At 70.6% G+C, this 57,179-nt stretch carries 49 protein-coding genes (1 of these 49 running past the window's edge); 21 read left to right on the top strand and 28 right to left on the bottom strand.

The annotated features are described in order from the left end of the window. From ACZ7PG_RS47765 to ACZ7PG_RS47755, 3 genes are all read left to right on the top strand, one after another. A protein-coding gene (locus ACZ7PG_RS47765; RefSeq protein ID WP_470245881.1) for a sensor histidine kinase crosses the window boundary here: on the top strand, positions 1-1,452 show its 3' portion. It extends 84 nt beyond the left edge of the window; the window shows 1,452 of its 1,536 coding nt (coding positions 85-1,536); its start codon lies off the left edge, out of view; the stop codon is at positions 1,450-1,452. A gap of 4 nt (positions 1,453-1,456) precedes the next feature. Then, a complete protein-coding gene (locus ACZ7PG_RS47760) occupies positions 1,457-3,421 on the top strand; it encodes an ArnT family glycosyltransferase (protein WP_470245880.1) in 1,965 nt (654 codons plus the stop codon). A gap of 99 nt (positions 3,422-3,520) precedes the next feature. Then, on the top strand, positions 3,521-4,078 hold the full coding sequence (locus tag ACZ7PG_RS47755; RefSeq protein WP_470245879.1) for a GNAT family N-acetyltransferase: 558 nt from the start codon (positions 3,521-3,523) through the stop codon (positions 4,076-4,078). Here ACZ7PG_RS47755 and ACZ7PG_RS47750 read toward each other — a convergent pair. After that, a complete protein-coding gene (locus ACZ7PG_RS47750; RefSeq protein ID WP_470245878.1) occupies positions 4,064-5,185 on the bottom strand; it encodes a hypothetical protein in 1,122 nt (373 codons plus the stop codon). The genes ACZ7PG_RS47755 and ACZ7PG_RS47750 overlap by 15 nt on opposite strands. Beyond that, complete coding sequence (locus ACZ7PG_RS47745) at positions 5,182-6,240, bottom strand: helix-turn-helix domain-containing protein (protein ID WP_470245877.1); 1,059 nt, start codon at positions 6,238-6,240, stop codon at positions 5,182-5,184. Before ACZ7PG_RS47745 ends, ACZ7PG_RS47750 begins: the two co-directional genes overlap by 4 nt. A gap of 232 nt (positions 6,241-6,472) precedes the next feature. Between ACZ7PG_RS47745 and ACZ7PG_RS47740 the strand changes: the two genes are divergently transcribed. The 4 genes from ACZ7PG_RS47740 (at position 6,473) to ACZ7PG_RS47725 (ending at position 8,391) form a co-directional block, all read left to right on the top strand. Continuing rightward, positions 6,473-7,090 carry a nucleotidyl cyclase domain-containing protein gene (locus ACZ7PG_RS47740; RefSeq protein ID WP_470245876.1) on the top strand — a complete coding sequence of 206 codons (618 nt, stop codon included), beginning with the start codon at positions 6,473-6,475 and terminating at the stop codon, positions 7,088-7,090. A gap of 202 nt (positions 7,091-7,292) precedes the next feature. Beyond that, entirely contained in the window at positions 7,293-7,424 is a 132-nt protein-coding gene (locus ACZ7PG_RS47735; RefSeq protein WP_470245875.1) for a helix-turn-helix domain-containing protein, read from the top strand. A gap of 80 nt (positions 7,425-7,504) precedes the next feature. Then, positions 7,505-7,777 (top strand): hypothetical protein, encoded by a 273-nt coding sequence (locus ACZ7PG_RS47730; RefSeq protein WP_470245874.1) that lies wholly within the window; start codon positions 7,505-7,507, stop codon positions 7,775-7,777. Continuing rightward, positions 7,774-8,391: a hypothetical protein gene (locus tag ACZ7PG_RS47725; protein ID WP_470245873.1), complete on the top strand. Its 618-nt coding sequence runs from the start codon at positions 7,774-7,776 to the stop codon at positions 8,389-8,391. The genes ACZ7PG_RS47730 and ACZ7PG_RS47725 overlap by 4 nt, the downstream gene beginning before the upstream one ends. Here the strand turns inward: ACZ7PG_RS47725 and ACZ7PG_RS47720 are convergent. From ACZ7PG_RS47720 to ACZ7PG_RS47705, 4 genes are read right to left on the bottom strand one after another with little or no spacing between them, the layout of a single operon-like run. Further along, on the bottom strand, positions 8,388-9,425 hold the full coding sequence (locus ACZ7PG_RS47720) for a thiamine-phosphate kinase (protein WP_470245872.1): 1,038 nt from the start codon (positions 9,423-9,425) through the stop codon (positions 8,388-8,390). The genes ACZ7PG_RS47725 and ACZ7PG_RS47720 overlap by 4 nt on opposite strands. Continuing rightward, entirely contained in the window at positions 9,409-9,993 is a 585-nt protein-coding gene (gene dcd / locus ACZ7PG_RS47715; protein WP_470245871.1) for a dCTP deaminase, read from the bottom strand. The genes ACZ7PG_RS47720 and dcd overlap by 17 nt, the downstream gene beginning before the upstream one ends. A gap of 5 nt (positions 9,994-9,998) precedes the next feature. Further along, complete coding sequence (locus tag ACZ7PG_RS47710) at positions 9,999-10,748, bottom strand: hypothetical protein (RefSeq protein ID WP_470245870.1); 750 nt, start codon at positions 10,746-10,748, stop codon at positions 9,999-10,001. 13 nt (positions 10,749-10,761) lie between these two features. Then, positions 10,762-11,982 carry a helix-turn-helix transcriptional regulator gene (locus ACZ7PG_RS47705; RefSeq protein WP_470245869.1) on the bottom strand — a complete coding sequence of 407 codons (1,221 nt, stop codon included), beginning with the start codon at positions 11,980-11,982 and terminating at the stop codon, positions 10,762-10,764. A gap of 336 nt (positions 11,983-12,318) precedes the next feature. Here ACZ7PG_RS47705 and ACZ7PG_RS47700 point away from each other — a divergent pair, with 336 nt between their 5' ends. The 4 genes from ACZ7PG_RS47700 (at position 12,319) to ACZ7PG_RS47685 (ending at position 16,625) form a co-directional block, all read left to right on the top strand. Then, complete coding sequence (locus tag ACZ7PG_RS47700) at positions 12,319-12,636, top strand: hypothetical protein (protein WP_470245868.1); 318 nt, start codon at positions 12,319-12,321, stop codon at positions 12,634-12,636. Then, a complete protein-coding gene (locus tag ACZ7PG_RS47695; protein WP_470245867.1) occupies positions 12,633-13,205 on the top strand; it encodes a hypothetical protein in 573 nt (190 codons plus the stop codon). The genes ACZ7PG_RS47700 and ACZ7PG_RS47695 overlap by 4 nt, the downstream gene beginning before the upstream one ends. Positions 13,206-13,524: 319 nt before the next feature. After that, a complete protein-coding gene (locus tag ACZ7PG_RS47690) occupies positions 13,525-14,781 on the top strand; it encodes a bifunctional glycosyltransferase family 2/GtrA family protein (protein WP_470245866.1) in 1,257 nt (418 codons plus the stop codon). Then, entirely contained in the window at positions 14,781-16,625 is a 1,845-nt protein-coding gene (locus tag ACZ7PG_RS47685; protein WP_470245865.1) for a glycosyltransferase family 39 protein, read from the top strand. Before ACZ7PG_RS47690 ends, ACZ7PG_RS47685 begins: the two co-directional genes overlap by 1 nt. 40 nt (positions 16,626-16,665) lie before the next feature. Here ACZ7PG_RS47685 and ACZ7PG_RS47680 read toward each other — a convergent pair whose 3' ends face one another. Together ACZ7PG_RS47680 and ACZ7PG_RS47675 are read right to left on the bottom strand one after the other, a co-directional pair. Next, positions 16,666-17,232: a hypothetical protein gene (locus tag ACZ7PG_RS47680; protein WP_470245864.1), complete on the bottom strand. Its 567-nt coding sequence runs from the start codon at positions 17,230-17,232 to the stop codon at positions 16,666-16,668. A gap of 51 nt (positions 17,233-17,283) precedes the next feature. Beyond that, on the bottom strand, positions 17,284-17,706 hold the full coding sequence (locus ACZ7PG_RS47675) for a nuclear transport factor 2 family protein (RefSeq protein ID WP_470245863.1): 423 nt from the start codon (positions 17,704-17,706) through the stop codon (positions 17,284-17,286). A gap of 85 nt (positions 17,707-17,791) precedes the next feature. On the opposite strand from ACZ7PG_RS47675, the gene ACZ7PG_RS47670 reads away from it, so the two are divergent. Further along, complete coding sequence (locus tag ACZ7PG_RS47670) at positions 17,792-18,550, top strand: hypothetical protein (protein ID WP_470245862.1); 759 nt, start codon at positions 17,792-17,794, stop codon at positions 18,548-18,550. On the opposite strand, the gene ACZ7PG_RS47665 is transcribed toward ACZ7PG_RS47670, so the two are convergent. Continuing rightward, positions 18,529-19,257, bottom strand: a complete 729-nt coding sequence (locus tag ACZ7PG_RS47665) for an AfsR/SARP family transcriptional regulator (protein WP_470245861.1) — start codon at positions 19,255-19,257, stop codon at positions 18,529-18,531. The genes ACZ7PG_RS47670 and ACZ7PG_RS47665 overlap by 22 nt on opposite strands. 113 nt (positions 19,258-19,370) lie before the next feature. Here ACZ7PG_RS47665 and ACZ7PG_RS47660 point away from each other — a divergent pair, with 113 nt between their 5' ends. Then, positions 19,371-20,081, top strand: coding sequence for a PP2C family protein-serine/threonine phosphatase (locus ACZ7PG_RS47660; protein ID WP_470245860.1), 711 nt, complete (start codon positions 19,371-19,373; stop codon positions 20,079-20,081). On the opposite strand, the gene ACZ7PG_RS47655 is transcribed toward ACZ7PG_RS47660, so the two are convergent. After that, the gene (locus ACZ7PG_RS47655; protein WP_470245859.1) at positions 20,078-20,557 is read right to left on the bottom strand and encodes a DUF2127 domain-containing protein; all 480 of its coding nucleotides are present in this window, start codon (positions 20,555-20,557) and stop codon (positions 20,078-20,080) included. The genes ACZ7PG_RS47660 and ACZ7PG_RS47655 overlap by 4 nt on opposite strands. 274 nt (positions 20,558-20,831) lie before the next feature. Here ACZ7PG_RS47655 and ACZ7PG_RS47650 point away from each other — a divergent pair, with 274 nt between their 5' ends. Then, a complete protein-coding gene (locus tag ACZ7PG_RS47650; RefSeq protein ID WP_470245858.1) occupies positions 20,832-21,887 on the top strand; it encodes an XRE family transcriptional regulator in 1,056 nt (351 codons plus the stop codon). Positions 21,888-22,340: 453 nt separating this feature from the next. Here the strand turns inward: ACZ7PG_RS47650 and ACZ7PG_RS47645 are convergent, their stop codons facing one another. Together ACZ7PG_RS47645 and ACZ7PG_RS47640 are read right to left on the bottom strand one after the other, a co-directional pair. Then, positions 22,341-25,388: an ATP-binding protein gene (locus tag ACZ7PG_RS47645; protein WP_470245857.1), complete on the bottom strand. Its 3,048-nt coding sequence runs from the start codon at positions 25,386-25,388 to the stop codon at positions 22,341-22,343. 1,008 nt (positions 25,389-26,396) lie between these two features. After that, positions 26,397-26,957 (bottom strand): GNAT family N-acetyltransferase, encoded by a 561-nt coding sequence (locus tag ACZ7PG_RS47640; protein ID WP_470245856.1) that lies wholly within the window; start codon positions 26,955-26,957, stop codon positions 26,397-26,399. 243 nt (positions 26,958-27,200) lie between these two features. On the opposite strand from ACZ7PG_RS47640, the gene ACZ7PG_RS47635 reads away from it, so the two are divergent. Further along, on the top strand, positions 27,201-27,494 hold the full coding sequence (locus tag ACZ7PG_RS47635; RefSeq protein WP_470245855.1) for a hypothetical protein: 294 nt from the start codon (positions 27,201-27,203) through the stop codon (positions 27,492-27,494). 1,086 nt (positions 27,495-28,580) lie between these two features. Here the strand turns inward: ACZ7PG_RS47635 and ACZ7PG_RS47630 are convergent. The 4 genes from ACZ7PG_RS47630 to ACZ7PG_RS47615 all read right to left on the bottom strand — a co-directional run bounded on the left by ACZ7PG_RS47630 (position 28,581) and on the right by ACZ7PG_RS47615 (position 33,329). After that, on the bottom strand, positions 28,581-30,029 hold the full coding sequence (locus ACZ7PG_RS47630) for an amidohydrolase (protein ID WP_470245854.1): 1,449 nt from the start codon (positions 30,027-30,029) through the stop codon (positions 28,581-28,583). Positions 30,030-30,250: 221 nt separating this feature from the next. Then, entirely contained in the window at positions 30,251-31,807 is a 1,557-nt protein-coding gene (locus tag ACZ7PG_RS47625; RefSeq protein ID WP_470245853.1) for an ABC transporter permease, read from the bottom strand. After that, on the bottom strand, positions 31,804-32,712 hold the full coding sequence (locus ACZ7PG_RS47620) for an ABC transporter ATP-binding protein (protein ID WP_470245852.1): 909 nt from the start codon (positions 32,710-32,712) through the stop codon (positions 31,804-31,806). Before ACZ7PG_RS47620 ends, ACZ7PG_RS47625 begins: the two co-directional genes overlap by 4 nt. Positions 32,713-32,714: 2 nt before the next feature. Next, on the bottom strand, positions 32,715-33,329 hold the full coding sequence (locus ACZ7PG_RS47615) for a TetR/AcrR family transcriptional regulator (RefSeq protein ID WP_470245851.1): 615 nt from the start codon (positions 33,327-33,329) through the stop codon (positions 32,715-32,717). Between the two features lie 235 nt (positions 33,330-33,564). Between ACZ7PG_RS47615 and ACZ7PG_RS47610 the strand changes: the two genes are divergently transcribed. After that, positions 33,565-36,798, top strand: coding sequence for a S8 family serine peptidase (locus ACZ7PG_RS47610; RefSeq protein ID WP_470245850.1), 3,234 nt, complete (start codon positions 33,565-33,567; stop codon positions 36,796-36,798). Positions 36,799-36,929: 131 nt separating this feature from the next. Beyond that, entirely contained in the window at positions 36,930-38,312 is a 1,383-nt protein-coding gene (locus tag ACZ7PG_RS47605) for a galactose-binding domain-containing protein (protein ID WP_470245849.1), read from the top strand. On the opposite strand, the gene ACZ7PG_RS47600 is transcribed toward ACZ7PG_RS47605, so the two are convergent. Next, positions 38,300-39,463, bottom strand: a complete 1,164-nt coding sequence (locus ACZ7PG_RS47600) for an ROK family protein (protein WP_470245848.1) — start codon at positions 39,461-39,463, stop codon at positions 38,300-38,302. The genes ACZ7PG_RS47605 and ACZ7PG_RS47600 overlap by 13 nt on opposite strands. Positions 39,464-39,561: 98 nt before the next feature. Between ACZ7PG_RS47600 and xylA the strand changes: the two genes are divergently transcribed. Then, positions 39,562-40,710 carry a xylose isomerase gene (gene xylA, locus ACZ7PG_RS47595; protein WP_470245847.1) on the top strand — a complete coding sequence of 383 codons (1,149 nt, stop codon included), beginning with the start codon at positions 39,562-39,564 and terminating at the stop codon, positions 40,708-40,710. Positions 40,711-40,730: 20 nt separating this feature from the next. Further along, positions 40,731-41,120, top strand: coding sequence for a VOC family protein (locus tag ACZ7PG_RS47590; RefSeq protein WP_470245846.1), 390 nt, complete (start codon positions 40,731-40,733; stop codon positions 41,118-41,120). A 43-nt stretch (positions 41,121-41,163) separates the two neighbouring features. Here the strand turns inward: ACZ7PG_RS47590 and ACZ7PG_RS47585 are convergent, their stop codons facing one another. From ACZ7PG_RS47585 to ACZ7PG_RS47535, 11 genes are all read right to left on the bottom strand, one after another. After that, entirely contained in the window at positions 41,164-45,042 is a 3,879-nt protein-coding gene (locus tag ACZ7PG_RS47585) for a carbohydrate-binding protein (protein WP_470245845.1), read from the bottom strand. 104 nt (positions 45,043-45,146) lie between these two features. Continuing rightward, positions 45,147-46,148 carry a sugar phosphate isomerase/epimerase family protein gene (locus ACZ7PG_RS47580; RefSeq protein ID WP_470245844.1) on the bottom strand — a complete coding sequence of 334 codons (1,002 nt, stop codon included), beginning with the start codon at positions 46,146-46,148 and terminating at the stop codon, positions 45,147-45,149. An 11-nt stretch (positions 46,149-46,159) separates the two neighbouring features. Beyond that, positions 46,160-47,527 carry a nucleotide pyrophosphatase/phosphodiesterase family protein gene (locus ACZ7PG_RS47575; RefSeq protein ID WP_470245843.1) on the bottom strand — a complete coding sequence of 456 codons (1,368 nt, stop codon included), beginning with the start codon at positions 47,525-47,527 and terminating at the stop codon, positions 46,160-46,162. Continuing rightward, positions 47,527-48,651: a metabolite traffic protein EboE gene (gene eboE / locus ACZ7PG_RS47570; protein ID WP_470245842.1), complete on the bottom strand. Its 1,125-nt coding sequence runs from the start codon at positions 48,649-48,651 to the stop codon at positions 47,527-47,529. The genes ACZ7PG_RS47575 and eboE overlap by 1 nt, the downstream gene beginning before the upstream one ends. After that, positions 48,648-49,499 (bottom strand): TatD family hydrolase, encoded by an 852-nt coding sequence (locus ACZ7PG_RS47565; RefSeq protein WP_470245841.1) that lies wholly within the window; start codon positions 49,497-49,499, stop codon positions 48,648-48,650. The genes eboE and ACZ7PG_RS47565 overlap by 4 nt, the downstream gene beginning before the upstream one ends. Continuing rightward, positions 49,499-50,053, bottom strand: a complete 555-nt coding sequence (locus ACZ7PG_RS47560) for an EboA domain-containing protein (protein WP_470245840.1) — start codon at positions 50,051-50,053, stop codon at positions 49,499-49,501. The genes ACZ7PG_RS47565 and ACZ7PG_RS47560 overlap by 1 nt, the downstream gene beginning before the upstream one ends. Continuing rightward, positions 50,050-50,871 (bottom strand): sugar phosphate isomerase/epimerase family protein, encoded by an 822-nt coding sequence (locus tag ACZ7PG_RS47555; RefSeq protein WP_470245839.1) that lies wholly within the window; start codon positions 50,869-50,871, stop codon positions 50,050-50,052. Before ACZ7PG_RS47555 ends, ACZ7PG_RS47560 begins: the two co-directional genes overlap by 4 nt. Then, entirely contained in the window at positions 50,868-51,707 is an 840-nt protein-coding gene (locus ACZ7PG_RS47550) for an SCO3242 family prenyltransferase (protein ID WP_470245838.1), read from the bottom strand. The genes ACZ7PG_RS47555 and ACZ7PG_RS47550 overlap by 4 nt, the downstream gene beginning before the upstream one ends. Beyond that, complete coding sequence (locus ACZ7PG_RS47545) at positions 51,692-52,801, bottom strand: inositol-3-phosphate synthase (RefSeq protein ID WP_470245837.1); 1,110 nt, start codon at positions 52,799-52,801, stop codon at positions 51,692-51,694. Before ACZ7PG_RS47545 ends, ACZ7PG_RS47550 begins: the two co-directional genes overlap by 16 nt. Positions 52,802-52,909: 108 nt before the next feature. Beyond that, the gene (locus tag ACZ7PG_RS47540; RefSeq protein ID WP_470245836.1) at positions 52,910-54,181 is read right to left on the bottom strand and encodes an ROK family protein; all 1,272 of its coding nucleotides are present in this window, start codon (positions 54,179-54,181) and stop codon (positions 52,910-52,912) included. A gap of 242 nt (positions 54,182-54,423) precedes the next feature. Beyond that, complete coding sequence (locus ACZ7PG_RS47535) at positions 54,424-54,885, bottom strand: MarR family winged helix-turn-helix transcriptional regulator (protein ID WP_470245835.1); 462 nt, start codon at positions 54,883-54,885, stop codon at positions 54,424-54,426. A 134-nt stretch (positions 54,886-55,019) separates the two neighbouring features. On the opposite strand from ACZ7PG_RS47535, the gene ACZ7PG_RS47530 reads away from it, so the two are divergent. After that, positions 55,020-56,204, top strand: coding sequence for an MFS transporter (locus ACZ7PG_RS47530; protein WP_470245834.1), 1,185 nt, complete (start codon positions 55,020-55,022; stop codon positions 56,202-56,204). A gap of 23 nt (positions 56,205-56,227) precedes the next feature. Further along, a complete protein-coding gene (locus ACZ7PG_RS47525; protein ID WP_470245833.1) occupies positions 56,228-57,061 on the top strand; it encodes an aldo/keto reductase in 834 nt (277 codons plus the stop codon). The last annotated feature ends 118 nt before the right edge of the window (positions 57,062-57,179 follow it).

The raw sequence follows: 57,179 nt of genomic DNA, 5'->3' as shown, positions 1-57,179 counted from the left end.
CTCACCGTGGTGTGCCTGATCGTCGGCGTGGTCAGCGAGCTCGCGCTCGACCTGTTCCTCACCCGCCAGATCGACCAGCAGCTGTCCGCCGCGGCGACGCGCTCGCTCGTCTTCGCGAGCAACGCCCGCCCCCCGGACGCGGGTCCGCAGCCCGACCAGTCGGGCGAACACCCGCTCGGGCAGAACGTCGGCACGGTGAGCGGCACCTTCGACGGGCAGCGGCTCGTCCACGACGACAGCATTTCCGAGCACGGCTCGCGCCTGAACCTCACCGCGGCCCAGCAGGCCGTCCTGCTGTCGGTGCCCACCGACGGCAAGCCGCACACGATGTCCGTCGACGACCTCGGCGAGTACCGCCTGATGGCGCTGCCGGTCGTCGGGACGTCCGACGTCGTGGTCACCGGCCTGCCGCTGAAGCCGGTCACCGACACGCTGCTCACGGTCGGGCTGATCCTCTTCGGCGTCGCCGCCGCGGGGGTGCTCGGCGCGGCCTTCCTCGGCGCGTTCGCGGTCCGCCGGACGCTGCGGCCGCTCGACCGCGTCGCGGCCACCGCCGGGCGCGTCACCGAGCTGCCGCTCGACCGCGGCCAGGTGGCGCTGTCGATCCGCGTCCCGGAGTCCGACACCGACCCGCGGACCGAGGTCGGCCAGGTCGGCTCGGCGCTGAACCTGATGCTCGGCCACGTCGCGCAGGCACTGGAAGCCCGGCACGACAGCGAACTGCGCACCCGCCAGTTCGTCGCGGACGCCAGCCACGAGCTGCGGACGCCGCTGGCCGCCATCCGCGGGTACGCCGAGCTGGCCGCCCGCGGCAGCTCGCTGGTGCCGCCGGACGTCGCGCACTCGATGAGCCGGATCCAGTCCGAGGCCGTCCGGATGAGCGCGCTCGTCGAGGACCTCCTGCTGCTGGCGCGGCTCGACGCGGGCCGCCCGCTGGACGTACGCGACATCGACCTCACCCGGCTGGTCGCCGACGCCGTCGGCGACGCTCGCGTCGCCGGGCGCGAGCACCGGTGGTTGCTCGAGCTGCCCCCGGACCCGGTGCTCGTGTTCGGCGACGTCCAGCGGCTGCACCAGGTGCTGGCGAACCTGCTGGCCAACGCCCGCACGCACACCCCGCCGGGCACCGCGGTGACGACATCGCTGGCCCGCTCGGCCGACGGCAGCGCCGTGCTCACGGTGACCGACAACGGGCCCGGCATCGCGCCGGACCTGCTGCCGGACGTCTTCGAGCGGTTCGCCCGCGGCGACTCGTCGCGCTCCCGCACCGCCGGCAGCACCGGGCTCGGGCTGGCGATCGCGTGCGCCGTCGTCGTCGCCCACCGCGGCACGATCGAGGTGCACAGCCGTCCCGGCCGGACCGAGTTCGCGGTGCGCCTGCCCGTGGCCGTGCCCGCACAGCGAGTGCACAGCATCGGCACAACGCTGCCCCAGCTGGAGACCGGAAGCTGAGCTCATGACCGCTGTGACATCCGGGGCTTCGCCCCGGGCCGGGGGCTCCGCCACCCGGAACCCCCGAAAAGCCGCACTCGCACCGCCCGAAACGACCGTGGTGACCCCTCCCTCGCCGCCCACTCGCCGGACTTGGCACCGGCCCGCACTCGCCGCGCTGCTGCTCGGCACGGCCGTCCTTTACCTGTGGGGCCTCGGCGCTTCCGGCTGGGCCAACGCCTTCTACTCCGCCGCCGCGCAAGCCGGTTCGGAAAGCTGGAAGGCGCTGTTCTTCGGTTCCAGCGACGCCGCGAACGCGATCACCGTGGACAAGACCCCGGCCGCGCTGTGGGTGATGGGCCTTTCGGCGCGGGTGTTCGGCGTCAACGCGTGGAGCATCCTGGTGCCGCAGGCGCTGATGGGCGTCGGCTCGGTCTGGCTGCTGCACGCGACGGTGAAGCGGACCTCCGGCCCGGCCGCCGGGCTCGTCGCGGGCCTGGTGCTGGCCCTGACCCCGGCGGCGGCGCTGATGTTCCGGTTCAACAACCCGGACGCGCTGCTCGTGCTGCTGCTGGTCGCGGGTGCCTACTGCGTGGTCCGCGCGCTCGAGAAGGCGAGCCCGCGCTGGCTGGCGCTGGCCGGCGTCGCGGTCGGGTTCGGCTTCCTGGCCAAGATGCTGCAGGCGTTCCTGGTGCTGCCCGCGTTCGCGGTGGCGTACCTGGTCGCGGCGCCGGTGTCGCTCGCCAAGCGGCTGCTGCACCTGCTGGGCGCGCTGGGCGCGACGCTGGTCGCGGCCGGCTGGTACCTCGTGGTCGTCGCGCTCTGGCCGGCCGCGGACCGGCCCTTCATCGGCGGGTCGCAGGCGAACTCGCTGTGGGAGCTGGTCTTCGGCTACAACGGCTTCGGCCGGATCACCGGCGACGAGGTCGGCAGTGTCGGCGGCGGCGGGGGCCGCGGCTGGGGCTCGACCGGCCTGACCCGCTTGTTCGGCAGCGAGATGGCGGGCGGCATCGCCTGGCTGATCCCGGCCGCGCTGCTCGCGCTGGGCGCCGGCCTGTGGTTCACCCGCCGCGCACCGCGCACCGACCGCTCGCGGGCGGCGTTGCTGCTGTGGGGCGGCTGGCTGGTGGTGACGGCGCTGGTGTTCAGCTACATGGGCGGCATCATCCACCCCTACTACACGGTCGCGCTGGCGCCGGCGATCGCGGCGCTGGTCGGCACGGCGGCGGTCCAGCTGTGGCGGCTGCGGACGCGTCCGTCGGCGTCCGGCTTGCTCAGCGGCGGCGTGGCGCTGACCGCGCTCACCACCTACCTGCTGCTGTCGGACTCGTCGTGGCAGCCGTGGCTGGCGCCGACGGTGCTCGTCGGCGGGTTGCTGGCGGCGGTGGCGCTGTTCTTCGCGTCCCACCTGACCCGGTGGGCGGCCTCTTCGGTCGCGGTGCTGGCGCTGGTCGTGCTGCTGTCCGGCACGGGCGCGTACACGCTGGCGACCGCCGCGACGACGCACGACGGGGCGATCCCGTCGGCGGGTCCGTCCTCGGGCTTCGGCGGCCGTCCCGGCGGCGGGTTCGGTGGCGGGTTCGGTGGTCCCGGCGGCGCCGGCGGCGGTCGTGGCGGCGGCCCGGGTTCGCTGCTGAGCACGACGCTCCCGGGCGCCCAGCTGACGGCGTTGCTCCAGCAGGACGCGTCGAAGTACACCTGGACGGCCGCGACGGTCCTTTCGAACGCGGCCGCGGGCTACCAGCTGGCGAGCGGCGCACCCGTCATGGCGGTGGGCGGCTTCAACGGGACCGACCCGTATCCGACGCTGGAGCAGTTCCGGCAGTACGTCGCGAGCGGGCGGATCCACTACTTCCTCGGCGACGGCATGACGATGCAGGGATCCACCGGCTCGGACGCGGCCCAGCAGATCGCGGAGTGGGTGGCCTCGACGTACGAGTCGTCCACGGTGGACGGCGTGACCGTCTACGACCTCACCGCGGCCGCCTGACCGGCGCACCGACGAAAGCAGGGTCCGGGCCCGCTGACCTGGTCAACTCCGGGCCGCCTCCGGCACTATGGAAGGACCCGGAGAACGGAGTCGCTGCAGATGACCGAGCCCCACGTATGGCGGGCCCGATCCGCAGACCTGCCTCCCTTCGCCGCAGCCCTCGGTGACGGCGGATTCCTCATCGATCGATGGCTGCGCCAGCGGAAAGACCGGGGAGTCCTCTTCTTCGCGTGGCTCGGTCCCCGCCCGGCCGGCGCCGTGTACCTGTGGCTGGAGGAGGCCGAGGAGCCACCGATCCGGCGGCACCTGCCGGGCGTCCCCCTGCTCACCCACCTGCAGGTTCACCCCGAGCTGCGCAACCGCGGCGTCGGCGCGGCCCTGGTCGACGCGGTGGAGGACCACCTCGTCGAGCTCGGCCACGAGCGGGTCGCCCTGGCCGTCCGCACGGACAACCCGGCCGCGGCCCGCCTGTACCGCCGCCTCGGCTACGAGGACTGGGGCCACGGCATGGTCACGTGCTACGCGCAGGTGAGGCTGCCGAACGGCGGCGTCCTCGAAGTCCCGGAGCGCTGCCACGTCCTGGTCAAAGACCTGGCCGTGATCACGCCGGCACCGCGGGGCGAGCTGGGCACGATCGGCGTCTCAAGCCGGTACTGACCGGCTGCCCGGGGTGGCCGCGTCCAGGGTGGCCAGCGCACCGTCGATCCCCAGGCCGCCGCGGTGGTCGCGCCGGAGCTCGCGGATGTGCTCGCGCCACCGCACGCAGTCGCTCTGCCAGGCCCGCAGGTAGCGGACGCACATCTGCGGGGTGATCAGGTGGCTGCGCCCGATCGACGCCTTGAGCGCCGCGACCATCCTGGCCCGCTGCCCCGGTTCGATGTCCGAGGCAAGCACCCGCTCGATCGTCGTGCTGATGATCCGGCGCCGCTCGGGCAGGAACTCGCTCCAGTACCGTTCGTCGGCCTGTGCCAGGCCCCGCCCGTTGTCGAGGAGGCCGAACACGCCCTCCGCGAGGGTGTCGCCCAGCTCCTCGCCGCGAGCCCGCCGGGGGTCGTTGTACGGGTCGTAGTCGTACTGCCAGGCGGTCCCGACGACGGCCGACGGCCGCAGCCGCAGCCCGTCGAGGAGGAAGAACCAGTCCTCGTTGTAGATGTTCGGGAAGAACGAGGAAAACGCGGCTTCGCCGACGACGAGCGCGCCCCCGCCGATGAACACGTCCTGAGTGGCGCCGACCTCACGGAGTGCGTGGCAGACCACCGAGTTGTCCTTCATCCCGGCGTTCGCCAGGCCGACGACCGGGTGGTCGGCGAGCAGGCCCGCCGCCGCTGCGAGATCGTCCGGCTGGGGCAGGACGATGTCGTCGTCGAGGAAGACGATCCGCTCCCACCCGGCGAGGATCGCGAGGAGCAGCCCGAGGTTCCGCTTCAGGCTCGTGTCGACCTTCCGGTGGAACTTGCCGAACTTGAGCAGGTTGTCGGTGGAGAATTCGGGGACGATCCCGGGGGGCAGCAGGTCGACGTCGACGGCCGTCACCCGGACGCCCTGCCGTTTCGCGGCCAGCGCCGCGCTCGAAGCGTTCGCGCGCATGCTGCACAGGAGAACCAGGTGCGCGTCCAGGAGCTTCGCCGCGTTGATGGCCTGTTTCAGGTACGCCGCCGGACGTCCGTTGGGCACGATGATGGCGTCCACGGTCGCCGACGGGGCTTTGGCCGAGTCGAAGTGGGCCAGCAGGTCCTGGTGCGATTCATGCTGCCGCGCGTTCACCCGGCGGCCTCGGGCCACTCGTGGAGGCGGTTCTCCTCGAGCGTCCAGTCGGGAGTCAGGCTTTGCCCTCCGATGACAGGCACCCGGCTGATGACGCTGAACGAGTTCGCGTCGCCGAACCGCTCACGGAGGTAAGCAGTGTTCCGGTCCAGGAATCGGGCGTCCGTCAGCGCTCGCACCGCGCCCAGCGTTCCCCGACCGTACATACCATTGCATACGGTCACAGTGCGCTTCCGGTTGAACGGAGATACGCCCCGGTAGAAGTGTGCGACGTCTTCCAGCAGGTGGCCGTTGCCGTCGAGAAGCGGCTCGATCAGCTTCGACCGGCCGCCTTCCTCGACCCGGAACCCACCGTGCTCGGCATCCACCTCACGGCCGACCTGTTCCACCGGCAGATCGGCCCGTCCGATCACGTCCAGCGTCACGCGGTTGAAGTCGACTCCCCCGAGCAGGACGAGGTGGCTCGTGTAGTCATCGGGTTCGAGCGCGTCGCTGGTGCGGAAGGTGACCGGATTCCCGGGGTTGCGCGCCCGGATGTGGCCGTACAGCTCGATCAGCGCGTCGGGATCTTCGTAGGTGTACAGCGACACGAAGTCGGGGCTCTCCGGGTCCGCGTAGCTGAGGTGGCGGCGGTACTTCTCCGGGAGCGGGGCGCAGACGATCGTAATCCGCTGGTCCGGGTCGTCGAAGGTCCAGAGCTCGGTCACCTGGGACTTCGCCGCGACGGGTTCGTCGCCTTCGCGCAGCCAAAGCAGCTCGTCCAGCAGGCCCTTGCGGCGGTCGCGTTCCTCGTCCGTCAGCGCCTCGAGGGGCAGGAGGCCGAAGCCACCCTCCAGGGAGCGTCGCGTCGCGAACAGGGTCGCGTAGGCCTCGAGTCGCCTGATCGGCGGGCGGATCGGGTTGTCGGCGTTCTCCCAGGACGAGATCAGCGAGATGCTGAGCCCGCCGAGCGCCTGGGCCAGCTGGGCCTGTGTGAGCCCGACGTCGGGCCACTGCTCCTCGCGCAGCCCCTTCAGGCGGCGGGCGAGCGCCCGCGGCGCCATGCGTTGTGACACGTCTCCGCCACCCTTCAGAGATTTTCAGAATGTCTGGAGGGATGCGACTGTACTCCCTGGGACTTCATCAGCAGCCGACGACTCTCCAAACCGGAGACTGAAACGCAACATCACCTCAAAATTCCTCGCACCAAAAGGGTATCGCCGATTCAACACGGTTGATCCAGGGTACTCCAGCCTCTACAGTGAACTTTACTGAACTTCAGTTCACACCTGAAGGCAGGAGCGGCTGATGAGTAGTCCAGCGGACATACCCCGGCACCGGGCCATCGTGGCGGTCGACATCGAGGGATCGACCACCCACACGAACTCGGTGCGAGCCCTGCTCCAGAACGTCCTTTACCAGCTGCTCGAAGAGGCCTTCACGGTCGCCGGCATCGGTCGCAAGCACCGGGACGCCTTCGTCGACCGCGGCGACGGCATGCTGTGCTTCGTGCGGCCGTTCGATCGAGTGCCCGAAACAGTGCTGCTCGCCGCCGTCGTCCCGGCGCTGGCAGACCTCTTGGACGATCACGCCCACAACGTTCCCGAGCTCGCCTTCCGGCTGCGCGTCGCCGTGCACGCCGGTGACGTGCAGTTCGACAGCCGCGGGCTGTACGGCGAGGACGTCGACATCGCCTGCCGCCTCGTCGACGCTCCCGAGCTCAAGCGACGGCTGCGGGCAACGTCCACGCCGCTCGCGCTCGCCGTCTCGCGAGAAATCCGCGACGCCGTCGTCCGCCACGGCCGTTCCGGCATCGACCACGCCGCGTTCACCCAGGCCGCGCCCATCAAGCTCGGCGAAGAACGGCTCTGTGCCTGGGTCTACTCGCCCGCAGCCGGCGCGACGCAGGAGAGACCGACCGCCTAGGACCGACCGGCCCCGGCCGATCGCCGAGGCGGATCCTTCTGCCGGAAAGGCGAGCACTCCAGCGTCGCGGTGGTGCTGCTGCCGGCCGAGTGCAAGGTCGTCGTCGAAGTGCACGGCATGGGGGATGTCACCGGCGAGCCGGCCGTGATGGACGCGCAGCCGCACAGCTGACGCAGCCGGCCGTCCACAGCCGGAGAGGCCGATGACCGCGGCGATCTCCCGCGAGTCCTGGGTGCGCGCGACGCGCGAACTGAGGCGTCAGGGCGTGATCAGCACCGGCAGAAAACAGGTGACGATCCACCGCCTGGCTGAACTTCGACGACTGGCGAGCTGAATACGCGCCTTCTGTGTCAGCTGACACAGAAGGCGCGGCGAGCCGGAGGTTTCCTGGATCACGGGCAGAGGAGGGCATTCATGGACCCCTACATCACCGCACCGCGCCAGAGCCGCTGGCGGCGAGGCGTCTACGCGGCCGGACTGGTCATCCCGTTCACCGCCACGCAGGTCTGGGCACTGCTGGTGCTGCTGCGGCTGGCACCGCTCGACGGTCTGGTCGGCCAGGCCTTCTGGCTGGTCCTGCTGGGCTCGGTCGTCGCGATCTGGGCCGGCTGGCGCTGGACCTACAAGCTCGGCCGGGACCGCGACCGCAGGCCCGAGCCCGCCCCGAAGACCCGGATCCCGACATGACGCCCGGGCTGGCGATCGTCGCGGCCCTCGTGGCCGGCATCGCCGCCGGACGTCTCTCGCGCCACCTCGGCGGCTTCCTCCGCCGCCGGCTGACCGGAAGGAACACCGAAATGACCAGCAGGCAAGCGTCGTTCGCCGCCCGGCTCTACCACTGGCGGTGGGAGATCCTGGCGATGACGCTGCTCCCCTACGCCCTGGTGACGTTCGCACTGTGGGCCGGCGCGCTGTGGACGTCGGCGGTCTTCGCCACCGCACTCGGCTGGGCGTTGCTGCGCCGCCGCCAGGTCCGGACCCGGATCCAGGCGGTCCGGCTGCAGCACCGCCTGCGCGCGGCGTTCCCGCTGCTGCGCCTACCGGGCGGCCGCCTCCCGGCGATCCTGTGGAGCCGTCCCCGCGGCGGCGACGTGGTGGTGTCGCTGTTCGGCCGCGAAGCGTTCGAACACCTGCACCGCAACCGCGCGGTCCTCGCGGCGGCGTGCGCGGTCCCGGAGGTGTACGTGGACCGCCACCCGAGGTACGCGAGCCTCGTGACGCTGACGATCAGCCCGACCGAGGCCCCGCGCGAGCGGACGGTCCTGCCGAGCAACGTCATCCCCTTGCGGGCGCACAGCTAGATCCCCAGCACCTCGGTGACCAAAGTGGACAGTTCACCGCCGTGCCACGAACTGGCCGAGAACCGCTCCTGGGCAATGCCGCGCCAGGGAGCGGTTCCCTTCGTTATCGCGGGTTCCGGGGTGAGCTTGCCGATGTCCTGCACCGCGATGCCTTCTTCGGCCAGCGTCTTCTCGACCTGACCGGCGTCTTCGGCCACCACGACCAGGCCCCAGTCACCCCAGGTCTCGGCGAGGTCGAACGGCGCGACAGCACACTGGGCGGCCACTTCGGCCACGGGCTCGTTGAGGTCGAATTCGCCGGTGACCGTCGCGCCGAGGCTGTTCGCTTCGCACAGCGTGCGGACCGTGGCGAACAGGCCGTCGGAGACGTCCATCGCCACCCGTGCGTGCCCGGCCTTGGCCAGCACCTGGCCCGCCTTCAGCTGGGCCATCGGACGGCAGGCGCGGTGCCAGATCTCGTCGCGCGCCGAGGCCGGGAGCGTCGCCCGCCCGGTCTCCAGCAGCGCCGCGGCCCAGAGGTATCCGGGGGAACCGACCAGCAGCAGGCGGTCGCCCGCCTTCGCGCCGGAGCGCCGCAGCCTGCCGTCCGGAGCACACTTCCCGATCGCGGTGGCCGTCAGCTGCATCGCCGCACCGTCCCGCAGGTCGCCGCCCGCGACCTTCGTCTCATGGGCGGCGCAGCAAGCGTCGACACCGTCGAGCAGTCGCTTGAACGCCGCGACCGTGGTCGTCTTGGGCAGGGTGTAGTTGACGACCAGGCCCAACGGCTCGGCCCCGGCGGCGGCCAGGTCGGACAGGTTGATCGTGGCCAGCAGCCAGCCGGCGTTGTAGAGGTCGGGTTCGCGCAGGAGGTCGACCACCGGCGTCGGGCAGCTGTCGGTGGTCGCGACGAGCTCGCTCGGCGTGTCCACCGTCGCCAGGAACGCGCTGTCGTCGCCGAAACCTTCGGTGCCGCCGTACCTCGGCCGCAGGATTTCCCGCTGGATCCGCTGCTCACCCAGGTCGCCGAGGGTCGGCTCAGTCGTGCCGGACATGATCCGCCAATCGGGACGCGACGACCGCGTGGTCGCTCGAATAGTTGTGCGGCATGGCGCCGTAGGACCGCTCGCTCCCGGACGAAGCGAACAGCATCAAGTTGCAGATCCGGGCGCCGGGATACATCAGGACCGGATGCCGGAGGTGGTTGACGATCTCCAGCGTCAGCACGGCGCCGGTGTCGCGGCCGAAGCCCGGGCTGACCTGACCGCAGAGCACCACGCTGATCCCGAGCCGGGCGTAGTCGCTGATCCCGTCGACGAGACCGGCCAGGTTCTCCGACAGGCCGATCTTCTCCAGCGTCGGCGCCAGGACGACCTCGCCGGGTTCGACGGCCAGCCGGCCGCTCGCGTCCAGGGTCTTCGGGGCCAGCTCGGGGTGGGTGGCGCGGTCCGCGACATCGACCGGCCCGGTTGTCACCAGGGAAAACGCCTCGTGCCCGAGCCGCAGGCTGAGCGCTGCCGGCCGCACCAGCGCGGCGTCGAACGGATCGACCCGCAGCTCGCCGCTCGCGTGGGCCCGCCGGATGGCCCGGTCGGTCAGCACGCCGTGCTCGTACCGCTTCACCCGCATCATGGTGCGGCCTCGCCGTCGAGGTTCGCCAGTACCGCGGTCACGAGCTCGACGAAGTCTTCTTCGCTGAGGTCGAAGTTCGGCTGGTCGTCGCTCTCCCCCGGCTCGCAGTAGACGACGGTGGTGGGCGTCCGGCGGGGCCCCTGGACCACGACCGTCGCGGTGAGCCCGGCGTCGACCGGCCGCACCGTGTGCACGATCGAGGTGTCGCACGTGTAAACGTCGCCGCCCTGGACGTGCGGCGACGCGCGGCGTTTGAGCCGCACCTCGCCGTCCGAGACCAGCGCGGCCGGGTTCGCCGGGTCGGCGCCGTAGCGGAACCGCCCGAAGGGCTTGCCGCCCTCGGCGGTCTCGGTGAACTCGACCATGTGCATGCCGGTGCCGGCCAGCACGTGGGAAGCGAACTCCCAGCGGTGGCTGTGCGGGTTGGACTCGCCGCGGGACACCGTTTCGCTCTCCGGCCAGACGTGGAGCCGGACGCGGAACTCGGGTTCGACGCCGGTGTGGAGGACGATCTTCGCGAAGCCGTTGGGATGCCAGTACGAGCGTTTCGCGATCTCCGCGACGGCCGGGGCGTCGGCGGCCAGGTCGCGCAGCCAGTCCGCGAACGCGCCGCGATGGGCGCGGAGGTACTCGGCTGTCGCCCCGAGCTGGTCGAGGCCAGGCCGGGAACCGTTGCCGCGCAAGGCTTCCGCGAGCTTTCTTGGAAACGGGTGGTCGCCGTTGACCACCGGAGGTGTGGTGCTCATCGTGGGTGGATCTCTATTCTGCGACTGGCGGAGGCTGGAACTGCGGCGCCGGGAAGGCCAGTGCGATCGCACGCAATGCCGTCACGGCGTCCAAGGTCATCCAGATGGGAAGGTCGCCACTGCCCCAGGCCCACAGGCCCCGAGAGGGTTCGTAGCGTTCCCAAAGGGAATTGAGCGCGCGGCTCAACCTGGCCACCGGCACTTGTGGCGCCTCGGCCAACGCCTGGAGGACCCAGGCGGACGTGAAGTGCTTGATCGTGATCCGCACATCCGGCTGCCCGCCCGGCTGCGCCAAGGCGAGGTCTTCCGACACGCCGTCATCGGGGTGCACCCGCTCGACGAGCCACCGGGTGCCGGTTTCAGCGGCGTCACGGACTTCGTCGCTGCCGTGCCCCGAGCGCAGCAGCTCGCGCAGGGCGACCACCGCACGCGCGGTGTGCGCGGTGGACGGCTCCGGCGCGACCAGCCCCTCTTCCTTCTTCTCGCCCCACAGCGGGACGCCGTCGAAGTCGAGCCGGGCCGCGAGGAGGTCGTCCGTCAGCCGCCGGGTGAGCGGGGCGTCCGGACCGAGCCGGACCGAAGTGCGCAACGCGGCCGCGAGCAGGAACGGCCGCGTCCGGGCGCGGTCGTCGAGCGAGTGCTCGAGGTGGGCCAATCCCTCCTCGGCCGAAAGGATGGTGCTGGCCTGGAAGAGGGCGCCCACGACCGCCGCCGTGACTTCGGGTCGGCGCCCTCCCGACCGGCCTTGCCAGCCGAACTCCGAACGCTTCGCGTAGAGATCGTCGACGAGCGCATGTAGGTCGATGTAGGGCTCGCCTACCACGACCATGGCCGAGATCCCGTAGGCGGTGGCGAGCGTCGTGTGCGCACCCCGCTTCTGGAGGTTGTGCCGCCAGCCGACCGGACGGCCGTCGCCGTCGCGGATCAGCTCCTCGGCGAGGGCGGCCCCGGCCCGGCGGAAGACCTCGAGGAGAGACCCGCCCGTGGTCAGGGTCCCGGCGGTCGCGGGGCCGGGCGAGCGGGCCGCTTCGGCCATCTCGACCAGGGAATTCGCCGCTCGGAAGTGATCGTCGAGCAGCCGGGCGTTCTCCGCCGACGGCAGGTAGCGCCCGGTCTCCCACTGCGTCAGGTTCGCGCGGCTCACGCCGACGACCCGGGCCAGGTCCGCCTGGGTCTGCCCGGCGGCCTTGCGCAGCCGGCGCAACTCGGCGCCGACGTCCTCCGCCGTTACCACATCAGTACCTATCGACCGTGCCCCGGTCGACGTAGAATGTAGGTAAGCACTCGACACCGGTCCTACCTACTCAAGTAGGCAGACGTAGGGAGGTGACAGAATGTGGACACAGAGCGCACTCTATCCCACCGGCGACTCTTTGTTGGTGCGGACTGGGGCCGACTCGCCCGAACGGGTTGAATCCCCAGCTCGCGGACCCCCTATTCGTCGCACCGAGTCGCGACCACGCGCAGCTGGGGCACTACGCAAAGTGCCCGGCGGCCTCCCCGAGCCGCCCGTGGGCGCCCCTTCCGGGCCGCCCGTCCGAGTCCGTGCGGAGTCGCCGGGGGTGTCACGATGCAAGACCACAACCTACCTACGTCCCGCGAGCCCGGTTGGTTCGACCGGCTGGTGCTCCGCATCGGCGAATGGCTGTTCGCCGCCGACGAAGACGCCCGCGCTTCCGCGCGTGGCTGGGAGGTCCGGCGCGGGGCCCGCGGCACCCGCGTCTACCGGGACCCCCGCTGGGACACCGTGCACGCCTGCGCTTCCTGCGGCGGCCACGGGCTCACCCGCACCGACGGCGTGGCCTGCCCGGCCTGCGCCGGCACCGGAGTCGTCCGCTCGGCGCCCGCGGTCGCGGCCGCCGAGACAGGGAAAGGAGCACGGCCATGACCCGCGAGCACCACGCCACCGAACTGGCCCGGCAGCTGACGCACGTCAAGCGGCCCAACCCCCTCCTGTGGCTGTACCACTGGCGTTACGAGATCCTCGCCGTGACGGTCCTGCCCTACGTCCTGATCACCGTCGCCCTCCAGCTCGGCTTCGTCTGGTCCCTGGTCGCGCTGGTGGTGGCGTTCAACTGGGTCTTCTACTGGCGCGCGGCCCGCCGCCACGTGCGGGGCCGGCTGCGCGCGATCGTCGTGCAGCACCGCCTCCGCACCGGCTTCGCGGGCGCGCGGATCTGCACCGTGGACGGCCGCCGCCCGGCGATCCTGTGGACCCGCCCGGTCGACGGCGACATCATGGTCTGGCTGTTCTGCCCGGCGGGCATCGGGTTCGAGCAGATCCACGCGGGCCGCGCGGTGCTGGCGGCGGCGTGCTTCGCGACGGAGGTCTACGTCGACCGCCACCCGAAGTACGCGGCGCTGATCACGCTGACGGTCTGCACCACGGCGACCCGGCGCGAGCCCGGCCGCGCGGTGTCGCCCGGCGAGGTCGTCCCGCTGCGGGCGCACAGCTGAGCCCCGGCCCGGCGTCCACCCGGTGGGCGCCGGTCCGGCGCACAGCAACCGCACAGGGCGATCACCAAGGCGGGACCGCGTTCATTCCGCCGGCGGTTCCTCGTCCTGCCGAGGGAGCCGAATTTGTCCTCAGGATGGTCGTCGGAGGGGTGCCGGACAGTACGCGGGCCAGGGTGACGATCAGCGCCAGACCGCAGCTCAGCCTGGCCGCGCACGTAACCGTGAAATACTCGCCCGTTCCTCCACGCCGGTCCGGCGCACAGCAACCGCACAGGGCGATCACACGATCACCAAAGCGGGGCCCGCGACCGTATGAGGCATGACAGCCACCGCCTCCGCAGCACGGCCCGGGACCGTCCCGGTCGATCTGGCCGGTCCGCAGCCCGTCCTCGACGTCGTCATCCCGGTCTACAACGAAGAGACCGACCTCGAACCGTGCATCCGACGGCTGCACGCGCACCTGGCCGAACACGTCTCCTACCCCTACCGGATCACCGTCGCCGACAACGCGAGCACCGACGGGACGCTGCGGGTGGCCGAAAGACTCGCCCGGGAGTTCCCCGAGGTCGCCGTCCACCACCTCGACGAGAAAGGCCGCGGCCGCGCGCTCAACGCCGTCTGGCGGGCCTCAGACGCCGCCGTCCTCGCCTACATGGACGTCGACCTCTCCACCGATCTCGCCGCGCTCGGGCCGCTCGTCGCCCCTCTTCTCTCGGGGCACTCCGACCTCGCCATCGGCAGCAGGCTCGCCCGGGGCGCGCGCGTCGTGCGGGGGCCGAAGCGCGAGTTCATCTCCCGTGCCTACAACCTGATCCTGCGCTCGACGCTCGCCGCGAAGTTCAGCGACGCGCAGTGCGGCTTCAAGGCCATCCGCGCCGACGTCGCCCGCGAATTGCTGCCGCACGTCGAGGACACCGGCTGGTTCTTCGACACCGAACTGCTCGTCCTCGCCCAACGGGCCGGCCTGCGGATCCACGAGGTGCCCGTCGACTGGGTCGACGACCCCAACTCGTCGGTCAACATCGTCAAGACGGCCACCGCGGACCTCAAGGGCATCGCCCGCGTCACGAAGGCCACCTTCACCGGCGAGATCCCGATCAGCAGGTTGCGCGAGCAGCTCGGCCGGCAGCCGATCGGGGTCGACGCGCCGGGGGTGCCGCCGCGGCTGGTGACGCAGCTCGTGCGGTTCGCCGCCATCGGAGTCAGCAGCACGCTCGCCTACCTCGTGCTGTTCCTGCTGCTGCGGACCGTCGTCGGCGCGCAGGCGGCGAACTTCACCTCGCTGCTGGTCACCGCGATCGGGAACACCGCGCTGAACCGGCGGCTCACCTTCGGCATCCGCGGGCGCTCCGGCGCCGGGCGGCACCAGTTCGAAGGGCTGATCGTCTTCGGCCTCGGCCTCGCCCTGACGAGCGGATCGCTGGCCCTGCTCAACGGATCCACCACCCCCGGCCTGGTCCTGGAGATCACCGTCCTCGTGCTGGCGAACCTCGCCGCGACGGTGCTCCGGTTCCTGCTCCTGCGCGGCTGGGTGTTCAACCCGCGCCGCCAGGCCGCTACCCAGAAGGAGTTCTGATGACCGCCGTCCTTTCCGACCCCGTGACGCAGGAACCGCGTCACCGCAAGGAATCCGACGCACACGCGCCACCGCGTGGGGTCCGCCCGTCGGTGTTCGGGCTGCTGGCCGCGACCGCCGTGCTGTACTTCTGGAACCTCACCGCGTCCGGCTACGGGAACTCCTTCTACGCCGCCGCCGTGCAGTCCGGGACGCAGGATTGGAAGGCCTGGCTGTTCGGGTCGCTCGACTCGGGCAACGTGCTGACGGTCGACAAGCCGCCCGCGGCGCTGTGGGTCGCCACGCTCTTCGCGCGGATCTTCGGGTTCTCCAGCTTCACCGTGCTGGCCCCGCAGGCGCTGATGGGCGTCGCGTCCGTCGGCATCCTCTACCTTGCGGTGAAACGGACTTCGGGCCCGGTCGCCGGGCTGATGGCCGGCGCGATGCTCGCGCTCACGCCGGTCGCGGCGCTGATGTTCCGGTTCAACAACCCGGACGCGCTGCTCGTGCTGCTCATGGTCGCGGGTGCCTACTTCGTCGTGCGGGCCACGGAAAAGGCGAGCCCCAAGTGGCTCGCGCTGGCCGGCGTCGCGATCGGGTTCGGCTTCCTGACGAAGATGATGCAGGCGTTCCTGGTGCTGCCGGCGTTCGGGCTGGTGTACCTGATCGCGGCGCCGACGTCACTGGGCAAGCGGCTGCTGCACCTCGGCGGCGCGGTCGCGGCGCTGGTCGTCTCGGCGGGCTGGTACATCGCGCTGGTCGACCTCTGGCCGACGGCGTCGCGGCCCTACATCGGCGGGTCCGAAGGGGACAGCCTGCTCGAACTCGCCTTGGGCTACAACGGGTTGTCGCGGATCTTCGGCGGCGGCGAGGGTGGCGGCCCCGGCGGTGGCGGCGGCATGGGCGGCAACACCGGCTTCGGCGGCTCGTCCGGTCTCTTCCGGATGTTCGGGTCGAGCTTCGGCACGGAGATCTCGTGGCTGCTGCCCGCCGCGCTGATCGGGCTGGTCGCCGGGCTGTGGTTCACCCGCCGCGCGCCGCGCACCGACCGGACGCGCCTGGCGCTGGTCCTGTGGGGCGGCTGGCTGGTCGTGACGGCGGTGGTGTTCAGCTACATGAGCGGCATCGTCCACCCGTACTACTCGGTCGCGCTCGCCCCGGCGATCGCCGCGCTGGTCGCGATCTCGGGCCGCGCGCTGTGGCAGGGCCGGGACAACCTGGGCCCGCGGGCGACGCTGGCCGGGATGGTCGTGGCGACGGCCGTATGGTCGTTCATCCTGCTCGACCGGACGCCGGACTGGTTCCCGGCGCTGCGCTGGATCGTGGCGGTGCTGGGCGTCCTGGCCGGAACAGTGCTGGTGATGGGTGTGCCGACCTTCCGGAAGGCGGCCACGATCGTGGCGGCGGCGGTGGTCCTGACGCTCGGTGTCTCCACCGCGGCCTACGGCGTCGAGACGGCGTCGGTGGCGCACAGCGGCTCGATCCCGACTTCGGGGCCGACGTCGAGCGCGATGGGTGGCGGCATGGGCGGCGGTGAGGACTCGTCGTCCAGCGCGGTCGGCGAACTGCTGGCGAAGACGACGACGAAGTGGGCCGCGGCGACGACGGGCTCGCAGAACGCGGCTTCGCTGGAACTGGCCAGCGGCAAGGCGGTGATCGGCATCGGCGGCTGGAGCGGCTCCGACCCCGCGCCGACGCTGGACGAGTTCAAGGCGTACGTCGCGGCCGGCGAGATCAAGTACTACATCGACGGCGGCCGCGGCGGCGGCCCGGGCGGCGGCTCGTCGGAGATCACCGCGTGGGTGACGGCGAACTTCACCGCCACGACGGTCGACGGCCAGACGGTCTACGACCTGCAGAAGTGACCTTCGGGGCCCGGGCTTCCGCGAGGAGGTCCGGGCCCTTTCACGCGATCCCCCGGGCCTCGCGGACCAAGGTGTCACGGTGGACGCCGCGGAAGACCGTCGTCTCGACGAGGGCCTCGAAGTGCCGGTAGCCACCCAGGGCTTCCGCGTCGTCGAACGCCTCGGCGGCGGCCGCGGTGCCGTGGCCCCCGCACCCCGCGACGATCACGACCTCCGCGGTCGCCGGGGCGAACGGGCTCGCGGCGCGGATGACCAGGCCGTAGTCGACGCGCGGAGCACCGGCGTCGTCGTAGCGCGGCGAGGCCGCGAAGCCGGACTTGCGGTCGTACACCGAAGAGCCGTGCTCGGCGAACCCGAGCGAAAGGACGCCGTCGAGGCGTTCGAGGACGGTTCCGGTGAGGGAATTGCCGTCCGGGCCGCCGATGAGGATGAGATCTTCGCGAATCTCGTCCTCGGTGAGCTCGTGGGCCTCGACGAGCCGCACCGCCGACCCGAGCTGGGCCTGCAGCTCGACGGCGGCGAGCAGGTCGCCCTTGTCCACCATGCCCGTGTGGTCACCCAGGCCGAACACCATCAGCGGCCGGGAGTCGTACGACGCTGCGCCCATGGCCGGCTCCTTCGGGTCGTTCCCCGAATGTCGTCGCAGGTCAGCGGCACGTTACGACCGGAGGCGCAGGTGGTGCCCGACGTCGCCGACGAGGTCGACCGCGGCCCGGCGTTCGGTGAATCGCCACCCTTCCGAGGTGCGGGTGAAGCGGTCCGCGTACCGGCCCGCCGCGATCGTCTGCAGCGGCAACCCCGGCGCCGCCTGCAGCACGGTGAAGTAGGCGCGCCCCGTCGCGGTGTCGCCGGACACCTCCAGCGCGATGTTCGTCGTGACGTGCTTGGTGCGCGGGGTCCCGTCCTCGTAGACGATCACCGAGTCGCGCAGCATGCGCGCGACTTCGGCGCCGCGGAAGGTGCCGCCGCTGCCCACGAACGCCCCGTCGGCGAACAGCGCGCCAACGCCCTCGAAGTCCCCCGCGTCGACCAGCGCGGCGTACGAAACGACCAGGTTCTCGAGCGCGCGGTAGTCGTCCACGGGGAACGATCGTACAGAGAAAGTATGGAAACCTTCCGTACCGTGGCGGCGACGGCGGCAGGGGGCCGCCGACGGGGGTGAATCCATGACGCTCGATCGCAGGAACCTGCTCAAACTCGGTGCGGGCGCGGCCGTCGCGGTCGCGAGCACCGCGCTCATGACCGGCACGGCCGAAGCCGCGACGACCCTGCCGCCCGTGCCCGGCATGCTGGGTGACCGGAAAGCCAACGAACTCTGGTACCAGCTCGACGAAATCGCGCTGTACCACCCGGCCCAGGAGGTCCAGGACGCCTACGCCGTCCTCTTCCCCTTCATCCAGCAGAACGCTCCGCAGGGCCTGCCCGCGAAGTGGCGCGAGCTCAATCTCCAGCCGGGTTACCCGCACAACTACGCCGAGTTCGTCAAGCCCGTCGAGCAGCCGCTGCGCACGCTGTCGGCGCTGCAGCTCGGGAACTTCGACCGCTTCTACCGCGGTGACGAAGAGGGGCTGACGAGAGCCTTCGCGGCCTTCGGGCAGGGCATCCTGTTCGATCCGCGGCGGGCCGACGTCGAGTCCGAAGTGCACACCATGGACGGCGATCCGCCGTCGGGCTACCACTTCTGGCACTCCGTCCAGCGCGCGCAGATGGTGCTGGACATCGATCGGCGGCGCTGGGCGCGGATCACCCCGATGCTCGGCTTCGCCTGGGCACTGCAGTCGATCGCGCGTCCCGACCACCGGCACGTCAACCCGGGTCTGCCGCGCGAGCGGGTCCGCGCCCAGGCCCGGTACTGGCTGCCGCGGTCGACCGCCGAGCTCGACCGCGACTTCCACTCCTCGCCCTACCCGGACAGCACTCGCTGATACGCCGCCCGCAGCACCGGGCCCGGCGCGATCCCGAGCCGTTCGTCGAGGATCCGCCGGCCCCGGTGGTACACCGCCACCGCGTCCGCCGGGCGCCCGCTGGCGCAGAGCGCGGCCATGAGCAGCGCCCGCGCGCGTTCCCGCAGCGGATGCTCCAGCACCAGGCCGGTGGCGTCCGGCACCGCCCGCAGGTGGTCGCCGGTCGCCACCTCCGCCTCGATCCGGCTCTCCAGGACGGCCAGCCGGAGCTCCTCGAACCGCGCCGACTCCCCCGCGCGCAACGGTTCGGCGATGCCGGCGAGGACCGGACCGCGCCAGAGGTCCAGCGCGGCGCGGAACAACTCCGCCGCGTGGCCGGCTTCGCCCGCGCGCAGCTCGGCGTGGCCGGAAGCGGACAGCCGCTCGAACTCCTCCGCGTCGACCGTGCCGCCGTCCGGCGCCAGCAGGTACCCGCCACCCGACCGGACCAGCCGCGCGGGCCGCCCGAGTCCCTTGCGCAGGCGGGAAACGTACGTGCACAGCTGCGCGTCGACCGTCGACGGCCGGACGCCTTCCCACAACAGGGAAATGAGCCGCTCATCGGGAACCACCCGTCCGCGCGCGAGCAGCAGCGCCGCCAGCAGCGTCCGCGGTTTCCGCCCGCCGAGCGCGGCCGGGCCGCCGTCCGCGCGGATCACCATCAGCGGCCCGAGAATCCGGAACTCCATGCCCCACCCCGTTCCCCAACCTACCCGGACCGACACCGCCGGCACAGGAAAGTCTCAGACGGAACACAGGTAACGCGCGGATCATGGAGGACAGAGGGGACGAGGAGGCCGCGATGATCACGACACGACCGGAGTACCCGCGCTGGCACACCGCGAGCGCCCAGGGGCCGCGCTCGCTCAACGCCGATGCCGTCGGCGCGTACGCCGCGGCCGGTGGCCCCGGCATCGTGTTCGCGCTCGCCGACGGCGTCGGGGACGAGCCGGCCGCCGCGCGGGCCGCCCGCACCGCCGCCGCGGCCGCCGCCCGCACGCCGGTCCACAAAGGACCGGTCGAAGCCGTTCTCGCCGCGCAGCGCGCGGTTCGCGAGCAGACGACCGGCGACGCCGTGCTCGTCGTCGCGATGCCGGCCGAGTACGGCGGGTACCGCATCGCCTGGGTCGGCGACGCCCGCGCGTACGCCTGGGACGGCACCACGCTCGGCCGCCTGACCACCGACCACACGCTCGCCGAGTACTTCCGCGCCCGCCACCAGCCGGTGACCCCGCGGATGGAGCACGTCGTCACCACGAGCGTCCGCACGACCAAGCCGGAGGAGATCGGCACGGCGGAGACGTCGGGCGCGGGGCTGCTGCTGACCAGCGACGGCATCCACAAGCCCCTCGCGAGCAGCGGCATCCGCGCGGTCCTGGCCCGGCCGGGCACCGGCGCGGCCGAGCTCGTCGAGGCGGCGCTCGCCCGCGGTGGCTCGGACAACGCGACCGCCCTCTACGTCGAACCCCTGGAGGCCGACAGCACGACGGTGCGATTTCCCGTCGCCGCCTAGCGCTCCCGAATGAGCTGCCGGTACTCGCGCAGGACCAGGACGATGATCACGACGTCGAGCGCGGCGAAGAACGGCAGCGCGATCGAGTGGGTGTGGACCGCCCGGAAGATCTCGTAGACGACGAACGCCGCGAGGATCAGCGCCGCGACCGGGTACGCGCGCACGATCTTGCGGGCAAGCGCCCAGACCAGGCCGAGCTTGATCAGGCCGTGGGCCAGGAGGTAGGCGACGGCGAAGGTCTTCGTGTCGCCGCGGAGGAAGTTCTCGGTTGCCGACTGCAGGTGGCGCGCGAGGGTGCCGGACGGGTCGCCTAGCAGGTCGCGCGTGATGACCGCGTGGGTGAACCCGCTGACGGTCGAGGCGGGGATGAACGCGAGAATCAGCGCCCCGACGACCTGCAGCGCGCCGTCGAGGCCCTTGATCGCGATCGCGACGCGGAAGAACTTCTCGGTCGCGGTCGTCTTCGTCTCGGACATGCCCCCAGCTCAGCACGAACGGCAGGCCGGCGCACGTGGAGGCACCTTTCGCGTCGTTCGTGCCGGGCTGTCCGGCACGTCCTGGCTGAGCGCTCGTAGGAGACGACGTCTTTCGGCCACACCGTCGGCTCACGCGGGGCCTCGGTCGACGTGTGCCTGTGGGACAGCACCGGCAGCGCGCACGCTCGGGTGGTGATGAACGAGATAACGAGCCCTCCGCGCAGCTACAGGGAGTATCATCGCAGCACTCTGGGCACTACTTCATTTACAGAAGGTGGCGGTGACGGTGTACCCAATCGAGCCGCGGCCTACGCTGGCCCGCCGTCTCAAGGCACTCAGAGAGGCCAGCTGGCCCGGGTTGGTGATCACCCAGAACCAGCTCGCCCAAGCGTTCGGTGGTCTGAGCGTTTCGCTCATCTCGTCGTGGGAGAGCACGGAGAAGACCGTTCGTCCGCCGGTGAAGCGGCTCGAGGCGTACGCGACCCTATTCGCGACGCGACGTTCCCTGAAAGGTGACATCGTTCGCCTCCTTGCCTTGCACGACCTGACGGACGAAGAGCGGAATTACCGCAACGAGCTCTTGGAAGAGTTGTTGCAGCTGCGCAAATCCTTCAATTCGGCCGCGACCGACGTATGGACCTTCCCCGAAGGGGAGGATATCACCATCGTCTGCGCCGGACTACCCCGTAAGCTGCGGAATCACCTCGGTTACACGAACCCGGAAAGGGGTGAATTCGCCGCTCTCCACACCTATGCCGACCCGGATGCATTGATCGAACTTTTTGGACATATTCGCGCGCGAAACCCCGGAAACAAAGTCAAATTCCACACGACCGAGGATTTGACACCCGACGACTACACGGCACACCTGGTACTTCTGGGTGGCGTCGACTGGAACATCGTCACCGCCGCCGTGATCGAGCGCGTCGACTTGCCGGTCAAGCAGATAGTCCGCGATGACAACGAGAAGACCGGCGGATTCTTGGTGCAACGTCCCACTGGGAACGAGCTGTTTCGTCCACGCTTAGACAAAGAGGGTCACCTGATGGAAGACGTGGCACATTTCTACCGCGGAATAAGCCCGTTCAACCAAAAGCGCTCAGTAACCGTGTTCAACGGCATGTACCGTCGTGGGACACTGGGGGCGGTACGCGCCCTCATCGATCGCGAGTTCCGGGACGGTAATCGTGACTACCTTTACAAACGTTTTAACACTGGGGGGCCGTACAGCATCATTAGCCGGGTGCAGGTCGTCCGCGGGCGGGGCCTGACGCCGGACTGGACCCTCGAGGAAAACCGGTTGCACGAGTGGCCTGAGACTGACGCGTGAACACAAGGCAAAACGGATTTCATCAGAATCTGCTCACCCAAGCCGAAACACCGGACGCTCCACGGCCGGAAGCGGAGAGGATGACCGTCCCCCCTGGGCGGTCGGGGGCGTACCTGAACCATCGCTAGGGCGAAGCGGCTGAATACTCCTTCCAACCCTCGCAACGTCGCAGCAGATCGTCTTCCTTTTCGACGAGGATGCGACTGCGGTCGTCAATCGTGATCAGGACAGCATTTCGGTACGAACACGACCTGTACCGCGACGGCCGGCGCCCGCGGGGATGAGCGGGAGGATGCCCGCACCTGACTTGCTCGCCGAAGCAGACATGCGGGCGCGGCGGATCACGTTCGTCAGCGACCTGCCACCCGCTGTGCCGGACGCGCCACTTGGCATCACGCCGCACTTATCACCGCCGCCATCATACTCTGGCTCCGATGGCTTACAGGACAGCTCCTAGTCGGCGTGGCGGGAGGCCCGCGCCGCCGGAGCGGAGTCGGCGATGGTTTCGGCAATCGCGACTCGCTCCGGCACGCCCAGTCGTTCGTAGATGGCAAGCGCCTGATGGAGATGCTCGAGGGTCAGCGCAGTGTCTCCCTGACAGGCGGCGCAGCGGCCGATACCCGCAAGGGCCCGTGCTTCCTCCAGCGGCGTATTGATTTCACGAGCCACCTGCAGCGCCATCTCGTGCTGGACTTCTGCCTCCCGCGGCCTCCCGGAAGCCAGCAGAAGGATGCCTTTGTGGTTCAGTGTCTCCGCGACGCCCAGGTGTTGGCCCAGTGTCCGGTACAGGGCCAGCGCGCGGTCATGTGATGTCGTCGCGGCGGGGAAGTCTTCCATCATCCCTTGCGCCGCGCCGAGTTCGTTCAGGGCGATGGCTTGGTCGATGCGATCGCCGAAGTTCTTTGCGATTTCCAGAGCTTCCCGATGTGCGTCGACCGCCTTCGCCGGCTCACCTTTCGCCCGCAAAGCGGTGCCGAGATTGTTGAGCGTGAGAGCTTGATGGAATCCGTCACCCAGGCCACGGTATACGTCGAGCGCCCGTTCGTGATACTCAATCGCAGAAGCATAGTCCCCGGTCATCCGCTTCGCCACGCCGAGTTCATTAACCGCGTCGGCTTGGCCGATGTGGTCGTCGAGCTTGGCATAGATGCCCAACGCGTTGCTGTGCGCGGATATCGCGTCGGTGTAGTTGCCGTTGACGAGGTGGATGATGCCGAGTTCGTTGAGCGCGCACGCTTCGTCAATGCGGTCGCCGAGGGCGCGCGACAGCGACAGGGCTTCCAGATACGCTTCTGCCGCTTGGGAATATTCGTCCGTCTGCCGCCACGCCCGACCCAGCTGGATGAGTGTCCCGACCTGACCGAGCTTGTGATCCAGGTTGCAGTAGATCGTCTGGGCCATGGTCAGGGTGGAGATCGCCGCCGAGTATTCGGCCGTCCGCTGCTGAACCCGGCCAACACGCAGGAGGGCGCCAGCGGTGTGCAAGCTGTCACCGATGCTCTCAGCCGCCGCGGCTGCGTCGAGATGCAAGACGACGGCCTGGTCCCACGGACCTACGGTGTCCAGGAAAGCTCCTGCTGCGGCCGCCAGGCCGATGACCTGCTCGGGCATGACCCGCGCGGCGGCATATCGGGCGCAGGCAAGCAAGTTCGTGCACTCGGTGTGCATCCACTTCCAGGCGTCCTCCCGAGTGGACAGTGTCGACAAAATCGGCAACGGATCCCTCAGCGGTTCGGCTCGCGGCACGTCTCTCATGAGTTCGGTCATGATGATTCGGTCTGCCGCAGCCGCCGTGTTCTTGTAGTGGTCGAGCAATCGTTCGACCGCCCGGTCGCGATCGTCAGTGGTCTCGTCTTCGACGAGAGTCCGGGAATACTCGCGGACGAGATCGTGCATACGGTAACGCTCACGCGCCGTTTCGTTCAGGAGGTGGTCGTTGTACAGACTGTCGAGGTGCAGCCGGGCATCGGCGACGGGTATGTCGGCGAGAGCGGCGGCACTGCGGACGTCGAATTCCGTGCCTGGGTGGAGGCTTATGTAACGGAAGAACCGTTGCCTGCTCGCCTGCAGGTTGCGGTAAGACAGGTGGAACGCCGCGGTTACGGCGACTTCTTCCGAATGGGTCTGTCTGATGACCCAATCGTGTGACTCGTACAGGTTGTTGGCGAGATCCTCGAGGCTCCACGCCGGGTGGTCGCGCAGCCGGCCCGCCAGAAGCGAGATCGCGAGCGGTAGGTGGCCGCACGACCGGATGACTGCTGCCAGTAGGTCCGCCTGCGGGCCGGGCACCTCGCGTTGCGAAAGGCTGGTAAAGAGATCAGCGGCTTCGCGGGTGGGCAATGTGTCCAAGGACAGTGTGATCGTAGCGTCGAGAGCCGTCAGCCTGCGCCGGCTGGTCACGAGAACCAGGCAGCCCGGAGTCGCAGGCAGCAATGGCTCGACCTGCCGGTGGCTGTCCGCGTCATCCAGCACGAGCAGGACGCGCTTGCCTGCGACCAAGTCGCGCCACATCGCCGCCCTGGCATCGAGATCAGCGGGGATCTGCTGGGCGTCGACCCCGACCGTGGTGAGCAGGGATGCGAGGGCGTCAGTGGATTTGACGGGGGTCTGCCCGGGTGTGTGAGCGTGCAGCCTCAAGAACAGCCGGGCATCCGGGAAGCGGTCGGCCAAGACGTGAGCGGCATGGATGGCGAACGAGGTCTTGCCAACGCCAGCCATTCCGTCGATCGCCTGGATGCCCACGACCTGTTGCCCGTGCTCCCGCTCGGCGGCTTCCATCAACCTGGCCAGCTCTTCCCGCCGTCCGGTGAACGACGCCGTGTCGCGAGGCAGCGTCCACGTGATCAATGTGTGGCCTCGGCTCGCGCTTAAGTGGGATCGCTGTTCCGGGACCGTCGTGATGCGGTTCTCGGCAGATCGAGGGAATACCAGCAGATCTCCGCCTGGCGCTTCGATCGCGAGGGGCTGGTCCGGCAGACAGATCCACCCCGTCGTACTGGTCTCCTTGACCTCGACCGGCAGTGGGCGATAGCTCGCGGAAAGCGCGCCCGCACAATGCCGGACGACCTCGTCGTAGAACCACTGAGAGACGACCAAGACCAAGGTCCCCGGTGAAGCTGCAAGGGCGTTCCTCACGGGGGTCGAGTCGATCAGGCGGAACGTCAAATTGATCGCCGCTCCGGCGACACCGTGATCGTCCAGATAGATCTCTCCCGCGTGGAGCGCCATTCGCAGTCGTATTCGCTCTTCGACGGCGTGCTTCCCGTTGTGCTCGCGCAACCCGGCTACCAGCTGACCGGGGAGCGTTTCGGCGAAGAGCGACTTGGGCTGATCCGGTGAGGCAAGAACCATTACCCCGTCACCGCAGTCGTCAAGCTGGCACGAGTCCCACGACAGTCCCGCTCGACCGAAGGCGACCCGCAGTATTTCGTACATACCGCGACGCACGGCGAGCCGGTGATGATTCGTCCGACGTTCGTTCCCGTAACCTTCGACATCCACAACGAGGACGGTGCGATGTACAGGCAATCGTGAGCGTGCCATCTCACCTCGCATCAGGTCACCGAGCCCCGACTCACCAGGATCTCTAATCAAGCCCTATCGATGCAAGCCACCGGTTCGCCGGAGTAGGCGCCGGATCTCCACGCAAATGGTGCACCAAGGCTGTAGAGCCACGACTCATTAAATAGATGACGGACAAGAAGCGGGCCGAGGACTTCGAGAGCACGCCGAAGTTCGAAACTCCCCCTAATCGGACCAACCGCGCGTCGACAGCCGGTGGGTACCGGCGCTCGGCATGTGCCCTTCCTGGCCGGCCTTGGTGCCCTGGAAGATCGTCGACGCGAGTGTTGGGTGGCCGGCTCCCAGGGTGGTGTGGGCTCGATGATGGTTCGTGGCGATGCGGGAACCCCGGTAGTGCTCGGGTTGAGGCATTCGGCTTTCTCGTTGGTTCGGGGCCGATAGCGGCGTGTGAACCGAGCTTGGCACCGATGCCGGTGAGGGCGTGGAATCTGCGGTGGGCCGGTGCGTTGCCGGTCGTGGCGCGTTCGATTCGGTAGATGCCCAGCTTAGTCAGGGCGATGGCGGCACGGCGGAAGAAGCCTGCGCAGGTGTCGGGGTGTTGTGCACTGCCGCGGCCGTGGACTCGTCGGCCGCCGCGGTCGCGAAGCCTAGCTTCTTCATATCGACGTGCAGGAGTTCGCCGGGACGAGTCGGTGGCCGGGTGGGGCCATTTAGCTGTCGGGTGGCGAGCCGAGACCCGGTACACGGTCGAGGCATGCATCCCGAAGATCCCGGCGATGCGGGCTGGGCCCAACCTGCGGGGCGGGGCGTATTTGTCGTGATCAACACGACGCGCCTGTCAACCGTCGACGACGTCCATGGGCACGACTCGTCGTCTCACCCACGCTGACGCGCCAGGTCTGGCCGATTGGCCGATGTCGACCGTCCCGACGATCACGCAGGCGAGAACGGTGTGATGACTCGGACCATGGCCTTCTCGGGCACACCTCAGGCCGCCTGGTCGGGCACTATCTCCCCGGCGTCCTCGCTCGTCGGCTCTTCTTCGATGGAGTCGAGCGTCTTGACCATCACGTGGCAGTGTTCCTCATCCTGCGTCACGCTGCCGTCCTCTTGGTGGATCTGCCCGTAGCAGATCACATCGGAGAGTCCCCACATCGCGAAGTCGAGCCGCTCATAGAGCCGGATGGCGTCTTTGTTTTCCCTGCGGACCGCCAAGGCCACTCGGTCCTGACCTCGCCTGCGCAGCTCGTTCTCGACCGCACCGATCAGTTCCCGACCGATGCCCCGGTTGCGGAGACGAGGCACGACCACGAGGTTCATGAGCAACGCGACATCCGGCAGGCTGGTCCGGATCTCCGGCTCCTCGGCCTCGCACAACCAGAGAAAGACCATACCCGCGGGTCGGTCTTCCTCCCAGGCGGCGAACAGCTTGCCCTTGCCGTCCTCCTGGCGGCGAAACCGATCATCGATGAGCTGCGGATTCCCCAAAACTTCGGTCAGCAGGACGATTTCGGACGCGTTGACCTGCCGCACGTCGTAAGAGGTCATCTAACAGGCTCCCGTACCGGTTCGGCGGCGGAGCCGCGTTTGTGAGCGCACATCAAATCACAGGGGGATCGAGCCTCCGGCGGCACCCGCCGAGATCGGTACACACGAAAGCTCCGCCCGCTCCACCTTCTCCACGAAGGCGACCGCTGAATCGGCTCTGTCGCCGCCGCCGGTTGGAACGCTTTACTGCAGTGGGTCGAAGCTGCGCACCGGCGCTCCGTGCCGGACGGCACCCTCGACCGGGTGATCGCCGAAGTCGACGCCGGAGAAAGGGGATGCAGCGACCAGGTCGACACCATCGCCATCCATAGGGAAGTGAACGGGCGGCCCCGCGACGGGCTGAGCACCGCAATTCACCCGGGCGTGACCTACCGCAGCGTGGTCGAACCTGCTTCGACCGGCTGGACCAGTTCAGAGGTCCGGCCACGCGCTATGCCGAACGCTCCGCTTATCGAGCCCGAACGCACAATCGCCGCCATCGTGCTGTCTACCGAACAGCTCCAAGGCGTACGCCCACAGGAGTTGCGATTGCGGTGACAACGTGGTCGGATGATCTTGGTGTGGGAGGTGCTCGTCGGGTCCGCTGCGTGGTCGAGGAAGGCCGGCATTGCGGCGAGCTGCGCAGCGGTTCCAGGTATCAGGCGTCACCGCCGCCTGCTACCGCACCCACCAGGAAACGGGATTCTCGGCAGGTCCAGCCGGCCGTATACCAGCCCCAACCGCACCCCGGATCGGCTGGAACGGCGGGTCACCAAGGTCCGTGTCCTGCGCCGTCGGGGCCTGGCCCCGAACCGCCTACCTACTCAGGCACAATTGCTCGACGGTGCACCGGATCCTCACCCGCCACCACGCCGACCTGGCTCACTCCCCTGGACCGGGCCACCGCCCCGACGGCAGCGGCCATAAAGTCCTCGGCCGCGTCGCCGGGCGACGCAACAGCGGTCGACGTGGTCACGGCTACGCGTACCTGCGCGGGCACCGTCGACGACCACACCCGCCTGGCCTTCATCGAAATACATGCTGCTGGGCTGCGGGAAACGCGGCCACCTTCCGGAGCCGGGTCCAGGGGACGGCTGCGACCCGACCGCGTCCTAGGCGAGCGACATTCGGATGCCGCATCAGGTGTGGAAACATCGGTGCGTCGCCGGCCGGACCCGGGCTGACCAACATCGTCGGCGGCGACCATTTCCGTCGACGAAGTGGCGCATTGTGCGGCTCCACCCCGCCGCGGGACCGGCCGATCGACATAGTGAGCCGGCTCGATCGGCAGTTCCGTATACCCACCGGGCGATCCCGCACCGAACCGCGACACGACCGCCGACATCCCGGCAACATCCGGCATGCTGATCGGACACGCCCCAGCCTCCCGCCGGGAGGTAGGCCGGTGGTGGTGATCTGGGAACACCGCCGGCGTCGCGCGGACCGGGCACCCCCGCGAGCGCGGCCGGGTTGCTCGCGCCCCACCTGACACACCAGCTCTACCAGCCGTCGCTCCCCGAGCGGCCGTCCGGAGGACGGCAACGAGGGCGTCCCAGTCGGCTCCGCAGCCGTCCCGCACACTCGTCGACGATCCGCTGCGCCCCGACCGATATACCTCCGGTCGGGGACCATCCTTTGTGTATCTCAGACCAGGTGCGTCACGTGTCCACCGAGGATCGTCGCCGTCACCGGGAGGGCTCGGAGGTCCGCCGGGGACAGCGATGACGGGTCCGCCGCCGTCACCATCAGGTCCGCCGCGTCCCCCACCGACACCCCGCGGCGGCCGCCCGAGGACGCCGCCAGTGCCTCCGCCAACGGCAATGCCTGCTCCGGGTGCCAAGCCGGGCGGTCGTCGTCCGTGCGGGAGACCGCCGACGCGATACCGTCCCACGGGTCCAGGGGCGCCACCGGTGCGTCCGAGCCGAACTCCAGGCGGGCGCCCGACTCCAGCAGCGATCGGTACGGGAACGCCCGCGACGTGCGCCCGTGCCAATGGCGGTCGGCGACGTCGCGGTCGTCCGGCTGGTGCGCCGGCTGGACCGCCGCGATCACGCCCAGCGACGCGAAACGCGAGACGTCGGCAGGGGAAAGCAGCTGCGCGTGCTCGATCCGGCCGGGGCAACCGACCCGCGTGAACGCGTCCAGCGCGATCGTGTTGGCCTGGTCGCCGATCGCGTGGACCGCCGGGATGAGCCCGTGCGCGAAAGCCCGGTCCATCAACGGAACCAGCTCGGACGGCGGCAGTTCGAGCAACCCCGGCGAATCCGAGCCGGGGTAGGGATCGTGGCAGTACGCCGTGCGGGTGTTCAGCGAGCCGTCCACGAAGAGCTTGAACGGGCCCACCGTCAGCAGCCCGCCGGAGTCCGGGAGGACGTCGCCCGTGCGGTGGCCGCGTTCGATCGCCTGGTCCAGCAGGTACTTCGCGATCACGCAGGAGATCCGGGCCGCCGGGGCTCCTCGGCGTGTCCAGTCCGCGACCGTGTCCGCGTACTCGTAGTCGACGATCTGCGTCACGCCCCGCGCCGCCGCCGCGGAAACCGCTTCCGCCACCCACTCGTCCTGGACGTCGATCGCGGCCGTCGGGAGCTGGGCCGTCGCGCTCATGCAGTCGTTCTCCAGCAGCACCCCGGTCGGGTGCTCCCGGCCGATCAGCTTCAGCGCCGCCGGGCTCAGCCACAGCGTGTGCAGGTCCGCGCTGAACAACGCCACCGCCCGCCCGGGCAGCGCCCGCTGCAGCAGGTCCTTGTGCGGCTTGTCCGGCCACAGCCCGTCGCGGAAGCCCGCGCCCACCACCAGCTCCGACTGCGGCGCCGGCGTCGCCAGCAGGTGCGCCAGCAGCAGCTCGATCGCCTGCCCCGCCGACCGCGCCGCATCGAGGGGGATCCGGCGGCGGGACGTCGCCCACTGCACGAGGTGGACGTGCGCGTCGACCAGCCCCGGCAGCAGCGTGCCGCCGTGCCCGTCGACGACCCGCGCCGCGAACCCGGCCGACCCCGGCTCGGTGATCGCCGTGACGCGGCCGTCGTTCACCCGGACGTCCGCGAGTTCCCCACCGAGCCCCGGCCGCACGCGGCGCAGGAGTAGATCATCCATGCGGGCCAGCCTGCCAGCTCGGCCCATCCGGGTGAAGCACGGAGTGAGACGGGAATGAGATGGGTATTAGCTATCGTTGTAACAGATGGCAGCCGTCGCCCGCCGAAGGGTCAGGGCCGGTCCATGGGCGCCGCCCTCATAAGCCGCGCAGGGTTCGACTCCCTCGGTTGCCGCTCGCGATGCGTGAAGGCCACCTTGAAACCAAGGTGGCCTTCACACGTTCAGCCCACCGGGATGTCACGCCTTCGCAACGCCGTCAGGCCGCCGATCCCCGCCACCAGGGCGATCGCCACCAGCCAGAGCACCGGCGTCACCGAGAACGTCCCGCCCGGCAGCCGGGCCAGGTGCTGGAACGGGGAGATCCCCAGCACCGTCTCGTTCCACTGCAACGCCGTCCCCACCAGCGACAACAGCAGGAACGCGCCCAGCAGCCCCCACGCCGCCGCCGCGAAGCGCGGGACGAATCCGATCAGCAGCGTCGCCAGCCCGGCCAGCACCCACACCGCCGGCACCTGCGCCAGCGCCGCCGGGACCAGGGAGGTGCCGTACGCCGCGCCGGTCGCGAGACCGGTCACCACCAGCACGAACGCCGATCCCAGCACCGCGAACGTCAGGTGCGCGAGCGCCCAGCCGATCCGGCCGACCGCCGTCGCCAGCAGTGGTTCCGCCCGGCCCGCCGCCTCCTCCGCGCGCAGCTTCAGCGTCGCCTGCACCGCGTAGCCCGCCGCCGCCAGGCCGAACAGCGTCATCGTCCCCGCGAGGTACGCGTCCGTCACCGCGCCTCCGCCGCCGACGCGGGAAAACACGTCCGCGACGGCCTTGTTGTCCCGCATCATCTCCGCGACGTTCTTCCCGACGCCGCCCATCAACAGCCCGACCAGCGCCAGGCAGACGGTCCAGACCAGCAGCGTCCCCCGCTGCAGCCGCCAGGCCAGCGCCAGCGGCGACCGCAGGGACGCCTTCGCCGTCGCCCGCCCCAGCCTGGCCGGGAGGAGCGCCGCGCCGAGGTCCCGCCGCGCGGACAGCGCGACCGCCAGGACCACCAGCCCGCCGGTCGCGAGAACGCCCAAGACGAGCACCCACCACCGCTCCCCCGCGAACGGCCGCAGCCGGTGCGCCCAGCCGATCGGCGACAGCCACGCGACCCAGCCCGCCGAGCCGTCGCTGTCCCCCGCGGCCCGCAGCAGGAACGCCAGCACCAGCACACCGATCCCGATCCCGCGGGCCCCGCCCGCGCCCCACGTCAGCTGCGCGACGACCGCGCCGACGCCGGCGAACACCCAGCCCGCCAACGTGAACCCGAGCCCCAGCGCCAGCGCACCGGCGACGGGGGCGCCCTGCGCGGCCAGGCCGAAGCCGACCAGCAGCCCGTAGACCAGGCACGCGCCACAGGCGGCGAGCACCGCGGCCGCCAGGCCCGCGTGCCGTCCGACGACGGTCGCGCCGGTCAGCTCCCGGCGGCCCGCCTCCTCCTCGGTCCGGGTGTGCCGGACGACCGTGAGCACCGCGATCAGCGCGACGACCACCGGGACGAACCCGCACTGCCACGCCAGCAGGTTGCCCACCGACGAGCCGTAGAGCGGGCCGTTGCGGACCACGAACGTCGCGCTGGAGGCGTTGAGGTCGTAGAAGTGCTGCCGCGACGCCGCATCCGGGTAAGCCGCCTCGATCGACGACAAGTAGCCCATCGGGGCGGCCGCCAGGCAGACGATCCACAGCGGCATCTGCAGCCGGTCCCGGCGCAGCACCAGCCGCAGCAGCGCCCACGTCCCGGTCATCGCGCCGCTCCGACCGGCTCGTCGTGGCGGTAGTGGCGCAGGAACAGCTCCTCGAGCGTCGGCGGCCGGCTCACCAGGTTCCGCAGCCCGGCCCCGGCCAGGTGCCGCATGACGTCGTCCAGCGACGACTGGTCGACCGACAGGTGGACGTGCGAGCCGTACGTGCTCAGGTCGTGGACACCCGGCAGCGAAGCCAGGTCCTCGGGCACCCGCGCCAGCGAGGCGTCGATCGTGATCCGGCCCAGGTGCCGCAGCTCGTCCAGGGTGCCCGACTCGACGGTGCGCCCGGCCCGGATGATCGTGACGCGGTCGCAGAGCGCCTCGACCTCGGACAGGATGTGCGAGGACAGCAGCACGGTTCGGTCGCCGCGCTCGCGCTCCTCCTCGACGACCTGCCGGAACACCTCCTCCATGAGCGGGTCGAGCCCGGACGTCGGCTCGTCGAGCACCAGCAGCTCCACATCGGACGCCAGCGCCGCGACCAGCGCGACCTTCTGCCGGTTGCCCTTCGAGTACGTCCGGCCCTTCTTGCGCGGGTCGAGGTCGAAGCGCTCGATCAGCTCCGCGCGCCGCTTGGCGTCCAGCCCGCCGCGCAGCCGGCCGAGCAGGTCGATGACCTCGCCGCCGGTGAGGTTGGGCCAGAGCGTGACGTCTCCGGGGACGTACGCGAGCCGCCGGTGCAGCTCGGTGGCGTCGGTCCAGGGGTTCCCGCCGAGCAGGGTGGCGCGGCCGCCGTCGGCCCGCATCAGCCCCAGCAGGACGCGGATCGTGGTGGTCTTGCCGGCGCCGTTCGGCCCGAGGAAGCCGTGCACCTCGCCGGTGTGGACGGTCAGGTCGAGCCTGTCGAGGGCTTTCACCGCGCCGAACGCCTTGGTGAGGCCGTCGGCGGTGATCGCTTCGGCCATCGTCATTCCTTCCGTTGGTAGGCGGCCAGCGCTTCGCGGGCCTTTTCGAGGACTTCGGGGGTGGCGAGCGGGTTCATGAAGAGGTGCCCGGCGGCCATCGACATCCGCAGCATCGCCTCGTGCGTGCCCGGCTCCTCGCCGAGCGCGCGGGCGATGTGGTCCTGCAGGATCATCAGCCCGCCGGTCATCGCGGCGAGCGCGGCGGCGACGCCCCGCGGGTCGGGCATGTCCATGCCCTGCTCGCGGAAGTAGCGCTCGGTGCCGTCGACGATCTCGGTGAACTGCGCCTCGGCGGACGGGGAGCCGTCGACCATGGCCCGGCCCAGGTACCGGCGGAAGAGCAGCTGGCGGGCGTCGAACGTCGGGAGGAACCCCGGGTTCGCGACGCCCTTCGCCAGCACCTCCTCCTTGAACCTCAGCAGCTCGTCGAAGACGTACGTGTCGCACGCCTCGCGCAGGCCGTCCTTGGAGCCGAAGTGGTGGCGGATCAGGCCGCCGGACACCCCGGCGGCCTCGGCGATGTCGAGGATCGACGTCTTCTCCATGCCGCGCTCGGTGAACAGCTTGATGGCGGCGTCCCGGATCCGGGCCCGCGCGGTGAAGTCTTCGGTGCTCATCGGCGTCCTATACGTGCGTGTAGCTGACTACACGTGAATATAGCCCCCTGCACGCTCGTGTAGCAAGGCGTGGCTTTCACGCGAAATGGACGCTTCGGGTGACCGCCCAACCGGGCAGCGGATTAGGCCATTCGGCCCGCGACCAATTGCGGGTGATGGGCTAACTGTCTGATTGCTGACGAAGATCTCACGATGTGTACTTCTCGGACGCATCTCTTCACGAAGGGTCGTTTCAGTGACACAGCACAGATCGCGCTGGAGACGGCGGGCCGGGATCACCGTCCTCGCCACCGCACTCGGCGCCTCCGTCCTCGGCATCGCCGTCCCCGTGGCGTCCGCCCAGCAGGCCCCGCCGACCTCGGGCGCGGCCGACGGAAAGACCCTCGACGAGCACGACCGCGCGCTCGTCGCCGAAGCCGAGAAGGCCGGAAAGCCCGATGTCACGCTGCTGATCGCGGCGGAGAAGGGCCAGACCGGCGCCGCCGTCAACGAGCTGAAGGCGCTCGGTGGCGTCGTCCAGTCCACCGACACCAAGCTCGACTACGTCAAGGTCAGCGTCCCGACGGACAAGGCCGAGAAGGCCGCGAAGCTCAAGTCGGTCAACGCCGTCGACGTCGACGGCCTCGTCTACCGCGACGACCCGAAGACCGACGGCGCGCAGGACCCGTCGCCGCAGCCCGCGCCGGGCAAGAACACCCCGCGCGTGAACCCGTACCTCCCCACCGGCGACACCTACGCGGCGCAGTTCGGCCAGGTCCTGCCCAACTGGGACGGCAAGGACACCACGGTCGCGGTGCTCGACTCGGGCGTCGACCTCGACTCCCCCGCGCTGGCCACCACCAGCCACGGCGAACGCAAGATCGTCGACTGGTACAACGCCAACGCCACCAACTCCGGCGACGGCACCTGGGTCGCGCAGTCGGCCGCGACCTACACCGGCACCTTCACCGCGAACGGCAAGACCTGGACGGCCCCGGCCACCGGCGGCCCGTACACGGTCGGCGTCTTCACCGAGACCGCGGGCGACTTGGGCGCCGCGGACAGCGAGACCGGCGGTGACGTCAACCGCGACGGCGACCGCGCCGACTCCTGGGGCGTGCTGGAGGACAGCGTGACCAAGGAGGTCCGCGTCGACCTCAACGGCAACGGCGACTTCACCGACGAGAAGCCGATGACCGACTACGCCAAGAAGTACGACGTCGGGTACTTCGGCACCGACAACCCGGCGACCGACATCGCCGAGCGGATGGCCTTCGTGGTCCAGACCGACAAGCCGGGCTTCGTCGGCATCGGCATCGCCGGCGCCGAGCACGGCTCGCACGTCGCGGGCATCGCCACCGGCAACGACCTGTTCGGCGGCAAGATGGACGGCGCGGCCCCGGGCGCGAAGGTGCTCGCGGTCAAGGTCTGCCTCACCGGCACCGCCTGCACGTCGTCGGGCCTGATCGACGGTGTCGTCTACGCGGCCAGCCACGGCGCCGACGTCATCAACATCTCGATCGGCGGCCTGCCGGCCCTCAACGACGGCAACAACGCCCGCGCGGAGCTCTACAACCGCACGATCGCCGAGTACAACGTCCAGATCTTCATCTCGGCCGGCAACAGCGGCTACGGGGCGAACACCGTCGGCGACCCGTCGGTGGCCACGGACGCGATCTCGGTCGGCTCGTACATCACCAAGGAGACCTGGCTCTCGAACTACGGCTCGAAGACCCAGAACGCCGAGTCGCTGCACCCGTTCTCCTCGCGCGGCCCGCGTGAGGACGGTGGCTTCAAGCCGGACATCATCGCGCCCGGCGCGGCCATCTCGACCACCCCGCGCTGGGAAGCGGGGAGCCCGGTGGCCGGCACGTACAGCCTGCCCGCCGGGTACGCGATGCTGCAGGGCACGTCGATGGCGGCGCCGCAGGCGACCGGCGCGGCGGCACTGCTGGTGAGCGCGTACAAGGCGACGCACCATGGCCAGCGGCCGCCGGTCGCGCAGCTGCGCGCGGCCATCAAGTCGACCGCGCGGTTCGTGCCGGGCATCGGCGCGTACGCCCAGGGCGCGGGCCTGTTCAACGTCCCGGCGGCTTTCGTCGCGCTGTCGCTCAACCCGAAGCTCGACGCCGTCTCGACGTCGGTCGAGGTGCACACCGCGCTGTCGGGCCTGCTGGCCACCCCGAACACCGGCGTGGGCATCCACGACCGCGAGGGCGTGACCACGGGCAAGGCCTACACCCGCACGTACACGATCACCCGCACGACGGGCTCGGCGAAGCCGGCGCCGTACTTCGCGCGGTGGACGGGCAACGACGGGACGTTCTCCTCGGCGTCGACGGTGGTGCTGCCGCTGAACACGCCGGTGAAGTTCGACGTCAAGGTGAACCCGAAGACCGCGGGCGTCCACTCGGCACTGCTGTACCTGGACAACCCGCTGACCATCGGCATCGACGTGCAGACCCTCAACACGGTCTTCGCGCCGCAGGAGTTCACCGCCGCCAAGGGGTACCAGGTCGACGTCTCCGGCAAGATCGCCCGCAACCAGGCGACCAGCTACTTCGTGCGGGTGCCGCAGGGTGCCAGCGCGCTGAAGGTGGACCTGGACGCCGGCGGTGGCGCCAAGGGCAAGGGCCAGGTCCGGTTCCTGCGCTACGACCCGACCGGCGTGCCGGCCGAGGCGAGCACGTCGACGACGTTCTGCTACCTGCCTGACGCGGGTGCGGGCTGCCCCGGCGGCACGCCGACCAGCCGGACCATCGCCAACCCGCTGCCGGGTGTGTGGGAGATCGTCGTCGAAGCGCGCCGGACGTCCGATGTGGACAACGCGGCGTTCAAGCTGACGGCTTCGGTGCTGGGCACGACCATCGCGCCCAACCCCGACACCATCGCCTCGGCCACGCTGAACACGCCGATCGCACGGTCCTACACCGTGACGAACACCCTCGGCGCGTTCACCGGCAAGCTGAACGGCGCCACGCTCGGCAGCGCGAAGATCTCGCGGCCGTCGATCGCCGAAGGTGCGCAGCAGCAGTACCAGATCGCGGTGACGCCGGGCTCGACGTCGCTGACGGCAACGATCGGCAAGACGTCCGACGTCGGTGCCGACCTGGACCTGGTGCTGTACAACTGCACGACCGGCTCCTGCGTGCAGGCGGCGGTCAGCGCGGACGGCGACTCCGAGGAGTCGGTGACCGTGGCCAACCCGGCCGCGGGCGTCTGGGTCGCGCTGGTCGACGGCTACGCGGTGCCCGCGGGCACCACCGAGTACGACTACCTCGACGTGTTCACCAACCCGGCGTTCGGTTCGGTCGCGGTGACCGACGCGAACGCGGCGCGGGCGTCCGGTAGCTCGTGGACCGTGCCGGCGACGGTGACGGCCACGGCCGCCCCCGCGTCGGGCCGGATCCTGCGCGGTCAGCTGACCGTGCAGACCGACACGGGTGTCACGGTCGGCTCGTCGCTGGTGCTGGTCAACTCCGTGAGCTAGTCCCGTTCAACGGAAACCGCCCCGGGTTCGCCCGGGGCGGTTTTCGCTGTGTTGGTGGGTTTCCGACGCAAGTTTGCGTATGTGCGGTGAACTCTTGCCGTCTTTCGGCGGGTGTCCGTATGGTCTGGAACATGCGCCGGATTTCGACGTTCTTCGCCGCGCTTCTCTTGCTGGCGGCCACTTTGCCCGGTGTCGCGCACGCGGCGGCGGCACTTTCGGGCCGCACCCATCTGTTCTACTACCCCTGGTACGGCGGCGCTTCCACCGGCTACCGGCACTGGCAGCAGGGCGGCCACACGCCACCGGACGACGTCGGGGCGAACTTCTACCCGGTGCTGGGCCCGTACGACTCCGGCGACTTCGCCGGCGCGGTCGAGCAGCACATGCGGTGGATCGAGCAGTCCGGCGCCGGGGTGATTGTCTACAGCTGGTGGGGTCAGGGGTCCTATGAGGACGGTCTGGCGGCCGGGGTGCTGGAAGCCGCGGCCCGGCACGGGATCCGCGTCGCGTGGCACCTCGAGCCCTACAACGGGCGGACAGCGGCGTCGACCGTGGCGGACATCGGTTACCTCACCGGGCGGTATGGCTCGAGCCCGGCGTTCTACCGGGAGGGCGGGCGCGGCGCGTTCTACGTCTTCGAGAGCCTGCGCATCACGGACTGGACGCCGCTCGACCAAGTGCGGTCGTCGGCGATCGTGCTGGCGCAGACGACCGACACGAGCAAGGTCGCGCACTTCGGCGGGATGTACACCTACGACGCGATCGCCGGGGCCACGGCGCCCGGCTGGGCGGGTGCGAGCGCCTACTGCAAGGCGAACGGCCTGGTGTGGGCACCGTCGGTGGGCCCGGGGTACGTCGACGACCGCGCGGTCCCGGGCAACACGACACCGACGCTGGGCCGCGACAACGGCGCGACCTATGACCGGGAGTGGCAGAACGCGCTGTCCTCGAACGCGGACTGGGTTTCGGTGACGTCGTTCAACGAGTGGCACGAGGGGTCGGTCATCGAGCCGGCCCGATCGTCGCCGCCTTCGGGAGCGTACGAGACTTTCGCTGGCGCCTACGGGACTTCGGGCGCGGCTTCGGAGACCGCTTACCTCGACCGGACGCGGTACTGGGCGGCGCAGCTCGCCACTCCTTCGGGCAACGTCGCACTGGGCAAGGCGGCGTCGGCGACCGGTTCGCAGGGCGGGTTCCCGCCGGGCAACGCGGTCGACGGGAACGCGTCGAGCTACTGGGAAAGCACGAACACCGCGTTCCCGCAGACGTTCACGGTGGACCTCGGCGCCGCGGCGAGCAGGCTGGTGCTGAAGCTGCCGCCGTCGTGGGGCGCCCGGACGCAGACGATCGCGGTGAACGGCGGCAGCCCGGCGGGGTACGTGTTCGACCCCGCGAACGGGAACACCGTGACCATCCCGGTGTCCGGCACCGATCACTCCGTGCGGCTGACCTTCAGCGGCAACACCGGCTGGCCCGCCGGCCAGCTGTCCGAGGTGGAGGCCTACGCCTCCTGAGCCCGGCTCACGAAGGGCGCCGGGTCGGCGAGCACCCGGTGCACGATCCGCCCGGCCGCGCCCAGCGTGGCGGCGTCACCGCCGAGGCGTGACGCCGACAGCACCGGCGGCGAGCCCCGGAGTCCGCCGAGGCGGGCGGACAGCACCCCGGACACCGGTTCGGCGAGCCACGGGTACAGCTGCGTGAACACGCCGCCGAGCACGATGCGGTCGAGGTCGAGGAGGTTCACCGCCGAGGTGAGGGCGACGCCGAGGGCTTCCCCGGCGGCCACGCACGCCGCCCGTGCCGCGGGGTCGCCGGCTTCGAGGGCGGTCAGGAACGCCGGGAGTGTCGGAGCGTTCCCAGCCGCCAGCAACGCTTCCTGGCCCGCGAACATCTCCAGGCACCCGCTGCCGCCGCACCGGCACGGCGGCCCGGCCGGCGCCACGACGACGTGGCCCAGCTCGCCGGCCAGCCCGCGCGCGCCGGAGAACAGCGTGCCGTTCACGACCAGACCCGCGCCGATGCCGACTTCGCCCGACACGTAGAGGAAGTCGCGCTCGCCGTCGCCGAACCAGAGCTCGCCCAGTGCCGCGAGGTTCGCCTCGTTGTCCAGCTCGACCGGGATGGGCAGGCGCAGCAGGTCGGCCGGGCGGACGTCCTGCCAGCCGAGGTTGGGGGCGCTGAACAGCACGCCGTCGCCGACCGGGCCGGACACCGCCAGCACCGCGCCCGCGACCTCCAGCCCGAGCCGGTGGGTCTCGGTCAGCGCCTCCGACGCCAGCGCCTGCAGCTCGGCCAGGACCTTCTTGGGCCGTGACCCGCGGTTGTCCCGTTCACGGCGGGCGGCGAACCGGACGCCGCCGGTGAGGTCGAGCACGCGGACCGCGAGGTAGTCGACGTTGATCTCCAGCCCCAGCGACGCCACCCGCGCGCCGCTGAGCACGACCTCCACGCCCGGCCGGCCGCGTTCGCCCGCCCGCGCGGGCCCGGTCTCGGCCAGCAGCCCCGCGTCCACGAGGTCGCCGACGAGCTTCGAGACCGTGGACTTGGTCAGCCCGGTGAGCTCGGCGAGCGCGGCACGCGTCAGCGGGCCGCCGCGGCTGACCGCGCCCAGCACGACCTCGAGGTTGCGGGCACGCATCTCCTCGTGCCGCACGGCCTGGGTCATCACGTCCCTCCTGAGAAGCACTCTAACCGGCCTCTTGACGCCCGGGACCGCCGCGGCGCATATTTAGTCTACAACGTGAACTAAATGAAGGGACAGTCATGAGCGACTACGCTCCCCAGCCGGCCGACAAGTTCACCTTCGGCCTCTGGACCGTGGGCTGGACCGCGAACGACCCGTTCGGGGTCGGGACTCGGCCGCCGCTGGACCCGGTGGAGAGCGTGCACCGGCTGGCGGAGCTGGGCGCCTACGGCGTGACGTTCCACGACGACGACCTCCTCGCCACCGAGCCCGACCGCGACAAGGCGATCGAGCGATTCCGCAAGGCTCTGGCCGAGACCGGCCTGAAGGTCCCGATGGCGACGACGAACCTGTTCACCCACCCGGTGTTCAAGGACGGCGGCCTGACCAGCAACGACCGCGACGTCCGGCGCTACGCGCTGCGGAAGGTGCGCCGCAACCTCGACCTCGCGGCCGAGCTGGGCGCGGAGACCTACGTCGTCTGGGGTGGGCGCGAAGGCGCCGAGTCCGACGCCGCGAAGGACGTCCGGGCGGCGCTGGACCGCTACAAGGAGGGCCTCGACCTGCTCGCCGACTACGTCGTCGAGAAGGGCTACTCGCTGCGGTTCGCCCTCGAGCCCAAGCCGAACGAGCCGCGCGGCGACATCCTGCTGCCGACGATCGGGCACGCGCTGGGCTTCATCTCGCAGCTTTCGCGCTCCGAGATGTTCGGGCTCAACCCGGAGGTCGGGCACGAGCAGATGGCCGGGCTCAACTTCGTGCACGGCATCTCGCAGGCGCTGTGGCAGGGCAAGCTGTTCCACATCGACCTCAACGGCCAGCACGGCCCGAAGTACGACCAGGACCTGATCTTCGGCCACGGCGACGTCAAGAGCGCGTTCTTCCTGGTCGACCTGCTGGAGAACGGCGGCTACGAGGGTCCGCGGCACTTCGACTACAAGCCGCTGCGCACCGAGGACCCGGCGGACGTGTGGGTGTCCGCCGCGGCGAACATGCGGACCTACCTGATCCTCAAGGAGAAGTCGGCCGCGTTCCGGGCGGACCCGGAGGTCGCCGAGGCGCTGGCGGCATCCCGGGTCCCGGACCTCGCGACGCCGACGCTGGCGCCGGGCGAGTCGTTCGACGACCTGCTGAACGACGACTTCGACCTCGACGCGGCGGCCACGCGCGGCTACCACTTCACGCGCCTGAACCAGCTGGCCCTGGAGCACCTCCTCGGCGTCCGCTGAAAAGCGGTTAGCCTGAGGCGATGCTGAGCGACGCGCGGATCGAAGCCCGCATCCCCACCCAGGACCTGGCCCGAGCCCGCCGGTGGTACTCGGAGAAGCTCGGCCTCGAACCGGCCGAGGAGCGGGAAGGCGGTCTGCGCTACGAAGGTGCGTCGGGCGTGTTCTGCCTGTTCGCCTCGGCGGGCGCGTCCGACGGTTCCTTCACACAAATGGGCTTCTACGTCGACGACGTCGAGGCCGCGGTCGCCGAACTGCGGGCGCGCGGAGTCGTCTTCGAGGAGTACGAAGGCGCGGTGGACGGGATCATGGACATCCGCGGCAACTACCCGAGCAAGGGCCGCGGCGAACGCGCCGCGTGGTTCCGCGACAGCGAGGGCAACATGCTCGGCCTCGCCGAAGTGACCCCGTGACGAAGAAGGGCCGCCGTGCGGACACGGCGGCCCTTCCCCGGTCTTACGACACCGTCAAGGTGTCGATGTCGAACAGGGAACCCGCGCCGCCCCGGAAGACCAGGTGGAGCGGGCCCGAGCCGGGTGACATGGTCGTGGAGACCGTCTGGAACGTCTCCCAGCTGCCCGTGTTCGGCACCGCGACCGTGCCCAGCAGGGCGCCGGTCGCCGAGCCGTCGCGGATCTCGATCGTGCCGCCCGCGCCCGCCGAGGACACGACCGCGCTGAACCGCGTGATACCCGCCGTGCTCACCGACGCGTACCCGGCCCAGTCACCGTTCTCGATGTAGCCCAGGGTGTTGCCGCCGCTCGCCGGGGCGTGCGGGGCGATCTGCACACCAGACCCCGACGTGAACGACTCACCCTCCACTGTGGACGACGAAGCGACCCCGCAGTCCGCCTCGACGACCCCGGCGGCGTACCGGATCCCGCCCAGCAGCTCGGTGCGGAACGCGGTGTCCGAATAGGACTCGATGGTGTGGCCGAGCCCGGTGTAGAACGCGCGGCCGCCGCCCTGCGGGTGGCACCACGTAATCGGGTGGTCGGCACCCATCTCACCGCCGGTGTAGCTGGACTCGTCCAGGGTCTGCAACACGTGCACGCTGCCCCGCGGGTTCGTCCGGTAGTTGTACAGCTCGTCGGTCCGGGTCCAGACGGCCGGCAGGTGCGCCGTCGCCGGGTGGGTGGCGTCTTCGGTCACGAACCGGGCGGATTGGATCGCCGGGTGGCTCTTGAAGTAGGCGCCGACGAGCGTGCCGTACCACGGCCAGTCGTACTCGGTGTCCGCCGCGGCGTGGACGCCGAGGTAGCCGCCGCCACCCTCCACATAGGACTCGAAGGCGGCCTGCTGCGTGGCGTCCAGGACGTCACCGGTGGTCGACAGGAAGACGACCGCCTGGTACTTCGCCAGTTCGGTGGCCGTGAACACCGAAGCGTCCTCGGTCGCCGTGACGCCGAAGCCGTTGGCCGCGCCCAGCTCGCGGATCGCCTGGATCCCCGCCGGGATCGCGTCGTGCCGGAAACCGGCCGTCTTGGAGAACACCAGCACGTCGTACGCGGGATCGACCTGGGTCGGCATACTGCTCAGGCTAATCGTGTCGACGTCGAACAGAGAACCGGAACCGCCGCGGAACACCAGGAACAGCGGCCCGGAGCCGCCCGATACCGACGCCGTCACGGTCTGGAAGTTCTCCCAGCCGCCGGTGTTCGCCACCGCGACCGTGCCCAGCAGCGTGCCGGTGGCCGAGCCCGACCGGATCTCGATCGTGCCGCCCGGACCGTCCGACGACACCCGCGCGGTGAAGGACCGCGCGCCCGAAGTGCTCACCGACGCGTACCCGGCCCAGTCGCCGTCGTCGATGTAGCCCAGCGTGTTCCCGCCGCTCGCCGAGGCGTGCGGCGCGATCTGGACCCCGGAGCCGGACGTGAACGACTCGCCTTCGACCGGGCCCGCCTGGGTGGCGGTGGTGAAGGTGAACGCGTCGAGGTCGAACAGGTTCCCCTGCCCGGTCACGCCCTTGAACACGAGGTAGAGCGTCGTCGTGCCGGCCGGGCGGTTCGCCAGGTTCGCCGTGACGTTCTGGAAGACCTCCCAGTCCCCCGTGTTGGGCGCGGCCACGGACCCGAGCAGGGTGCCGGTCGGCGAGCCCGCCCGGACCTCGAGGGTGCCGCCCGGGCCGGCCGAGGACACCCGCGCGCTGATCGACGTCGCGTTGCCCAGCGCGTACGGCGTGAACGAGATCCAGTCGCCGTCGTCGGTGTACCCGACCGTGCGGCCGCCTTCGGCCGCGCCGTGGTCGGCGAGCTGGATCCCGGACTGGGCCGAGAAGTGCTCACCCTGGCGGTGCCGCGGCTGGAGCTTGCGCACGCTGTGCGACGTCAGCCCGCCGTTGTCGGTGTACTGCGCGTCGAAGACCCCGAAGATGTTCGCCGCGGCATCGTGCTCACCGTCGACCGGGACGGCGATCGAGCCGCTGCACCCGGTCTGCTGCGTGATCTGGTGCTGGTGGCTGTCGTGGCCCAGCAGGTACGTGACCTTGACCTTCGAGCAGTCCAGCGGCCCGTCCTCGGGGTCGCTGCCGGTCACCTGGAACGGCACGGTGTCCCCGAAGGAGAACAGCTGACCGTCCGCCGGCACACCCAGCGAAACCGACGGCGCGGTGTTCCCGACCGTGACGACGAGGCTCGCGGAGCCGGTCAAGCCCTCCGGATCGGACACCGTGAGCGTCGGCGAATAGGTCCCGTTGGTCGTGTAGGTGTGCGCCGGGTTCGCCGCGGTCGACGTGGCGCCGTCACCGAAGTCCCAGCGGTAGCTCAACGCGCCGCCTTCGGGGTCGCTGCTGCCCGCGGAAGAGAAGTTCACGGTCAGCGGGTTCGGGCCGGACGTCTTGTCGGACGCGGCCTTGGCGACCGGGTTGCGGTTGGTGCCCGCCAGGTACTCGATCCGGTAGAGCGCCTGGTTGTCGTCGCCGGTGCCGTAGTCGAGGACGTACAGGGCGCCGTCCGGGCCGAACGCCATGTCCATGACCTGTGTGCCGGTCCACGGGAAGTTCTCGATGCCGCCGCGGGTGCCGTCGGCGTTGACGGTGACCGCCTTGATCCACTTGCGCCCGTACTCCCCCGCGAAGTACTTGCCGTCGAGGGACTGCGGGAACTTCACCGTGGACGTCGAAGCGGCGTCGTAGCGGTAGACCGGCCCGCCCATCGGCGACTCCGAGCCGCTGCCGAACTCCGGCGGCGAGCCTTCGTCACCCGCGTACTTGATCCACGCGGGCTTCGGCACCGGCAGCTGGGCGAGGCCGGTGTTGCGGAACGAGGAGTTCGTCGGCCCGCCCGCGCAGTCGTACTTCGCGCCCGACGGGCCGCTCGGGAACGTGAAGTGGTTGTACGTCTCGGTCGTGGTGTTCGAGCCGGTGCAGTACGGCCAGCCGAAGTTGCCGGCGGAGGTGATCCGGTCGAACTCGACCTGGCCCTGCGGCCCGCGGTTCGGGTCCGTCGTGCCCGCGTCCGGGCCGTAGTCGCCGAGGTAGACGACGCCGGTCGGTTTGTCGACACTCATCCGGAACGGGTTGCGGAAGCCCATCGCGTAGATCTCCGGCCGGGTGCTCGCGGTGCCCGGCGCGAACAGGTTGCCGGACGGCACGGTGTACGTCCCGTCGGCCTGCGGGTGGATCCGCAGCAGCTTGCCGCGCAGGTCGTTCGTGTTGCCGGACGAGCGTTGCGCGTCGAACTGCGGGTTGCGCGTGGTCCGTTCGTCGATCGGCGAGTAGCTGTCGGAGGAGAACGGGTTGGTGTCGTCGCCGGTGGTGAGGTAGAGGTTGCCGGCGGCGTCGAAGTCGATGTCGCCGCCGACGTGGCAGCACTGCCCGCGATCGTTGGCGACCTTCAGGACGACCTTCTCACTGGCCAGGTCGAGCGTGTTGTCGGTCTTGAGGACGAACCGCGACAGGTGCAGCTCGCCCTTGAACGGCGCGAAGTCGGCCTCGGTGCCGTCGGTCGGCGCGTCACCGTCCGGTGTGGACAGACGAGGCGAGAAGTACAGCCAGACGTAGCGGTTGGTGGCGAAGCCGGGGTCGGCGGCGACGCCCTGGAGGCCTTCCTCGTCGTGGGTGTAGACGTTCAGCTTGGCCGCGACGGACGTCGCGCCGGCCGCGGTGGTGACGCGGACGGTGCCGTCACGCGAGGTGTGCACGACCGAGCGGTCGGGCAGCACGGCGAGCGACATCGCCTCGCCGAGCTCGGCCGCGCCGGTGGCGAGCGCGACCTGCTGGTAGTCGGCGGGCGGGATGTCCGCGCGGGCCGGGGTGTCGACGGTGAGCAGGAGGCCGGCGCTCAAGAGTGCGGCGCCGAACAGCCTCGCCCACTTCGGTGGGGACGGAGACATTTCGGGGTCCTTCCTGATTTTGAGCGTGCTTCGCCCCGGAGTGGCGCGAAGCCGGTTTCGATCACCTTCCGACGGGGCTGGCGGTCACCCGTTGACCAGAAGCGCTACTTCGAAGAGAACGCGGCGTCGAAGGCCGCCGTGGGTGGGGTGAAGTTGAGCTTGCGGACGAACTCCAGCGCTTCCGGTGCGCCGATGAGCCGGTCCATGCCCGCGTCCTCCCACTCGATGGAGATGGGGCCGTCGTAGCCGATGGCGTTGAGCATCCGGAAGACGTCCTCCCACGGGACGTCGCCGTGACCGGTGGACACGAAGTCCCAGCCGCGGCGGGGATCCGCCCAGGGCAGGTGGGAGCCGAGCCGGCCGTTGCGGCCGTTGAGCTGCTTGCGGGCCTCCTTGCAGTCGACGTGGTAGATGCGGTCCTTGAAGTCCCACAGGAACCCGACCGGGTCGAGGTCCTGCCAGACGAAGTGCGACGGGTCGAAGTTCAGCCCGAACGCCTCCCGGTGCCCGATCGCCTCCAGCGTCCGGACGGTGCTCCAGTAGTCGTAGGCGATCTCGCTCGGGTGCACCTCGTGGGCGAAGCGCACGCCGACCTCGTCGAAGACGTCCAGGATCGGGTTCCAGCGCGCGGCGAAGTCGGCGTACCCGCGCTCGATCATCGACGGCGGCACCGGCGGGAACATCGCCACCGTGTGCCAGATCGACGAGCCGGTGAAACCGACCACAGTGGACACCCCGAGCTTCGCCGCGGCGCGGGCGGTGGTCTTCATCTCCTCCGCCGCCCGCTGCCGGACGCCCTCGGCTTCGCCGTCACCCCAGATCCGGGCCGGCAGGATGGCTTCGTGCCGCTCGTCGATCGGGTGGTCGCAGACGGCCTGGCCGAGCAGGTGGTTCGAGATCGCCCACACCTTGAGGTCGTACTTGGCCAGCGTCTCCAGCTTCGCCTGGACATAGCCGTCCTCCGCCAGCGCGCGGTCCACCTCGAAGTGGTCGCCCCAGCAGGCGATCTCCAGGCCTCCGTAGCCCCAGCCGCTCGCCAGCTCGCACACCTCCTCGAACGGCAGATCGGCCCACTGCCCGGTGAACAGGGTCAACGGTCGTGCCATGTCCTGACCTCCTACTCGGTTCGGATGGCCGCCAGCAGCAAGTCCTTGACTTCGGTGGCGTGGATCTTTTCGCGCGCGAGCGCCGGGTCCGAGCACAGCAGCACCGGCCCGTCCTCGGGCGAGTCGGGCAGCCGCCCGTGACTCCCGCGAACCGGCGCGGGGTCGAGCGGGACGACCTGCATCGAGTACCGCAGGCCGAGCTTCTTGCGGGCGAGCGCGGACGCGGCCTTGAGCTTCACCCGCGGGTCGTTCGGGTCGAAGAACAGCTCGGCCGGGTCGTAGCCGGGCTTGCGGTGGATCTCGACGGTCTTCGCGAAGTCCGGCGCGCGGTCGTCGCTCAGCCAGTAGTAGTACGTGAACCAGGCGTCCGGCTCGGCGATCGCGACCAGTTCCCCGGCCCGTTCGTGGTTGATCCCGATGCCCGCCTGTGCCTCGCGATCGAGGACGGCGTCCACTCCGGACAGTCCGGCGACGATGTCCCGCACGCGCGGGATGTCGGCCGGGTCGGCGACGTAGACGTGCGCGACCTGGTGGTCGGCGACGGCGAACGCCCGCGACGTCCACGGGTCGAGGTACTCCATGCCGGCCTGGACGTACACGTTGAGCAGGCCTTCACGGCGCAGCGCCCGGTTGATGTCGACCGGCCGGCTCGCGTTGGTGATGCCGTACTCCGACAACGCGACGACGGTGTGCCCACCCGCGGCGGCGAAGTCCAGCAGCGGCTTCAACGCCGTGTCGATCTCGCGCGCGGCGGCCGCGGCCTGGGGCGCGTCCGGCCCGAAGCGCTGCAGGTCGTAGTCGAGGTGCGGGAGGTAGACGAGCGTGGTGTCCGGCTTGTCCTCGGCCATGATCTTCCGCGCCGCCGCGATGATCCACTTCGACGACGTGATCGCGGCCGTCGGGCCCCAGTAGGTGAACAGCGGGAACTCGCCCAGCGCGCCCACCAGGCGGTCGTGCAGCTGCGGCGGGTGGGTGTAGGCGTCCGGCGACTTCTTGCCGTCGGCGTGGTAGATCGGCCGCGGGGTCACCGTCAGGTCGACGTCCATGCCCATCGCGTACCACCAGCAGACGTTCGCCACGCGATGCCCGGCCCGCACGCGACGGGCGGCATCCCAGAACTTGTCGCCCTGGACGAGCTTGTTGTGCTGGCGCCAGAGGAAGATCTCGCCGAGGTCGCGGAAGTACCAACCGTTGCCGACGATCCCGTGTTCGGCCGGTTGCAGGCCGGTGAGGAAGGTCGACTGCACCGAGCACGTCACCGCCGGGAACACGGTGTCGAGCTGGGCGGTGAAGCCGGGTTCGGCCATCCCGCGCAGGTTCGGCATGTGCGGGAGCAGCCGGGGCGTCAGCCCGACGACGTCGAGGACCAGCAGACTCATCAGTGCACCTCTTCCAAGCCCAGTCCGACAAGGGAACGGCGCGTCCAGTCCAGCTCGGCCGCGATGCCCGCGACGAGCCCGGCGTCGTCGGCGGGTGCGTCCGGGAGCACCTGCCAGGTGTAGGTCTCGACCTCGACGTGGTCGGTGCGCGCGCTCGCACCGCCGAACAGCTCGGCCAGCGTCGCGGCCAGCACCGGCCGGGTCGACGTCAGCGGCGGCGCCGGGTCGGCGTGCAACGGCACGTGGAAGTGCACGCGCCACGGCGCCTCCCCCGGAAGCTCACCGGCCAGCGCGAGGTCGAGGTCGTCGGCACCCGGCGGAGCACCTTCGTTGCTCTGGTGCAGGAACCGGGATTCCACAAAGGACTCCAGCGCCTTCCGGGTCGCCGGATCGGCCGGGTTCGCGGCCTCCAGCGCGGCCGACGCCTGGAGCTTGACGACGTCGAGCCCGGCCGCTTCGAGCCGCCCGAGCGCGGCCGCCGGGTCCTCGAACCCGACCGCGAGGTGACACGTGTCGAGGCAGACACCCAGCCAGTCCTTGTCCACTTCGGACAGCAGCGACGCCGCCTGCGCGGTCGTCTCGATGACGCACCCGGGTTCGGGCTCGAACGCCACCCGCACCGGCCGGTCCTGCTTCGCCAGCCCCTTGGCCAGAAGTTCGAGCTGGCCGCCGTCTGCACGCCATTCGGTGCGCCAGCCGAGCGGCAACGTCGAGACGCTGCCGCGCACGGCGTCGTCCGGCATCAGCTCGGCGAGCAGCCGCGCCAGGTCGAGCGTGTACCGCGTCCGCTCGGGTGTCGACCAGTCCGGCCGGTAGACCTTGTGCTTGACGACCGGATCGTGGAAGCCCTGGTACGGGAACCCGTTGAAGGTGACGACCTCCAGGCCGCGCGCGGCCAGCTCGGCTTTCAAGGAGACGACCGCGCTCGGATCGGCGACCAGTTCGGACGCCACCGGCCGGGCCAGCCACAGCCCGAGCCCGAGCCGGTCCACCCCCAGGCGTTCCCGCACCGGCTCGCCGAAGCGCGCCAGCTGGGTGAGCACGCCGTCGAGGTCCTCGGCCTGGTGCACGTTGGTGCAGTAGGCGAGGTGGACGAGTGAGCCGTCGCGATGCCGGAACCTCACTTGCGCGCACCTCGCAGGATCGAGTTGCCCGCGAACTCGGCGTCCACGGTGTCGGACTCCAGCGAGAGGCGCCCGCTCTGGCCGTAGAACTCCACCGGGTTGCGCCAGAGGACGAGGTCGACGTCGTCCTCGGTGAACCCGGCGGCCAGCATCGCGTCACCGGTCTTGCGGGTCTTGAGCGGGTCGCTCTTGCCCCAGTCCGCCGCGGAGTTCACCAGCACCCGCTCGGTGCCGTACTCCTTCAGGATCGCGACCATCCGCTCTTCGTCCATCTTCGTGTCCGGGTAGATCGAGAACCCCATCCAGGAGCCCGACTCCTTGACCATCGCGACGGTCACCTCGTTGAGGTGGTCCAGCAGCACGCGCCCGGGCGCGATCCCCGACTCGCGGACGACGGCGATGCTCCGCTCGGTCCCGGCCGCCTTGTCGCGGTGCGGGGTGTGCACCATCGCCGGCAGGCCGTGGTCGATCGCCAGCGCGAGCTGCGCGGCGAACACCTTGTCCTCCTCGGCGGTCATCGAGTCGTAGCCGATCTCGCCGACCGCGACCACGCCGTCCTTCTCCAGGTACCGCGGCAGCAGGTCCAGCACCGGCGCGCACCGCGGGTCGTTGGCCTCCTTGGGGTTGAGCGCGATCGTGCAGTGGTGGGCGATGCCGAACTGGCTCGCGCGGAACGGTTCCCAGCCGACCAGCGCGTCGAAGTAGTCGGTGAAGCTGCCGACGTTCGTGCGCGGCTGGCCCAGCCAGAACGCCGGCTCGACGAGCGCGCGGACCCCGGCGGCGTGCATGGCCGCGTAGTCGTCGGTGGTGCGGGAGCTCATGTGGATGTGCGGGTCGAAGATGCGCATCAGACGTCCTGTTCGGTCAGCAGCGGACGGAGGTCGGCGGGCACGTCCCGGCCCGCGGCGGTGCGCTCGGCGGCGAACGACCGCATCATGCGCAGGAGCTCCTCATCGGTCCGGCGGTCCAGCCCGGCGATGTCCGCCAGGGGGATGCCCATGAAGACGCACTTGAGGACGCCGTGGCGGTAGGCCGCGTCGTCCAGGTGGGTGGCCGCGTACTCCCCCATCGCCGCCGTGACGAGCCGGGTGTCGTTGGTCCGCAAGGCATCGGCGACGAGGTCGAGGCCGGCCTCACCGATGTCCACTGTGTCTACAATCGACAGTCCACGGAGGACGGCCCGCTTCTCGGCGGCGTCGCCGTAGCGGTAGAGGTCCGGCATCTCCGCCGCGGCCCCGGGAGCCGCCCGAAGCAGCTCGGCACGGGCGACGTCGTCGACCGTCCAGCCCGGGATGTCCGACGGTCCCCGCCCGACCCGGCGGCCGACCCCGGGGAACAGGGTCCGCAACGCCGACGCGTCACCGGCGACCTGGGTCCGGGCTTCGTCCAGCCAGTCGTTCACGCCGCCACCGCCTTCCGCAGGAACTCCAGGGACTCGCGCGCGATCCGCGGTGCGGCGTGGCTGTCGCGAGGCAGTTCCACGGCCACCAGTCCGGCGTACGGCGCCAGCGCGGCCAGCACCGGCGGGAAGTCGATCTCGCCCGTCCCGAACTCCAGGTGCTCGTGGGTGCCCCGGCGCATGTCGTCGATCTGGACGTTCACCAGCCGCGGCAACGCGCGCCGGACGCAGTCGGGCACGGACGCCGTCTCGTTGCACCGGCAGTGCCCGATGTCCAGCGTCAGCCCGAACCGCTCCGGATCACCGAGCCGTCGCGAGAGTTCGAAGTACCCCGTGAGGTCCTCGACGAGCATGCCCGGTTCGGGCTCGAAGCCGAGCTTGACGTCGTGTTCGTCCGCGGCCTTCAGCACGTCCGCGCAGCCGGCGACCAGGAGCTCCCAGGCGTCCGAAGTGGACAGCCCGGCCGGCTTGGTCCCGCTCCAGAACGAGACGGCCTCGGCGCCGAGGTCCGCGGCGATCTCGACGGCCCGGGTCAGGAAGTCGATGCGCAGCGCCCGATCCGGGTCGAGGAACGTCGGCGCGTGCTTGCGCCACGGGTCCAGCAGGAACCGGGCCCCGGTCTCGATCACCACGGCCAGCCCGAGCCGGTCCAGCTCGGCGGCCAGCACGGCGACGCGGCGGGCGAGGTCCGGTCCGAACGGGTCGAGGTGCTGGTGGTCGAGCGTCAGCGCGACGCCGTCGTAGCCCAGGTCCGCCAGGACGCGCAGGGCGTCGCCGAGGCGGTGGTTGGCGAAGCCGTTGGTGCCGTACCCGAACCTCATGTCGGCGACACCTTCCGGCTCAGCGCCCGCGCGATCGGGAACGCGGCGGCGACGGCCAGCGCCGAGCGCCACGCGCCGGTGCGGGCGATCAGCCCGGCCTGCAGCGGGATCATGCCGTGGATGCCGGCGCCGACCGCGCGCCGGATCTTGGGCGCGACCGGGTCGCGGACGGCGTCGTACTGCGCCCGCCCGGTGGTCAGCGCGTACGTCCCGAGCAGCGCCGAGGCCAGTGGCCCGACGCGGCCGGCGGCGACGCGCACCCCGGCCGTGGCGGCGAGGGTCACCGCGGGCAGGGCGGGCTTGGCACCGGTGACCTCCGACCTTGACAACGTCGTCACGGCGTACGTGTGTGCCCCGACCGTCAGCGCGGCCGGTAGGGCCGCTCGGGCACCGCCCCCGCCGAGCAGCACGTCCAGTGCGCGGGCGGCGGCCATCGCGGCCGGCCCGAACACCGTCTCCTTGAGCACGAAGTCGTACGCCCAGACCGTCGCGGCCAGCGGCAGCGCGACGCGCAGCGCCTGCTTCCCGCCGGCGGCCGCGGCGATGCCCAGCCCGCCCGCGGTGAGCCCGGTCGCGACGCCGAGCGCGGTGCCCGGCGTGACCCGGCCGGACGGGATCGGCCGCTCGGGCCGTTCCATCGCGTCGAGGTGGCGGTCGGCGTAGTCGTTGAGCGCCATGCCCGCCCAGTAGATGCAGACGGACGCGCCGGTCAGCGCGAGCGTGCGACGGCCGAAGGGCCAGCCCGCGGCGGCGGCCCCGGCGACGGCGTCCCCGGGCACGGTCAGCGCCGCGGGCGCGCGGAGGAGCTCGACGAGCGCCTTCACCGGTGCGCCCACTCGCGCAGGGCCGCGTACTGCGACGCGAGGTCGTGCGGGCCGTCGCCGACGGGATCCTTGAAGAAGAACCCGAACTCGGGCACCGGCCCGGCGACGCCGTCGCGGCACGCCTTCCCGGTCAGCCGGGCCAGGTCGAGCACCAGCGGCGCGGCGAGCGCGGAGTCGCAGCCCTGCCAGGTGAGCTGCAGCGTCATGCGCGTGCCGAGGAACCCTTCGAACAGCACGTGGTCCCAGGCGGTCTTCCAGTCGCCGAGCGCCGGGACGTAGTCGATGTGCACCTCGCCGTCGACCTCACGCCCGAGGTTCTGCGCGAGCACCTGCTGCTTCGACGCGTTCTTGCTCGACGCCGCCCCGGGGTCGGCGAGCGTGGCGCCGTCCCCGCCGCCGAGCAGGTTCGTCCCCGACCAGGACAGGACGTTCAGCGCGCGCTGGGCGAACATCGGCGCGAGCACCGAGCGCAGCAGCGTCTCGCCGGTCTTGCCGTCGCGGCCCGCGTAGGGCTGTCCGGTCGCGCGGGCGAGCTCGTCGAGCGCGGGCAGCCGCGCGCCGGTGGACGGCGTGAAGTCGACAAAGCCACAGCCCGCGCGGAACGCGGCGTAGGCGTACAGCGAGCTGGGCGGCAGAACGTCCAGCTCGTCTTCCAGCGCGGCCAGCGAAGCGTGTGCCGGGTGCGGCGCACAGGGCGGTTCGGTGGAGGAGACGTTGAGGACGACGGCGTGGTCCAGACCCTCGCGGAACTCGGTCAGGTCGGCGACGGCCTGCTCGACGGCGGCGCGGCCGCTCCCGCCCGGCGCCGGCCGCAGCCGGGACTCCGCGGCTTCCAGCTCGGCCGCGATCGGGCCGGGCAGCGTCGCGGGCAGCACCCCGGCCGCCGCCAGCTGTTCCGCCCGCTTGACCAGCGGGGTGCCGACGACGTCGTGGCCGCCGAAGACCAGGTCTCCCAGGCCGGGCAGGTCCGCGCCGGCGAAGTCCGGCAGCTCGGTCACGCACCCCGTGCGCGCGGTCAGCCTCGCCCGCATCGCGGCGGCCCCGGCGACGGCCGTCGTCGCCACCGAGCCGCGAGCCCCGATCAGCCAGACACCGATCTTCCCCATGGTTTCCTCCCTGTTGGGTGGATCAGCCCGCGCCGGCAACGGGTTTGCCGGACGTGCGGCCTCCCACTCGATCTCCATCGCCGGTCCCGGGCAAGCGTTTCCCGCCGGTCATCCGCTGTCCCTTTCCGGCCGCACCGGCACCAGCGCCGGATCGTCGAACACCGCTTGCAGCGCGACGTGCGCGCCACCGCGCGAAGCCGCGGAAAACCCGAGCCAGGACAGCTCGACGCGACAGCCCCCGATGCCCGGCGCGACCACCCGCGCCTCGAGCTCGGTCAGCATCGGGCCGAGGAGGTACGGGCCCAGCTGGGCGAAGTAGCCGCCGAGCAGCACCACGCGCGGGTTGAAGACGTTGACCAGCACGGCCGCGCCGACCCCGAGGCCGGTGCCGACCTGGGCGAGCGCGTCGAGCGTCCGCTTGTCCTTCAGCTCGGCGCGGCGGCGGATCATGTCGAGCCGCTGTTCGAGGTCGAGCGACGGGTCGTGCACCGGGTCGCTCGGCGACGCGGCGTGCCGCAGCATCCCGGCCAGCCCGACGAGCGTCTCCCAGCAGCCCCGGCGCCCGCACCCGCACACGCGACCCGTCGGGTCGACCTGGATGTGCCCGACCTCGCCGGCGAACCCTTCGGCGCCACCCAGCAACCGGCCGCCGGAGATCACGCCGCCGCCGACGCCGATCTCGCCGGTGAGGTACACGAGGTCGGCGGTCCCGGCGACGCTGCCCATCGCGTACTCGCCGAGCGCGCCGAGGTTCGCGTCGTTGGCCGTGCGGATCGGGAACGACGGCGGGCCGAGCCGCCGGGTCAGCCGGTCGGTGATGCCGCGGACCACCGCCACGTCGGTCCAGTGCAGGTTCGGCGCGAAGGCCACGGTGCCGCTCGTGACGTCGACCAGCGCCGGGATGCCGACGGTCACGCCGGCCGGCACCACCCCGAGCCGGCGGCATTCCCGCAGGGCCCGCGCGGTCAGTTCCGCGCCCGCGTCGAGCACCTTGGCCACCGGCAGGGCCTGCACGTCGAGCGCCACGCGCTGTTCGAAGAGCACGGTGCCGGTGAGGTCGAGGGCGAGCGCGGTCAGGTAGTCGACGTTGATCTCGACGCCGATGCCGCCGACGTCGCGGCCGTCCAGCTCGACGATCGTGCCCGGCCGGCCGACCGCGCCGGCGCGTTCCCGCTCGCCTTCGCGGGCCAGCCCGCGCTCGACGAGCTCGGCGACGAGGCTCGAGACGGTTCCCTTGTTCAGCCCGGTGTCCGCGGCGATCGCCGCGCGCGAGCGGGGTCCCGCGTCGCGCAGGTGCCGCAGCACCAGCGCGAGGTTGCTCCGGCGGACGGCGGCCTGGTCGGCCGGGCGCACCGGCTTGAGCGAAAAGGAGGAGTCCACGCCGACACCACCCCGGTTCGTCTGGTGGTTCAACAAATTAGGTGCGGCGAAACGATCCGGTCAACGCACCCCAGTGCGGACAAAAGCCGGACAAACGGTGCTGACCAGCGAAACTATCGAACAATGCAAGCGAAAGTGTCCCACGGATGGAGCACGGGTTAGGGAGCTCGGACACCTAATCCCCCCACCGAACGGGCCGTACCGCTCAGCGGGAGTGTCGGGCGGGCTTGCGCAAGTTTTCGTCAGGCCGAGGGCACGACCGGGAAGGAAAGCTTGCTCAGGGCGGCAACCAGCGGCGAAAGTTCCGGCAACCCCTCGGCGTCGGCAAGGGCTTCCGCCAACGCCGTGTCGTGGGTCGGACGCGCCGCCGTCAGCAGGGCCTGGCCCGCCGGCGTCACCTCCGTGTAGATGCCGCGGCGGTCGTCCGCGCAGAGGTAGCGGGCCAGCAGCCCCCGCGCCTCCAGCCGCGTCACCAGCCGGGTCGTCGCCGACTGGCTGAGCACCACCGCGTTGGCGAGCTGGTTCATCCGGAGGTGGAAGCCGTCCTGACGGGCGAGCGCGTCGAGCACGCTGTACTCGCTCACCGACAGCTCGTGGTCGCGCTCGAGCGCGCGCTGCAGCCGGTCCTCGATCCGCGCGTGCAGCGCGGCCAGCGTGCGCCAGCCCTGAGCGCGGGCTTCGACGGCGTCGTCGTCCAGTGACACGGTTCACCTCTCCCGGGCTTGCCGCATACGGTTGCGCGCGGCAGTATCAAGCCTGTGCAATATACGGCGTGTGCAACTATCTCGGACGCTCGTAGTTGCTCACGCTCACAGCCTACCCTGGAAGAAGGAAGTCCATGCCCGCCGCTCTGCTCGCCCTCGCGATCAGCGCTTTCGGGATCGGCACCACCGAGTTCGTGATCATGGGCCTGCTGCCCGAGGTCGCGACCGACTTCGGCGTCTCGATCCCGTCCGCAGGCCTGCTCATCTCCGGCTACGCGCTCGGCGTCGTCGTCGGTGCCCCCGTGCTCACCGCGCTCGCCTCGCGAGTGCCGCGCAAGACTGTGCTGGTCGCCCTGATGGGCCTGTTCATCGCGGGCAACGTGCTCTCGGCGCTGGCCCCGAGCTACGGCCTGCTGATGACCGGCCGGGTCGTCGCGGCCCTGTCGCACGGCGCGTTCTTCGGCGTCGGCTCGGTCGTCGCCGCGTCGCTGGTCGCCCCGGCCAAGCAGGCCGGCGCGATCGCGCTGATGTTCACCGGGCTGACCGTGGCCAACGTCCTGGGCGTGCCCGCCGGTACCGCGCTCGGCCAGGCCTTCGGCTGGCGCTCGACGTTCTGGGTGGTCAGCGTCCTCGGCGTCGTCGGCGCACTCGGCGTCCTCGCGCTCGTGCCGCACCAGGCGCCGGACCCGGACGCCGGCCTGCGCCGCGAACTCGCCGTGTTCCGGCGCCCGCAGGTGTGGCTCGCCCTGGCGATGACGGCGCTCGGCTTCGCCGGGGTCTTCGCGTCCTTCACCTACATCGCCCCGATGATGACCGAGGTCGCCGGCTTCTCGAGTGGCGCCGTCACCTGGCTGCTCGTGCTCTTCGGCGCCGGTCTGTTCGCCGGCAACCTGCTCGGCGGCAAGGCCGCGGACCGCAAGCTGATGCCCAGCCTGTACGTCATCCTCGCCGCGCTGGCGCTCGTGCTGGTGGCGTTCGTCTTCACCGCGCACGCCAAGGTGCCCGCGGCGATCACGATCGCGTTGTTCGGCGCGGCCGGTTTCGCGACCGTCCCGCCGCTGCAGGCCCGCGTGATGGCCAAGGCCGAAGGCGCCCCGGCGCTGGCCTCGGCGGCGAACATCGCCGCGTTCAACCTCGGCAACGCGGGCGGCGCGTGGCTCGGCGGCCAGGCCATCGGCGCCGGCCTCGGCTACACCGCCCCCAACTGGATCGGCGCCCTGCTCGCCGCGGCGGGCCTCGCCGTGGCGCTCGTCTCCGGCCTGCTCGACCGCAAGGCCCCGGCTAGTTTCGAAGCCGGGGAACGGGTACCCGCCCGATGAACCACCCACCGAAAGGAACCCTCGTGACCAGCGTGCCCGTGATCGAACTCAACAACGGCGTGCGGATGCCCCAGCTGGGCTACGGCGTGTTCAAGGTCCCGGACGACGAGACCGCCGCCGCCGTGAAGGCCGCCCTCGAAGCGGGCTACCGCAGCATCGACACCGCCACCGTCTACGGCAACGAGAAGGGCGTCGGCCAGGCCATCGCCGAGTCCGGCATCGCCCGCGACGAGCTCTTCATCACCACCAAGCTGTGGAACTCCGCCCAGGGCTACGACTCGACGCTCAAGGCGTTCGACGAGAGCATGGAGAAGCTGGGTCTGGAGCAGCTGGACCTGTACCTGATCCACTGGCCGACACCCGAGCGCGACAAGTACCTGGACACGTGGAAGGCGTTCGAGAAGCTGCACGCCGACGGCCGGGTCCGCGCGATCGGCGTGTCCAACTTCCAGCCCGCGCACCTCACGCGGCTGCTCGACGCGGCCGACGTCGCGCCGGCGGTCAACCAGATCGAACTGCACCCCTACCTGCAGCAGCAGGAGGTCCGCGAGTTCGACGCGAAGCACGGGATCGCGACCGAGGCGTGGAGCCCGCTGGCCAAGGGCGGCTCGCTGCTGGGCGACCCGATCATCGCGGAGCTGGCGGTCAAGCACGGCCGCACGCCCGCGCAGATCGTGCTCCGCTGGCACCTGCAGCTGGGCAACGTGGTGATCCCCAAGTCCGTGACGCCGTCGCGGATCGCGGAGAACTTCGACCTGTTCGGGTTCACCCTCACGGAGGAGGAACTGGAGTCGCTGACGCCGCTGGACCGCGGCGAGCGCACCGGCCCGGACCCGGACACGTTCAACGCCGCCTGACCCCGTCGTGGGGGGGGAAAAAGGGTTTCCCCCCGTTTTCCCCCCCCCCACCCGGGGTGCCTTCTTTTGGGCTCCGCCCACCGCCGTGGGGGAGGTTCGTTTCCTCCCCGGGTGGGTT

This window comes from Amycolatopsis sp. NPDC114504 (assembly GCF_055633595.1).
Note: the sequence above shows the minus strand (reverse complement) of the source record. Positions and strands in the feature narration are given on the sequence as shown.

Coding starts and splice junctions, on each gene's coding strand:
- ACZ7PG_RS47760 (WP_470245880.1), top strand. CDS start 1,457: ATGACCGCTGTGACATCCGGGGCTTCGCCCCGGGCCGGGGGCTCCGCC.
- ACZ7PG_RS47755 (WP_470245879.1), top strand. CDS start 3,521: ATGACCGAGCCCCACGTATGGCGGGCCCGATCCGCAGACCTGCCTCCC.
- ACZ7PG_RS47740 (WP_470245876.1), top strand. CDS start 6,473: ATGAGTAGTCCAGCGGACATACCCCGGCACCGGGCCATCGTGGCGGTC.
- ACZ7PG_RS47735 (WP_470245875.1), top strand. CDS start 7,293: ATGACCGCGGCGATCTCCCGCGAGTCCTGGGTGCGCGCGACGCGCGAA.
- ACZ7PG_RS47730 (WP_470245874.1), top strand. CDS start 7,505: ATGGACCCCTACATCACCGCACCGCGCCAGAGCCGCTGGCGGCGAGGC.
- ACZ7PG_RS47725 (WP_470245873.1), top strand. CDS start 7,774: ATGACGCCCGGGCTGGCGATCGTCGCGGCCCTCGTGGCCGGCATCGCC.
- ACZ7PG_RS47720 (WP_470245872.1), bottom strand. CDS start 9,425: ATGTCCGGCACGACTGAGCCGACCCTCGGCGACCTGGGTGAGCAGCGG.
- ACZ7PG_RS47710 (WP_470245870.1), bottom strand. CDS start 10,748: ATGAGCACCACACCTCCGGTGGTCAACGGCGACCACCCGTTTCCAAGA.
- ACZ7PG_RS47700 (WP_470245868.1), top strand. CDS start 12,319: ATGCAAGACCACAACCTACCTACGTCCCGCGAGCCCGGTTGGTTCGAC.
- ACZ7PG_RS47695 (WP_470245867.1), top strand. CDS start 12,633: ATGACCCGCGAGCACCACGCCACCGAACTGGCCCGGCAGCTGACGCAC.
- ACZ7PG_RS47690 (WP_470245866.1), top strand. CDS start 13,525: ATGACAGCCACCGCCTCCGCAGCACGGCCCGGGACCGTCCCGGTCGAT.
- ACZ7PG_RS47685 (WP_470245865.1), top strand. CDS start 14,781: ATGACCGCCGTCCTTTCCGACCCCGTGACGCAGGAACCGCGTCACCGC.
- ACZ7PG_RS47680 (WP_470245864.1), bottom strand. CDS start 17,232: ATGGGCGCAGCGTCGTACGACTCCCGGCCGCTGATGGTGTTCGGCCTG.
- ACZ7PG_RS47670 (WP_470245862.1), top strand. CDS start 17,792: ATGACGCTCGATCGCAGGAACCTGCTCAAACTCGGTGCGGGCGCGGCC.
- ACZ7PG_RS47665 (WP_470245861.1), bottom strand. CDS start 19,257: ATGGAGTTCCGGATTCTCGGGCCGCTGATGGTGATCCGCGCGGACGGC.
- ACZ7PG_RS47660 (WP_470245860.1), top strand. CDS start 19,371: ATGATCACGACACGACCGGAGTACCCGCGCTGGCACACCGCGAGCGCC.
- ACZ7PG_RS47655 (WP_470245859.1), bottom strand. CDS start 20,557: ATGTCCGAGACGAAGACGACCGCGACCGAGAAGTTCTTCCGCGTCGCG.
- ACZ7PG_RS47640 (WP_470245856.1), bottom strand. CDS start 26,957: ATGACCTCTTACGACGTGCGGCAGGTCAACGCGTCCGAAATCGTCCTG.
- ACZ7PG_RS47630 (WP_470245854.1), bottom strand. CDS start 30,029: ATGGATGATCTACTCCTGCGCCGCGTGCGGCCGGGGCTCGGTGGGGAA.
- ACZ7PG_RS47625 (WP_470245853.1), bottom strand. CDS start 31,807: ATGACCGGGACGTGGGCGCTGCTGCGGCTGGTGCTGCGCCGGGACCGG.
- ACZ7PG_RS47620 (WP_470245852.1), bottom strand. CDS start 32,712: ATGGCCGAAGCGATCACCGCCGACGGCCTCACCAAGGCGTTCGGCGCG.
- ACZ7PG_RS47615 (WP_470245851.1), bottom strand. CDS start 33,329: ATGAGCACCGAAGACTTCACCGCGCGGGCCCGGATCCGGGACGCCGCC.
- ACZ7PG_RS47605 (WP_470245849.1), top strand. CDS start 36,930: ATGCGCCGGATTTCGACGTTCTTCGCCGCGCTTCTCTTGCTGGCGGCC.
- ACZ7PG_RS47600 (WP_470245848.1), bottom strand. CDS start 39,463: ATGACCCAGGCCGTGCGGCACGAGGAGATGCGTGCCCGCAACCTCGAG.
- xylA (WP_470245847.1), top strand. CDS start 39,562: ATGAGCGACTACGCTCCCCAGCCGGCCGACAAGTTCACCTTCGGCCTC.
- ACZ7PG_RS47590 (WP_470245846.1), top strand. CDS start 40,731: ATGCTGAGCGACGCGCGGATCGAAGCCCGCATCCCCACCCAGGACCTG.
- ACZ7PG_RS47585 (WP_470245845.1), bottom strand. CDS start 45,042: ATGTCTCCGTCCCCACCGAAGTGGGCGAGGCTGTTCGGCGCCGCACTC.
- ACZ7PG_RS47580 (WP_470245844.1), bottom strand. CDS start 46,148: ATGGCACGACCGTTGACCCTGTTCACCGGGCAGTGGGCCGATCTGCCG.
- ACZ7PG_RS47575 (WP_470245843.1), bottom strand. CDS start 47,527: ATGAGTCTGCTGGTCCTCGACGTCGTCGGGCTGACGCCCCGGCTGCTC.
- ACZ7PG_RS47565 (WP_470245841.1), bottom strand. CDS start 49,499: ATGCGCATCTTCGACCCGCACATCCACATGAGCTCCCGCACCACCGAC.
- ACZ7PG_RS47555 (WP_470245839.1), bottom strand. CDS start 50,871: ATGAGGTTCGGGTACGGCACCAACGGCTTCGCCAACCACCGCCTCGGC.
- ACZ7PG_RS47545 (WP_470245837.1), bottom strand. CDS start 52,801: ATGGGGAAGATCGGTGTCTGGCTGATCGGGGCTCGCGGCTCGGTGGCG.
- ACZ7PG_RS47530 (WP_470245834.1), top strand. CDS start 55,020: ATGCCCGCCGCTCTGCTCGCCCTCGCGATCAGCGCTTTCGGGATCGGC.